Genomic DNA, 47,931 nt, shown 5'->3' on the forward strand with positions numbered 1-47,931 from the left:
CGGATTGGCCAAACGGAGTTCTAGACAAACCCCATTTTTCCCGATCCGACAGGCATTCTCCGTTTAAACCGCCGATACAACCTCAACCCGACCGGTGGATCGAGGCTAAGGACCCATCAGGAAGGCCGCCGGCGACGTGCCGGCGGCCTTCCGCTTTCCCCAGCCGTGACGCAGGACCTCCAGCCTGGCCATGTGCGCTTCGCCTCGGCGCACCAGGGCGGCATGCCGCGTCTCCGCCCACCAGCCCGGAATTCCTGCGCTACAGGCGGCCTGCAAGGCGCGCGGCGGCGGGGCCCCATCCTCACGGAGGAGCGTGGAAGGGCCGGTCGTGCTGGTGATGGTGAAGCATCCTTTCGCTGTCCATGGATTCCGGGATTCCGGTCATGGTGTCGAACACATGGCAGACCGGCGTGCTTCGGGCCCGGTAGGGCGGGCCTGCGCGGAGGGCGCGTCCGTCCCGGGCGCCCCCGCACTGCGTCCGGCGGTGGACTCCTGGTGCAACGGCGTTACCCGGGATGACGCCCCGTGAAAGGTCGTCTCTCAACGCTAGGAGCACTGCCTAGAGAAGATATCGGTAGACAGTAGCGCGGGAGACTCCGAGCATCTTGCCGATGTCGGAGGCACTGATTCCCTTGCCTTTGAGTTCCTTGGCCCGGGCAGCGGCAGCGTCGTCTACTTTGCGGGGCCTTCCGCCGTGGCGGTTGTTGGCCGCGGCCGCAGCGAGGCCGGCTTTGGTGCGTTCGATCATCGTGTCGCGCTCCAGCTGCGCGAAGGCGGCCACGATCGTCAGCATCGCGGTGCCCATGGGCCCGGTCGTGTCCAGGCCCTCGGTCAGGGAACGGAACCCTGCTCCCCGTTCTCGGATGTTCTCGATAAGGTCCAAGACGTGCCGGGTGTTTCGTCCCAAACGGTCGAGCTTCCATACGGTGAGTACGTCGCCGGTCTCCAGCCTGTCCAGGGCTTTGGACAGCTGAGGGCGTTCGGCTGCGGATCCACTGACGCCTTTGTCGGCAAAGGTCCGGGCTGCACCGGCGGCCTTGAGTGCAGTGAGCTGCAGATCAAGGTTCTGTTCCGCGGTGGAAACCCTCGCATACCCGATTACAGCCATGGACGTCCCTGTATTCTCTTAATCCCGAGCAATTTGCCGTTGTGAGACTATCTGTTGTTGGACGGCATTCTGAGACTTTGGAGGGGCGTGTCGAACCGCGAGTTCCTGTCATTTTCAGAAGTCGTCTGCACGGAATGTCAGAAGTCGTCTGCACTCGAACCTAGGCAATTCCGCAACGGACGGTCGTAGAGCCTTTTCGGAAGGCGATGGATCTGGACATCCGGCACAACGACTTCACCGTACGTTTGGATGGTCACCGTCTCCAGGGACCTCTGGCCGGGACCCGCCCCGTCGCCTCGCCGAATAGCCGGCTCGGGGTTTGCTTCAGGAGGATCAACTTGTCATCGCCGGCCCATTAAGCCCCACACGAAGGGTGCTTTCCCCAAGGCGGTCCGTTCGACGCGTTCAACAACGTGAACGTCCACCGGGGTGTCTACTACACCGGCTTCTTTGAGTGCGCACGCTACGGCAGTCCGAACACCTTCGGTGGAGGCTCCGGGTGCGAGGCCCGCCATGAGGACCCGGAGCCCCGAGGCCTCCTGGATGATCTGCCACCCCGCAGTGGCGGCTTGGTCGAGGACGTGGTGGAACACGATCGGGTGGACATTTACCCTGCCTGCCGCCCCTGGCAGCTGCAGGACGTCTTCGATGCGCCCTTCGATGTCCTCCAGAACGGTGAAGGAGCGTCCGCAGGGGCAGCCCCGTCCGCCCAGTCTCACGGTGTCGGACATTTCGTAGCGGATCAGCGGCAGCGTGCGGGAGAACAGGACTGTGACGAGGAGCTTGGCTCCGGTTGTTCCCGCAGGCACGGGGTTTCCGTTCTGGTCCACGGGTTCGATGATCAGCAGGTCCTCGTAGACATGGCGGTTCCGGTAGGTGCAGGGGGAGGCGATTCCTGCCGTTTCGGTGGCGGCGTAAACATCGAAGGGCGCACTCCCCCAGGCGGCCTCCAGTTCTAAGGCAGTGTGCGGGCTGAGCACTTCGGAGGCGGACATCACGCCTTGCGGTGAGATGTGCAGTCTTCCGGCGCGCTGCTCTGCCGCGAGGGGTTTCAGTGCTGAGGCGTAGCCGACGAGGATCCTGGGCTGGAACCTGTTCAGCGCGGTGACTGTCTCATCCATGGGGGCGGTGACGTCCAGGCGGAGGGTGGGGACGAGCCCGGAGCGCAGCGATGCACCGACGACGGCGGACTGGTGCGTGGGGACGCGGGAGCTGACGAGCGCCATTTTCAGGGGACGGGTCAGGCCGGCGGAGCTCCCTGCCCAGTCGTTGGCTCGGGCGTAGGAGGCCAGGATCGTGCCCCATTCGGTGCGGTTCCAGATGAAGGTCCCGCGCCGACCGGTGGTGCCGGCCGTCGCGGCCGCCCACCACCGGCCGTTCCACGGCCGCCCGGGGTCTCCACCGCTGTGCGTCAGGGACCGCAGATGGTTCTCCAGATCCGCCAGACTCAGGTCCGGTGTCGTGACGGCCTCGTCGAAGTGGGCCATCAGGTCCGCTTTCGTCACGGACGGCAGCTGGTCCAGAGGGGCATCGTGCAGGCCGGCGTGACGGCGCCGGTAGAACTCGGAGCCGGCGTAGGTTGCGCGGCGCAGCTCCCGCAAGGCTTGATCCTGATGGGCCATGATCTGGGCTGCGTCCCAGTGGTCCCGTCTCCGCCATGCGGCCCGCAGGAACAGCACCCGGGAGATGAGGCGGAGGTCCATGGCCGGGTTGTCTAGCGGTTACCGGCCGGGGCCAGGGGCCGGTCAGCATGGACGGTGGTGGCTTCGGGTGTTTCCGGCCGGGGCAGCCTGAGTCTCTTCAGCAGCAGGGCGTTGACGGCGACCAGGAAGCTGGACCCTGACATCGACAGGGCCGCGATCTCGGGGCTGAGGACAAAGCCGGCGAAGGCGAAGACCCCTGCTGCGATGGGCAAGGCTATCGCGTTGTACCCCACGGCCCAGCCCAGGTTCTGGCGCATCTTGCGCAGGGTGCCTTTGCCGATCCGCAGGGCGATCGGGACATCCAGCGGATCCGAGCGCATCAGCACGACGTCGGCCGTCTCGATCGCCACATCGGTGCCCGCGCCGATTGCGATGCCGAGGTCGGCCTGGGCCAAGGCCGGGGCGTCGTTGACGCCGTCGCCGACCATGGCGACTTTCTTCCCCGCCTGTTGAAGCTGGGCTACCTTGGCCGATTTGTCTCCTGGGAGCACCTCGGCGATGACGGTGTCGATGCCCAGCTGGCCCGCGATCCGCCGGGCGGTCGCTTCGTTGTCCCCGGTGAGCATGACGACCTCGATCCCGGCTTCGTGCAGGGCCGCGACTGCGGCGGCCGCGGTTTCCCTCGCGGCGTCGGCCAAGGCGATCACCGCGGCGGCCCTGCCGTCGACGGCGACGAGGACGGCGGTCCGTCCGGTGTCGGCAAGTTCATCGCGCACGGCGGCCAGCGGGCCCAGATCGATGCCCTCTTTGGCCATAAGTCTGCGGTTGCCGACCAGCACCCGGTGCCCGTCCACGGTAGCGCCGGCCCCGTGCCCGGGAACGTTGAGGAAATCCGAGGCAGCCAGGACGGGTGCGCCGTGTTCGCGGGCGTGCCGGACCACGGCCGCAGCGAGCGGGTGTTCGGATTCCTGTTCCACCGCGGCGACCAGGGCCAGGAGTTCGCTTTCGTTGATTCCCTCAACGACGACGTCGGTGACTTCCGGTTCGCCCTTGGTCAGGGTGCCGGTTTTGTCCATCACGACGGTGTCGATCCGGGCAGAGACTTCCAGGGCGGTCGCGTTTTTGAACAGGACCCCGCGCTTGGCGCCGAGGCCGGTGCCCACCATGATCGCCGTCGGCGTGGCAAGCCCCAGTGCGTCGGGGCAGGTGATCACGACAACGGTGATCGCGAACAGCAGGGCCGTCTGGACTCCGGCGCCGAGGGCGAGCCAGGCCGCGAACGTCAGGGTCCCGCCGATCAGGGCGACCAGGACCAGCCAGAACGCGGCCCGGTCGGCCAGCCGCTGGCCTGGTGCCTTGGAGTTCTGGGCTTCCTGAACGAGGGCCACAATTTGGGCCAGGGCCGTGTCGGCGCCGACTTTGGTGGCCCGGACCCGCATGGTGCCGGTGGTGTTGATCGAGGCGCCGATGACGTCCGAACCGATGGTCTTGGTCACCGGAAGGCTCTCGCCCGTGACCATGGACTCATCGACCTCCGACTGGCCATCCTCAACCTCCCCGTCAACCGGTATTTTCGATCCCGGCCGGACCAGCAGCAGGTCCCCGGTTTGGACTTCTGAGGTGGGGATCTCGACCGTGTCGCCGTCGCGGATGACTACGGCGACCGGTGGGGCCAGCTCGAGCAGGGTGCGGATAGCCTCGTTTGCCCCGCCGCGTGCGCGCATCTCGAACCAGTGGCCCAGCAGCACGAAGGAGGTCAGGACGGTGGCGGCTTCGTAGAACACTTCACCGCCGCCGGTGAACGTGACCCAGACGCTGTAAAGCCATCCGGTGCCCACGGCGATCGCGACCAGGACCATCATGTCCAGCGTGCGGGCCTTCAGCGCCCGGTAGGCCCCGTCAAAGAAGATCCAGGCCGAGTAGAAAATGACCGGAAGGGACAGGACCAGGGCCATGACGTCGTCACGAAGCCCGAACGGGGTCGGCGCCGTGAAGCCGAACATGTCCCGGCCCATCGGGGACCAGAGCGTCACGCCTACTGACAGGATCGCTGCGACCAGGAACCGGTTGCGCATGTCCTTGACCATGTCATCCATCGACATTCCGGCGTGGTGTCCGCCGTGGCCCATCGTGTCCTGCGGTGTCCGGGGCAGCGCACCGTGCGGGCCCGGGCCGTGGCCGGCATGGCTGTCCTCCGGAGGGTGGGCATGCCCGGGGTGGGGTTCCGCCGTTTCCGGCGCATGCCCGGGGTGCATGGCCTGGTGATCCGGATCCTTCGGATGCACATGCTCCATTGGAGGCGCTGCACCCGGGTGGACGTGCCCGGACGGCTGCCCTGCGCCGGCCTTTCCGGCGGTGTCATGCCCCGCCGCGGACGTGCCCCCGGTTTCTTCCATCGGGTAGCAGACGTGGTCGGGGACCGCTTCGCCCCGGCAGTGGTATCCGCAGTCCCGGATCCATCCGGAGATCTGCTCCACGGAGGTCACGGACGGGTCAAAGCTCACGGTCGCGGTCTGGGCGACCGCGTTCGCGTCGACGGCGGCGACTCCGGGCCGCTGAAGCAGTACGTGTTCCACGACCGCTTTGGAGGTGGCCCATTGCAGGCCGTGGACCTCCACGACGGTGCGTTTCAGAAGCGTGGTCACCGCTCCTCCTTCCACGCCGGTGCTGCCCGGCGGGACGGCCGGATCAGCAGGCAGGCTGCGGCTGGCGGCCGGTGCCGGTTGGTGATCGGGTGTGGGGCTGGGGTCGGAAGGCAAGGTGCGTCCTTTGGCAATGAGGGAATCCGGGGAGGGCTACGGGCTCTGTCCACCCGTAGCCGGACCTTCATTGCGTATGGGCCTTCGCCCGGGACGTCGTTTTCCGGTTAAGCCGAACATATACCCCCTAGGGGTATGCGTCAATGCCCCTTCCCTGGCATGGCGGCGGATGACGTTCGGCGTCCCTGGCGCCCTGCCAGGATGTAGCCCCAGACGCCCATTACTGCCTCCTGACGGCGTGCAGGGGCACGCGTGCCCTTGCGGTTCACTATCAACCCGCCCGGCCTGCCGCATCAGAGTCTTTGGTCCCCCCGCCCTGGCCTCGCCGGCCGTGTCAGGTGGCCGATTTCCCCGGAGGAACTGCGGGACTCTAAACCAGATGACGGGAACGAGCCGGGCCCCAGGGGTGAAGCGGGAGCCCGCGGCTCCTTTGAACCACGCCAGGAACACTCCCCGCTCGAGGACAGGGCTAGCAGAAAGACACTATTGACTCTTGCGACTTATACCCCCAGGGGGTATCCTTTCAGTGTTGTCAGTGACGTGGTTTGTCCGGGCCCCAGGCCGCTACAGCCGTTCAACCACAACAGCCCCCTTATCCCTCGCTTCGAAGGAAAACTGACATGTGCGGAACAACCGAAACACGAACCCAGCTCCCCCTCTCCTCCACTGCGGAACACGGCTGCAGCTGCTGCGCCCCCGCGGCCGAAACGCAGGCTACGCCCGCCGGGACGTCAGCGGCTCAGGCGTCCGGCACGCAGTACGCCTTGGAAGGGCTGACCTGCGGGCACTGCGTCCAGACCGTCGAAAAGGCCGTATCCCGGGTACCCGGGGTCCAGACAGCGGCCGTAGACCTGGTCCCGGGCGGCACGTCACGCCTCAGTGTCACCGGCACCGCAGACCAGGAGGCTCTGACTGAGGCCGTGCGCTCCTCCGGCTACGCCCTGACCGGCGCGAAGTAGCGTTTCCACGGCCCCGTGGCTCCGGCGAAGACCGTGTTCCAAATGTTCAGGGATTTCCTTGGTGTTCAGTGGCCTCCGGTGTGCTCGCTTGTGTGGCCCGGGGTGGGGACCGGCCCCGGGGTCACCTCGCCTCCGGTGCCGCTGATTGCCGGGCCGATGACAAACGCTGACAGGGAGAACATGGCGGCGAAGACCAGCAGTCCCAGCGCCGGTGCGATCCAGCTGCCGAACCGCCGGTAGAGGCGGACCAGCATGGGAATGGATGCCAGAAGCCCGAGTGCCCCGAACAGTGCGGTACCGCCGGATCCGGCCACCAGAGCGGTTCCGGCGAGCAGTCCGATGTGGTGCAGGACGTGTGGAAGGAGGCCCATGATCAGGCCCACAGCTCCGACCACCGTGTGCCACAGCGCGTGGAGCCTGCCCCGGACGGTCCGCCCCGGAGCCGTCCCGCCGTCGGGGACGGCCGGCGGATGCCGGTCGGAGGAGTGGTCACCGGTCACGGCCGCTGCTTTCGCCGGATGGGTTCCCCTTGCGGGTCAACTGATCACTCATTCTTCGTCGGCGTTCCGGGACCGGTTCCGGACCACGAGCACCGGGCAGGGGGCGTGATGGAGGACCTGGGTGGATACGGAGCCGAGCAGCAATCCGGTGAATCCTCCGAGACCACGGGAACCCACAACCAGAAGGTCAGCGTTCCCGGCGGCCCGCAGTAGCACGGCGGCCGCGTTTCCCTGGACAACGTCCCCGGTCACCGTCACGCCTTCGCTGTCCACGCGCTTCAGGGCCTCGTTCTGGAGCTGCCGTGCGGTCTGAGGGAAGACGTCCGGGTCCCAGACCATGCCTTCCATGCCGACGGTGACGGGCGGGAACTCCCAGGCGGTCACGGCCCTGACCTGGCCGTTGCGCAGCCGGGCCTCCGTGACTGCCCATTCCAGGGCGAGGCGCGACGGGGCAGAACCGTCGACCCCGGCCACGATACTGAATACACCGTCGCCACCCATGAGCACCGCCCTCCGCCAAGTCCCGCAACTGTTGCCCTTAGTGTGGTCCCCGCAGGGATTTACCCGCAAGATCTGACGTCCCGACCACGTGCACCGGCCAGCGACAGAAACAAAGTCCCTGACAGGATCGTTGTACCGGTAAGTGCCCTGCCGCAGGGCCGGTAGCCTTGAAACAGATAGCCCGCCACAGGAAGGGATGACCGTCATGACCGCACCGGCACACGCCGCCGCGATCGCGTTCCTCCGCCGTGCGGGCCTGCTTACCGCGGTCCTGGCCCTCATGGCCGGGATTTTCGGTATGCACGTCATGACCGCCACGCATGCCATGCACTCCCCGGCCACGGCGGCAGCAACCGCCGGCGCCCATCACGACGCATCCCCCGCCGGTCACACCGGAGTTCATCCTCCCGGACCATCCTCCGCCCCGGAAACGCCCGCAGCACAGGACGAAGCGGGTGCCCGGACCGTGCAGTGCGCGGACTCGAACACCTGCACCAGCATGCAGTCCATGACCGCCGCCTGCACCCCGTCGGCGAAGACGGCCTCCCTGACCGCACCGCTGCCCGGCACCGGAATCATCGCCTGGAACACCAACGCAGGGACGCAGAGCGCGATGAGCGCGCTGTGGTCCTATCTCCCCGGCAGCCCCTCGCCAGGCGAGCTCTGCATCAGCCGAACGTAAAAACAGGGCCCCGCGCCGTGACCTGACCGGCGCCCGTCCCTGCCTGACTCTCCTCTGAGCCGGGCGCATCACCGATGCACACACCCCCCCTGGCGCCCACGTGCCCCCTGATGTCTTGAAGGACTTAAACAGCCATGATGAACACGAAGATTCTGCCCCTTACCGCGACCGCCATCGCTGCGGCACTCGCCCTCGCGGGCTGCTCAACCGGCCCCTCCGCACCGTCTGCCACCTCCAGCAGCCCTGCGTCCTCCGCCAGCTCGACGCCAGGAATGGGCCAGGGCCCGGGGATGATGTCCAGCAGTGCACCGGCCGCCGCTACCGAACACAACGAGGCCGACACCATGTTCGCCCAGGGAATGATTCCGCACCACGAACAGGCCGTCGAAATGAGCGAAATGATGCTCAAGAAACAGGGCATGGATGCCCGGATCACCGCCCTCGCCACCAAGATCAAGGCCGCGCAGGCCCCCGAAATCGAGCAGATGACGGGCTGGCTCAAGGCTTGGAACGAACCGGCCCAGATGGCTTCCGGCCATGGCATGGGCGACGGGATGATGGGCGATGACGATCTGAGCAAGCTCGAGGCCGCCCAGGGCACCGAAGCGGCCAAGCTCTTCCTGACCGGGATGATCGCCCACCACCAAGGCGCCGTCATGATGGCCCAGACCGAAATATCCCAGGGTAAGAACGTCGAAGCGATTCAACTCAGCAAAGACATCGTTACCGCCCAGGAAGCTGAAATCAAGGAAATGCAGGACCTGCTGGCCACCCTCTGACCGGTTCCCCTAGGCGCCGGCCCGTCGCGGGCCGGCGCCCAACCCTGCCTTTCCCCACCTGAATCCTTGGAGCCCCCATGTCCAATCCCTCCCGCCCCCGGGTCCGCGCCACAGCTGTTCTGGCAGCCGGCGCCGGCCTCGTCCTTGCCCTGTCCGCCTGCAGCCCGCCCTCCGGCGCGGCCGGCACCTCCCCCGCAATCAGCAACGGAAGCAGCCCCCTGCCGGACGCCCACGTTCACGGGCTGAGCATCAGCACAACCGGCCAGGTGCTCCTGGCCACTCACGATGGCCTGTTCGACATCACGAAACAGCCCGCCGCCAAAATCGGCCCCACCAACGACCTGATGGGTTTCACCGGCGGCACCGACCACGGCGTCCTCTACGCTTCCGGACACCCCGGAGAGGGCTCCGACCTGGCCGACCCGCTCGGGCTGATCAGATCCACCGACGCCGGCAAAACCTGGGAAACGCTCTCCCGTCAGGGTGAATCCGACTTCCACGCGCTCACCGCGACCAAATCCGGAATCGTCGGCTTCGACGGCGCACTGCGCACCAGCCCGGACGGGAAAAACTGGACCGCGGCGGCCGCGGATTTCGTCCCGGCCATCCTTGCCGGGAACCCCACCAGCGACACTGTCCTGGCAACCACCCCACAAGGGATCCACCGCTCAACGGACGGCGGTAAAACCTGGAACACCGTGGACTCCGGACCAGTGGTCCAGTTCGCCGCTTTCGCCAGCCCCGCCGAGGCGGTCGGAATCGAACCCGACGGGACCGTCCACACCTCGGCAGATACCGGCGCGACCTGGACCCGAAAGGGCAAAATCGACGACACGGTCCAGGCTGTGGCAGCAGTTAAGGGCGTGGAGACAAACCCCACCATCTGGGCCGCCACGGCCAGCGGGGTCGTCATCTCCACCGACGGAGGAGTCACGTTCGGGCCCGCCGACGCCTCCTGACCGCACGAACACTGCAGGCCCTGCACCGAGGCCTGCTGCCGACTGTTGCGGTGCGTAGAAAACCGGCCCGAGTGGACCGGGACCTCGGACTCTAGCTGTCAGCCGAGGCCGCGCGAAGAGTCGGAAGTAACTTTAGAAACGAAAGGCACAAATCATGATGTGGGGTTACGGACAAGGAATGGGATGGATGTGGCCCTGGATTCCTCTGCTGCTCATTGGGATCGCGCTGCTGGTGTTTCTGGCGGTCAGAGTCTTTGGCGGCGGCGTCCGTAATGAATACGGACCTCCAGGCCCCCCGGGGCCAGGCGGGCCGCCGCCCGCCGGAGGGAGCAGGGCCCGCCAGATCCTCGACGAGCGCTTTGCGAGAGGAGAACTCACCGCAGACCAATACCGCGAGCAACTCAAAGTGCTCGGTGAGGGACCATAGTGAAGCCCATCAGCCGCCGCCAGGCGGTGCTGCTGGGCGGGCTCGGCATTGCGGGGACAGCGGCCGGCGGTGCCGGGCTGATCTGGACCCTGTCGTCGCAGCAGACTCCCGTTACGGGAAGCGACCTGACCCAGCCTCCGGAGGAACGAAGCACCAACGGCCAGCTGCAGGTGCGGCTCGAAGCCGCACCCGGACAGATTCTGCTGGCAGGCCGTCAGGCCGCAGCCCTTGGCTACAACGACGGCATCCCCGGCCCGACACTGCGCGTACGCGCCGGGGACGTCCTGAAGATCGGGCTCGTCAACAAGCTGACCCAGGCCACCAACCTGCACGTGCACGGCCTCCACGTATCCCCGGAGGGCAACGGAGACAACGTCTTCGTCTCGGTCGACCCCGGCGGCACCTTCGACTACGAATACAAACTTCCCGAGGACCATCCCCCCGGCGTGTACTGGTACCACCCCCACCACCACGGCATGGTCGCCGATCAGATCTTCGCCGGGCTCTTCGGAGCAATCATCGTCGAGGACCCTGAACCCATCGAGTCAAGTGCGGAACGGGTACTGGTCATTTCGGACACCACCCTGGACGGCCTGGGGAACATCCCGGAAGTCCCGGCGATGGAACGAATGATGGGCCGGGAAGGTGAACTGATCCTCGTCAACGGTCAAAGCAACCCGCAATTCAGCGCCCGCCCCGGACAACGCGAACGGTGGCGCATCATCAACACCTGCGTGTCCCGCTACCTCCGCCTACGGCTCGACGGACAGCAGCTCCAGCTCCTCGGTATGGACTCCGGCCGCTTCCCGACACCCAAGAGCGTGGATGAACTTCTCCTGACGCCGGGAAACCGGGCGGACCTCCTCGTGACCACCACGGCCGGGGACTCCGTGCTGCGCGCGCTCTACCAGAGCCGGGGAAGCATGCCGGGAATGATGGGGACGGGGTCCGGAGCGCGCAACCCTGCAGATCAGCCGGACGGCGCCGCACTGGCCACCCTCCGGGTAGCCGGCGAACCGGTCGCAGCCCTGACGGCCGTGCCTGCTCAACAGGGGCTGGGCGACCTTCGGTCAGCCGCCGTCGCGGCCCGCCGTCAGATCGTCCTGGCCGCCGGCATGGGCATCGGCATGGGCGAAGGCGGGGGCATGATGCGTTTCACCATCAACGGCAGGGAGTTCAAAGAGGCCAGAACAGACACCACGGTAGCGGCCGGGAATGTGGAGGAATGGACGCTGACCAACACCAGCCCCATGGACCACCCCTTCCACCTGCACGTCTGGCCGATGCAAATCATCGAGGAAAACGGCCAAGAGACGAACACCCCCATCTGGCAGGATGTGGTGAACGTACCCGCAAACGGGCGCGTGAAGGTCAGGGTGGCATTCAAGGACTTCCGCGGCCGCTCGGCCTACCACTGCCACATCCTGGACCACGAGGACCTCGGCATGATGGGTGCCATCGAAGTCCGGTGAGAAGTCGCATCGGCCCACCCTGATGCCATCACTGCCTTCCACCGTTGGGAACAACTTCTGATGGAATCAACCGTGGGATGGGCTCAACGGAAAACTGCGATTCACCACCGGCGAGCCGCGAAGTGGGCCCAACTCAGACTGCAGAACCGGTCCCCATTCAAACCGCCATAAACAGGTAAAAATGTCAGTCTGAACGGAGCCCACCAGGACGGCCCGAACGGTATCCGCCTGAACGAAACATCGGACCGCAGACCCATCACAGCCCCGGTCCCGCTGGGCCGACGATGCCGAACCGCAGGAAGTCATGCCTGTCGCAAGAAGCCATCGTCCTCCGCAAGATCGGCACACGGCTCTTGAACGAATCCCGGTACCGTGATGCCGCGGGAGTGGGCGGACATATACCGAGCCACGCTGGTCCTCCCCGGCCCCTTCCTATTTCCCTAGCAAGGGCTCCCGGCGGTCCCTCTCGAGACATGAGCGGGTTTTCATCGAGGACCATTTGTTGGCACGATCAGTCCTCGATCTATCGCCTTGGGGCTTGGGCAATGAAGGATGCCGGATCGACGGTCTGTCCGTCGACCATGACCTCGAAATGGAGATGGCAGCCCGTAGAGGCACCTGTCGTACCGACCCCAGCGATCTGCTGCCCCTGCGCCAGGACTTGCCCGACGGAAACACCGATGCTAGCCAAGTGGTTATAGGTGGTTTTCATACTATTCCCGTGGTCGACGACAATCCGGTTTCCGCCGCCATACGGACTCCAGCCCGCCTCGGTCACCGTACCGGCGCCGGCAGCGAAAACCGGCGTCGCGCACGCTCCGGTCAGATCGATACCTGTGTGCATTTCCCTGGCTGCCCCGGTGATGGGGCTGACCCTCAACCCGAAGGGGGAACTGACCTTCATCGATGCCAGCGGTGCCCGCAAGCCCTTCGGCCCGGCCGCTGTGGCAGCGTCCACACTTGACCCCGCAGGGACTACAGACGCCGGGACCGTTCCCGCGGGCCGTTCCCGCGCAGCCGGTGCAGGAGCGGGCTGGGAGGTCACTGCCGGCTTGTCGAAGATCAGGACCGCGCCGGGCGCTGCCGAGACGGCGGCTCCCACGGGGGAAGCTGCGGTTGCGGCGGCCCGGTCCTGGGACGTGGAATGGGCACCCGGATCCGCGTGGGCGGCCGAAAGTGCAGTGAGGGCAATCATCCCCGTCACGGCGGCCGCGACACCCAGTTGTTGGCTGCGGAGCCGGAATGTCGGCTCCTGTAAAAATGGAACGCGGCGGGGTTTGGAGTCGGGAACGGCACGGCGACGGCCGTGGCTGGGCTGGGCAGACAAGATAGTGGTCCTCTCGACGCCGGCGAAGTTAGCTGTCGGATTCGGACGAGTGGACTGTCCGGCCGCTCTGCGGGTCGCGTTCAACGCGCGGTCGCAGGGTCGGCTTCACCCCAGGCGCATCATGGCACACCGTAAGTGGGTCCTCCGCCCCCGCCTTGAAGAGATCAAAGGTCACTGACCGCCGGCGGGGTTTGGCGAAGCGGTCGTATCCATACCCGTTGAGGGTATGTTTCTTCAAGCGTAGCGAACGGTTCGCATAAGTTACAAATTCGTTATATATGACCGGCGTCGATCACCGCAGGGAGCCAGCGCCCCGTGAGTCTGCGCTTGGGCGCCGGCTTCTGAACGCGCCTGATGGTTTGTAGCGGGTATTTGGCAGGATTGACTCAGGGCTGCTTGGCGCGGACTGCTGTGGCGCGGACTGCTGTCGCGCGGACGTCGAAAAAGCCATGGCTACAAGCCGGTCCAACTGAGGAACGCCCACCGGACCAGCCGACCCGCCCGACGGCTCTCGCAAACGAAGGATTTCAAGAACAGGTTGATTTGAGAATCGTGGTGTTCGCAGCGAGCTGTTGCAAACGGGCATCTTTCTGCGGAAAACCGCCGTTGGGACGAAAAGCCGAGCTCAGGGCCGGTCGTTCTCACAAATAGTTCTCAAAACGGTACAGGCGAACCAATGCGCCGGACTGAGTTTTGAGAAGAGAACACCCATGACCGCACACCGAATCGGCTGCGCCCGGGTCTCCACCCGGGACCATAACCTGGGCTTGCAGATCGACGCCCTGAAGAAGGCCGGATGCGACAAAATCTACGAAGACACGATCAGCGGCACCAAGTCTCACCGCCCCGGACTCGACCAGGCGCTGGACACCCTGCGCGACGGTGACACCCTGGTGGTGTGGAAGCTGGACCGTCTGGGTCGGAGCGTGAAAGACCTCCTGGACTTCGCCGGCGGCCTAAACAACCGCGGCGTAGGCTTCGTCAGCCTCACCGACGCGATCGATACCACCACGGTCTCCGGGCGCTTTTTCTTCAACGTAATGGCATCCCTGGCCCAGATGGAACGGGAGCTCATGGTCGAACGCACCCAAGCCGGACTCCGAGCCGCGCGCGAACAGGGACGAGTAGGTGGCCGCCAACGCATCATGACGGAAGCCAAGATCCGCTCAGCCCGCAAACTACTCAACCAGGGAACACCGCCCCGGGAAGTGGCCACGAGCCTCGGCGTCTCCGTCCCGACGCTCTACCGGTGGGTCCCGGCAGCAGGCGCGACGGGGGCTTCGACGCAATAGTCGCTGCTGTTTGGTGCAGGCGACTTCTGAAAACGACAGGTACGCGAAAGTATCCACACACGAGCAAAACGTTGACCTCCAGATCGATGCGCTGAAGGCAGCGGGGTGCAGCAGGATATTCACCGACCACGGTGTCTCCGGAACGAAGGCGAGCCGCCCGGAGTTGGACAACATGATGAAGTACTCACTCAACGAAGGTGACACCCTCGTCGTCTGGAAGTTGGACAGGATCGCTAGGAACACGAAGCACTTCCTGACACTCGTCGATGACCTGCAAGCGAACGGTGTCGAGTTCCGGTCGCTGTCGGACGGCATCGCTACGGGCGGAACGGTCAACCGAGCTTTCCTGACGGTGCTGAGCGCATTCTCCGAACTGGAGCACTCGACCATGTTGGAAAGAACTCACAATGGTCTCGCAGCAGCGCGCGCAAGGGGTCGTGTGGGCGGCAGGAAGCCATCCCTCACCGCAGGACAGGCTGAGCAGTGCAAAGCCCTCTCCGACGCCAAAACGACCGTCACGAGTATCGCCAAAACTATGGGTGTTTCTCGTCAGACCGTGTACCGCTACCTCGAAGGTCAGCGTCAATCGGTTGATGCGTAGCTCAGGATTAGCTCAGACGTCTATTTTGTCCAAAGGAGAACAAGCGCGGTGATCAAACTTTTTGCACCCATGAAGACACTCTTAGTTGGAACTTTCAGCAACGGGGCGACGGGGACGCCGCAGTGGCAACTCGATCTCGCCGAAGGAGACGACGCAGGCTTTTTCCCCGCCAACTCAGCAGTTTGGGCTGTTCACGGTGGCATGCCAACCATCGTTGCGGGTATTCGAGCGCTGCTGATGCAGGCTCTCCACCCAGCCGCGCTGGCAGGCGTGCAGGATCATTCAAATTACCGAGATGATCCGCTCGCACGGCTTGCCGGAACGATCCGCTGGATTTTTACGGTTTCCTACGGTTCAACCGCCGCGGCCCGCGCAGCCTCCGACTGGGTGCTGCGGCTCCATGGATCGGTGCGCGGGGAGTACGTGGACGGGCACGGCGTCACCCGGAGCTACGCGGCGAATGATCCGCAGCTGCTCCGCTGGGTGCATATCGCCTTCACCGACGCTTTCCTCTCGGCGCACAAGATCTGGGGCAGGCCGATACCGGGCGGTCCGAATGCGTACGTACGTGAGTGGGCGCAGGCCGGCGAGCTGATGGGGGTGGAGTCCCCGCCGCTCAGCGAGGAGGCCATGCGGCGGCAGTTGGACCACTGGTACGACGCCGGCGAACTCCGCTCCGACGACAGGGTCGCCGAGACGGTGGCGTTCATCCGCAATCCACCGCTTCATCCAGTGCTCCGGCCAGGCTACCGGGTGCTGTTCGCGGCCGCCGTGGCCAGCCTCGAACCCAAATACCGTGATCTGCTGGGCCTCCGGACCGCACGGCTGGGTCCCATCCCGCTGCCGGTGCGGCTGGCGACGAAGGTGACACTCGGCGTCGTCCATCTTGCCCTGGGCCGGATGGGGCCCAGCGAACAGGCGGCCCGGGACAGGCTCCGCAGGCTGGGCCACCGGGCCTGAGGGGCCAGCCGGGAACAGGTTTCCGGGGCCATTGGGCCCGGTGGCAGGACGCAAAAAAAGGCCCCGGTCCAAGGGACCGGGGCCAAACGCGGAGAATGGGGGATTTGAACCCCCGAGGGCGTTAACCCAACACGCGTTCCAGGCGTGCGCCATAGGCCGCTAGGCGAATTCTCCAGTAGCTTCTGAATCAAAAGCAGATACTAGAATACCTGAACTTCCCGACATCGCCCAATTGGCCCCTCAGCCCCCGCCCCGCGGGACATGCCCCACCCTCACCGCAGCCAATGGACATAAGCCCGCTGTGCCCACTCCCGACCGCGGAAAATGGGCATGTCCCACCGGATTTCCCGGACCCAAAACGCACGATTCGGGGCACACTCAAACGTCGGGTAAACTTGCTGACGGCCCCTCATGTGGCGTCATCCTGTTGAACTCCCCCAGGACCGGAAGGTAGCAAGGGTAAATGGGCTCTGGCGGGTGCATGAGGGGTCTTTTATGTCTGTGCCGATTGGTAGGGTTTATCTGTGACTGTTACTACCGCCCTTTACCGCAGATACCGCCCCGATTCGTTCGCGGACGTTATCGGGCAGGAACACGTCACCGAGCCGCTGATGACGGCCCTACGCAAGAACCGAGTGAACCACGCTTACCTCTTCTCAGGCCCCCGCGGCTGCGGAAAAACCACCTCTGCCCGTATCCTGGCGCGTTGCCTGAACTGTGCTGAGGGGCCCACGGACACCCCCTGCGGCAGGTGCGCCAGCTGCGTCGAACTCGCCCGAGGCGGCTCCGGATCCCTCGACGTCATTGAAATTGACGCTGCCAGCCACGGCGGCGTCGACGACGCCCGCGACCTGCGCGAACGGGCCACCTACGCCCCCGTCCGCGACCGCTACAAAATCTTCATCATCGACGAAGCCCACATGGTCACCTCGGCCGGCTTCAACGCCCTGCTCAAGATCGTCGAAGAGCCGCCGGAACACATCAAGTTCATCTTCGCCACCACGGAGCCGGACAAGGTCATCGGGACCATCCGCTCCCGCACCCACCACTACCCGTTCCGCCTCGTGCCGCCCGAGCCGCTCATGGCGTACCTGGAGCTGCTCTGCACCCAGGAAGACGTTCCCGTGGCGCCCGGCGTGCTCTCGCTGGTAATCCGCGCCGGCGGCGGTTCGGTGCGGGATTCGCTCTCCGTCCTGGACCAGCTCATGGCGGGCGCCGGACCCAACGGGCTGGACTACGAGCTCGCCGTCGCACTGCTGGGCTACACCCATGCTTCCCTGCTCGACGACGTCGTGGAGGCCGTGGCAGCGTCCGACGCCGCTACGGTTTTCCGAGCGGTCGACCGGGTCATCCAGACCGGGCATGACCCGCGCCGCTTCGTGGAGGACCTGCTCGAGCGCTTCCGGGACCTGATCATCGTCCAGGCCATGCCGGAAAGCGCCCAGTCAATCCTCCGCGGCATGCCCGCCGACCAGATCGCGCGCCTGCAGAACCAGGCCCACAACCTGGGGGCGGCCGAGTTGTCCCGGGCGGCGGACGTCACCAACACCGCCCTGACCGAGATGACCGGTGCCACCTCGCCGCGGCTGCACCTGGAGCTGCTGTGCGCCCGCATCCTGCTGCCGTCCTCCGAGCAGACCGAGCGCGGCATCGCCGCCCGGATCGACCGGGTGGAACGCCGCCTGAATTACGCCGGGAACGACGTCGGGGCTCCCGCCGCCCAGACCGCTCCCGCAGCGGCGTCTCCGGTTCCGGCAGCTGCATCTCCCGGACCTGCGGCTGCAGCCCCGGCGGCCGCCGCACCTGCCGCTGCCCCTGAGCGCGATGCCGAACCGGCCCGGGAAGCGCTCACTGCTCCGCGCGTCAGCACCCGCGACTGGCCCGTCGACGAGCCCGCCGCGGTCAACCGGGGGGCTTCCGGGAAGGCCACGCCTACACCGGCGTCCGCGCCGGTGCAGGCAGCGACCACTGCGTCGCCCGCTCCGGCCCCGTCCAGCCAGGATGCCTCCGGCGCAGCTCCCGTTGCCGCGGCACCGTCTGCGCCGGCAGAACCTGCCCAGAGCCTGCCGGCGCCCTCGGTGCCTGCGGCTGCGACCGCCGCGGCGCCTGGCTCAGGATCCGGGCCCGACGTCGAAGTCCTCCGCCGCGCGTGGCCGGAGATCCTGCAGACGCTGACCAAGATCAAGCGCAGCACGTGGGCCCTCGTCGAGCCAAATGCCCAGGTGGGCCACTTCGAAGACCATGTCCTGACGCTCGCCTTCACCACGTCCGGGCTTGCTGGTGCGTTCGGCCGGGCGGATCACTCCGAGAACCTGCGACAGGCGATCCACAAGACGATCGGCATCGAATGCCAGATCACTGCAGTGGCCAGCGGAAGCAACAGCGCAGCGAGCTCTGAGCCAAACCCAAAAGCACCCGCTAGCCGGGATGTTCCGGCCACGTCCACTGACGCTGACTGGGGCCTGCCCCCGGTTGCCCCGGCGCAAACGGAGCCGGAATGGACGGTGCAGGCTCCGGCCGCCGCCCCCGCCGTTCGGTCTGCGGCGGTCCAGGCCCCGGCTACCCCTGCCTCGCCCGTCCGGGTCCCGACTACCCCGGACGAGCCCGTCCAGATCCCGGTATCGGCGCACGTCCCCGCAACTGCAGCCCCGGCGGAACCGCGGGCCACTTCTCCGGCAGACGCGGCTGAAAGCGAACAGCCGGGCGCCGCCCCGGACTCCGCCGGCTCGTATGCCCACCCCGACGACGACTGGGGACCTCCGCGCGACGAGGACGCTCCGCCGCTGGACGAGGAACCGCCCATGGACTGGGACCCCTCGGCACCCGCCCTCGCCCGGGCCGCCCAGCCGGCACCCGCATCTGACCGCACGAAGACCGCCGCCCCGGCGCGTTCCGGTGCTGCTGCCAAGAAGTCCCAGACACACACGCCGGCGCCCCAAGCTCCGGACACCGCCAACGACCCGTGGGCACGGGCCGTCGAGCAGGCCCCCGGCATCTGGACGATTGGCGCGGACTCCAACGTCGGAGGCTACCGGCCCGAGGAATCCATTACTCCCGACCCAACCCCGGAGCCTGAACCCCCGCACTACGAACCTGCCGCGGCCCAGGTCCCGCAGTACGCCGCGGCAGTATCGGCTTCCGCCACGTATGAGCCTGTCGCCTCCTCGTCGAACGGTTGGGGAGACTCATCGGAGTTGGTGCCGGCAGGCGCTGCAGTCTCCGTGAGCGCTGCGGCGGTTGCTCCGACCGCCGGAGCAGCAGCCGCACCGGTCACGGCCCCCGCGGCGCAGCAGTCCAGCGGCCGGCAAAGCCTGTATCAGCGGCTGTCCAACAGCCCCGAGGCGGAGGCTGGACGCGCCAAAGCTCCGGCCCGTGCTGCCGCCACCACCACCTATGTCCAGGACATCCCCAGCGCGGACGACGAAACGATCGAGGAATCAGGCGTCTTCGGACGGGCCGCCGTCGAACGAATCCTGGGCGGAAAACTCGTGGAAGAGCGGTCGCTGGACGGAAGTCCGCTGCCGCCGCGCTTCTAGCCGTCCCGCCGGGCCCTCCGCCCGTCACCACCCCAACCGAACGAGGACAAAGTGTACGAAGGTGCAGTTCAAGAGCTGATTGACGAGCTCGGACGCCTTCCCGGGGTCGGGCCCAAGTCCGCCCAGCGGCTCGCCTTCCACATTCTCGAGGCCGACCCGCAGGATATGAAACGGCTCGCGGATGCCATCATCACGGTCAAGGAACGGGTGAAATTCTGCACGGTCTGCGGCAACGTCACAGAGCAGGAACTGTGCAATATTTGCCGGGACCCGCGCCGGGATCCCTCGATCATCTGTGTCGTCGAAGAATCCAAGGACGTCCTCGCCGTGGAACGCACCCGCTCGTTCCGCGGCCGTTATCACGTGCTGGGCGGAGCCATTAATCCCATTGCGGGCATCGGCCCCGAGCAGCTCCGGATCCGTGAACTCCTCACCCGGCTTAACGACGGCGCCATCCAGGAAATCATCATCGCCACCGACCCCAATCTGGAGGGCGAGGCCACGGCCACCTACTTGGCGCGCATGCTCAAGTCGATTGGCATCGCTGTCACCCGTCTTGCTTCAGGCCTGCCCGTGGGAGGCGATCTCGAATACGCGGACGAGGTCACTCTGGGCCGCGCGTTCGAGGGCCGCCGCAACGCCCTGAGCTGATCGTAGACCGCCCCGCCATGTCCTTACCTGCCCCGGTCCGCACCGAACGCCTGGTGCTGCGTCCGCTGGAAATCGACGATGCGGCGGCGGTCCTGCGGTTCCGCGGCGATCCCATGGCCACGCAGTATCTGTCCCATGAACCCCTGAGTCCCGAGGAGAACTTCGCCAGAATCCTTCGGCTGGTCGATGCCGCGGAATCGTCCAGCGTGGATTGGTTCAGCTTCGGCTGGGCCATAGAGCTCCGCGAGACGGGTGAGGTCATTGGTGACGGCCGGACGTGGAACTCGGCAGAGCCGCCGGCGCCGGGCAAGATACCCGCCGACTGCGGAAGCCTCGGGTATATTCTCCATCCCGGCCACCACGGCCGTGGCCTGGGCCGCGAGGCAGCGGGTGCCCTGGTCAGCTGGCTTTTCGAACAACGCGGAACACAAACGGTGTTCGCCGGCGTTTATGAACCCAACCTCCCCTCCAGACGGCTCTTGGCGGGCCTGGGCTTTCGGCAGGACCGCCATTTCACGTCCGCGCAGGACACAACGGGCAAGAACCTTCCCTCCAGGCGCTACAGACTGGACCGGAACCCGTAGCCGAGTGGACCCCGGACCGCTGCCAAACCGGGCGCTCCGCCGGACTAATTCAACCCCGCATGGGACATGCCCAGCCCCCGCGCATACGGATGGACAAAGTGCCAATATGCCCATCAGCCCGCGCCAACGGAGGGCATGTCCCGGATAGCAGGTGGGCATGTCCAGTCGCTTTCCCCAGCGGAGGGCATGTCCCGGGGAGCGGGAACGCGGGTGTCTGGCATGCGGTCACAATTCAGCAACCGAGGGGTCTCGGCGATAAACTGGGATGAGAAGTTACGCCGTCGCGCCGTTTGGTTGCCTGGCCCAGAACCCCGATGATCCAGTGAGGGTGCGCGCATGAGTTTGCCCACTACCGAAGTCCAGCCCGGCCCGCAGCCACAGGGGCTGCCCGTCTCTGCTGCCACCACGAAGCACCTTGTGGTGAAGAAGTTCGGCGGTTCCTCCGTGGCGGATGCCGAGGGCATTAAGCGCGTGGCCCGGCGGATCGTGGATGCCCAGAACGCGGGCGATGAGGTGGTGGTGGTCGTGTCCGCCATGGGCGACACCACTGATGAACTCCTCGACCTCGCCGCGCAGGTCACCGACTCGGCCCCGGCGCGGGAAATGGACATGCTCCTCTCCGCCGGGGAACGCATCTCGATGGCCCTGCTCGCCATGGCCATCAACAAGTTCGGCGCGTCGGCCCAGTCCTTCACCGGCTCCCAGGCCGGAATGATCACTGACGGCATCCACGGCAAGGCCCGGATCATCGACGTCGACCCGCACCGCATTCGCACCGCCCTGGACAAGGGGCACATCGCGATCGTGGCTGGGTTCCAGGGCATGAGCCGCACCACGCACGAGGTCACCACGCTGGGCCGCGGCGGTTCGGACACGACGGCGGTGGCGCTGGCCGCCGCCCTCGATGCGGACGTTTGCGAGATCTTCACCGACGTCGACGGGATCTACACCGCCGATCCGCGCGTCGTGCCGTCCGCCCGCAAGATCGATCGGATCTCCAGCGAGGAAATGCTCGAACTGGCGGCGTCCGGCGCCAAGATCCTGCACCTGCGCTGCGTCGAGTACGCGCGCCGTTTCGGAGTGCCGTTGCATGTCCGGTCCTCATTCAGCCAGAACGAAGGTACCTGGGTCCTGCCCAGCCCCGACGACAAGATCACAACCCAAGAGGGAGTTGCCTTGGAGCAGCCAATCATCTCCGGTGTTGCACACGACCGTTCGGAAGCCAAGGTCACGGTTGTCGGGGTTCCCGATATCCCCGGCAAGGCTGCAGCGATCTTCCAGGTCATCGCCGATGCGCACTCGAACATCGACATGATCGTCCAGAACGTGTCCACCCACGGCACGGGCCGGACCGACATTTCCTTCACGCTGCCGATCGTCGAGGGCGCCGACGCCCTCGCCGCCCTGCACGCCGCGCAGGACCGGATCGGCTTCGAAAGCATCGAGTACAACGAGAAGATCGGCAAGCTGTCGCTGATCGGCGCCGGCATGCGCTCGCACCCGGGAGTCTCGGCGCGGTTCTTCGCGGCGCTCTCGGAGGCCGGAATCAACATCAACATGATCTCCACCTCGGAGATCCGGATTTCCGTCGTCACACACGCCGACCTGCTCGACGATGCCGTGCGCGCCATCCACAAGGCCTTCGACCTGGACAGCGAGGACGAGGCCACAGTGTACGGCGGCACGGGCCGCTGACCTTCGCACCGAGGAATAGCAGCCGGAGTTAACTGGGAAGGGAGCGGCATGTGCCGCTCCCTTTCCCGTGACGGGCGCGTTTCCTGACGGGCGCGCGATGCTCAGATTTCCTCTTTGGGGAGGTCTTCCTTCCGGACCGCATAGTGATGTCCGTGAGCATCGGTCTCCACTTCGAACCCGGCGAGGTCCATTTCGGAAGCCTGCTCGAAGTCATCATTCTTGTGCACGACCGGCGCGGCGGTATCCCCACGCGAGGCAGGGCCGAAAAGGAAGCGTGCCCATGACGACGGGTGCAGATGCTGCCTGAGTGCCATCTTCCTCAGTGCAAGTGCCACAATTCCCACCCCCTCTCCAGCGTCCGGGCCGCGCTAAACGGTTGCGGCTAAGTAGCTGGTGCCAGTGCCCTCATTTTACGCCCGCCGGGGGGAAAAGGCATGGGCGCGACGAGACTCACGAATAGTGCTCGCGAAATGGGGTGCGTGCCTCATTTGGCAAATGCTCGCGAAACGGGTCCGGCCCCGGGTGCTGCTGGGACCATGATGGATGGGTCAGGGATTGTCGTTGTCAGCGCGCAGGGAAATCACCAAGCAATCCGCGGCGGAGTACGCGCGGGCGGCCAAGAAGGACAAGGGCCGGATCCTGGATGACCTGGTCGCGGTCACCGGCTGGTCCCGGGCCAAAGCCCGCCGCGCGTTGTCCACGGCGCTGAAGCGTAAGACCCCGGTCCGGAAGGCGAAGCGGAAGCCCGGCCGCGGACTTATGGATACGACACGCTGACGGCCTTGATCAGGGTCTGGCGGCTGGCCGGGATGCCGTCGGGCAAGTATCTCGCGGCGACGACGGGACTGTGGCTGCCGAAGCTGGAGACCTTCGGGGAGCTTCGTAATGTCCGGTTCAGCCCGGAAATCCGGGACCAGCTAATGGCCGTCTCCGGGGCCACGATCGACCGGCTGCTGCGGCCCACCCGGGCGGGGATGGCGCCGAAGGGATTGTCCGCCACGAAGGCCGGCAGCGAGCTCCGCGCCGCCATCGCGGTGCGCCGGGCAGGACAGGAACACGAGCAGGTTCCGGGGTTCATCGAGGCGGATCTGGTCGCGCACTGCGGCCCTGCGCTGGTGGGGGAATTCGCCCGCACACTGACCGCCACCGACGTGTTCACTGGCTGGACGGAGAACGTCGCGATCCGTAACAGCGCCTACAAGTGGATCCTCGCGGCGATGGAAACCGTCGCCGAGCGTCTGCCGTTCCCGCTCACTGGTTTGGACACCGGTAACGGCGGGGAGTTCATCAATCATGCCCTCGTCGGCTGGGCATCGGCCCGGGACATCTACTTCACGCGGGCCAGGCCTTACAAGTCCAACAACAACGCCCACGTGGAGCAGAAAAACGGCGACATCGTGGCGCCGCCACGCCTTCCACTACCCGTACGACACCGCGCTGGAACTGCAGCTGCTCAACGAGCTCTACGCCCTGGTGCGGATCCGGTTCAACATGTTTACCGCGACGAAGAAGGCCATTGGCTGGCGGGAGAACCGGAACGGTCACAAGACCCGCGTCTACGACAAACCCCGGACCCACTACCAGCGGGTCACCGACGCGCGTGTGCTCACACCCGCCAAGGCCGCTGAACTCGAGGCCCTGTTCAACTCCACGAATCCCGCCGATCTCACCCGCGGAATCACGGACATCCAGCTCCAGCTCATCAGCCTCGCCGCCGACAAGACCCAGGCAATGCGTCAGTCGCCCACGCGAGCAAAAATACGTGAGGCACGCACAGCCGTTTCGCGAGCATCTTGACGTGAGGCACTACGGGCGCGGCCGCCCGGAAATTGGCCCGGAACGTGCCGGAATTTTCGTCCCGAACCGCGGCCCGGGGGACGACTTAACGCAGTGATTTGTCCTCGGGGTTGCGGGGCACAACGTAGGTGCTGCCGTCCGGGCGGTGGAGGGTCTCCCACTGCCGGGTTTCGGCTTCGCGCTGGGCCAGAAGCTGCCGGTTCTGCTCGGTCATCTCGTGCCCGAGGGCGCTGCGGTTGGCGGGGCCAAAAATCATCCGGAGTCTGCCCGTTGCGCGCATGAACCTCTGCGAGCCGTTTTCGGCGCTTTTCTTGGCCATCACACTTCACTCCTAAGGACGAGACGATACCCTCAAGTGTACGCTAATGATTAGCACACTAACTATCTAGGGGAGGACCCACGTGGCGGATGTGGCCGAGGGAACCCAGGACGATCTCCTGCTTGAGCACCAGCTGTGCTTCGCGCTCACGGTCGCGTCCCGCAGTGTCGTCGGCGCGTACAAACCCGTACTGGACCAGCTCGGACTGACCCACCCCCAGTATCTTGTGATGCTCTGCCTCTGGGAGTCCAGCCCCCGCTCTCTGCGCGACATCAGCGGGGCCCTCGCCCAGGAACCGGCAACAATCTCGCCCCTGCTGCGCCGCCTGGAGTCGGCCGGGTTCATCACTCGCCAGCGTGTGCCGGGCGACGAACGGACCCTTGCCGTGGGCCTGACGCCGCTGGGCGCCGCGCTCAGGCAACAGGCCACTGCCGTGCCGGGGACCATGATGGAGCGACTGGGCCTGACCCGGGAGCAGGTCACCACACTGCATGCCTCCATGATGGACCTGATTGCTGCCACGAAGGGCCCCTCCGGCGGCCCGCCCCGGCGGTAGACTGGGCAAAACACAGGAGGACTGCTGATGCGCAAGCAACTGAGCCACGCGGCGCTCGTTCTGATGGCGGTGGCCGGCCTGGCCGCCTGTTCGCCAGGGACCACGCCGTCGCCGTCAACCACGGCCACCGGTCCGACGGGCGGGACAACGGCCTCCCCGACGGGCACCCCCTCGCCGGATACCGAAACAAAGACCCCGGCCCCCTCGCCGTCTGCCGCGCCGGTCACCTCAGGTCCAGGCCAGGGCAACGCCGAACTCGCCATCATGGTCAAACCGTCCGCGACCGGCACACCGTCGAACTTCACGCTGGTCTGCGTGGACGGCGTCCCGGCCGCCGAGAGCCAGCATCCCGACGCCGCCGCGGCCTGCACCGCCCTGAAGAGCAACGCGGCGATCCTCAGCCCCGCACCCCGGCCAACGGGCCAGGCCTGCACCATGCAGTACGGCGGCCCGCAGGAGGCCACCGTCACGGGAGTGGTGGACGGCCGGCCGGTCGAAATGAATTTCACCCTGCGCGACGGCTGCGAGATCGCCCTCTGGAATGCCGCCAAGGACGTCCTTGGCTCCACCGGCGGAGTCTAAGCTGCACGCACTCCCGCAGGATGATTGGCTGCCCCGCCAGGCCAGCCATCAGGCGCGCGTCCGGAAATACGCGGATCCGTACCTGGCCCGGCGGTCCGCGGGCAGGAAGCACCCCGTCGAGGACTTCCTCTTCACCTACTACACCCAAAAGCCCGGGCAGCTGCTGCGCTGGCACCCGGGCGCCGGCGTCGTGCTCTCCGGTCCCGCCGCGGCTGAGCGTGCCGGCTGGAAGTACTACCGCACGCCCGACGACGGCGAACTCGCCGCCGCCGGGCTGGCGGCGGGAACGACGGCCGTCGCAGTCGACGTCGAGGCCTTTGTCCGGGACCGGCGGGACGCCCTGCAGTTCGCCGGGATCATCCTGGCCGGGACGGCGGCACGGCCGGCCCAGTTCGGCTGCTTCGGGCTGCACGAATGGGCCATGGTCTACCGGCAGGACAAATTCGAACTCCGGCACGAGTACCTCCGGCTGCGCCTCGGCCCGGAACGGACCGACGCGGTGGTGGAGGAGAACCGGATCCGCTGCTCGCACTTCGACGCCTTCCGCTTTTACACTCCGGATGCGGTGCCGCTGAACAGTCTCATCCCGAGCCGGGAGAACCAGCGGACCATGGAACAGCCCGGGTGCCTGCACGCCAACATGGACCTGTACAAGTGGGCCTATAAACTTGCCCCGCTGCTGCCCAGCGAGCTGGTGATGGACTGTTTCGAGCTCTCCTGGCGGATCAGGGCCATGGACATGCAGGCGTCCCCGTATGACTTGAAAGAGTGGGGCTATCCCGCCATCCTGATCGAAACGGCCGAGGGCAAAGCCGCGTACGTTGAATACCAGCGGGCTTTTTCGGCCGAGTCGCAGGAGCTGCGGCATCGGCTGCTGCTGGAGCTCACTCCCCTGCTTCAGTCGCTGGGTTCAGGCCCTGCCCCAGAACCCACGGAAGGACAGCAATGACCGCCACGCACGAACGTCACAGCCACCACGAGATCGATCTCACCGTCCGCCTGACAGAGGCCCCGGGCGCCCCGGAATATGTATTCCGGTTGGCGGCAAGCGGCGGCGCACCCGCCGAGGGGTGCACCCTGCCGGATTCCGCGGCCGCCCTCGCGGCGGTCACCCAGCACGGGGAAGACATCTTCTTCCCCAAGCCTGGGCCGCCGAAGATGTGCACCCAGCAGTACGGCGGTCCCCAGATCGCCGAAGTGACCGGCTGGTTCCTGGGCCGGGAAGTCCGCAGCACGTTCCGCCGCACCGATGGCTGCGAGATCGCCCGCTGGCGTGCCATGGCGCCGCTGCTCGGCGGAAATGCGGGTTCGACCGGGGCAATCTGATCCGCGCGGAACCCCGCAGGCGCACCGGCTAACAAGCAAAGGCAATGGCCGGCGGTGGAAACCGCCGGCCATTGCCTGTGCTGTCAGGTTGAGCTGCGCCTAGATGGCGTTGTTGGGGCGCTCAAGCTCCTGATTCTGGAACTTGGACTGCGCGGTTGCGTCTTCCGACGTCGGCGCCACCGAGGCGGCGCCTGCGGCGTTCACGACGACGGTGACGAACGTCGGCTCGCTGGCACCGGCAAAGGTGATCCGGCCAATGTAGGAGCCGGGCTCAAGGCCGGTCCAGTTCAGCGTGATCTTGCCCGTTTCACCGTTCGGCAGCACCAGCGGGTTCGGCGTGACGGTCGCATTGTTCTCGTTGGCACCGAGGATCGCGGCATCGACGCTTGCCTTCGTGGCCTTGCCGCCCGGGCTGGAGTACAGGTTCGCGTAGATCGTGTACGAGCCGGCAGCCGGATTCGCAATCGACAGCGTCTCGCTGGACGACGACGTCGCCACCTCTTCGACGCCGCGGGGCGTGACCACCCACATGTCGAAGTCCGCGCCCGGGTCAGAGGAGATGACTGAGAACTTGGCCAGCGGAGCACCGGCCGGGACGTTGACAGTCTTCACGAAGGTCGAAGCGTCGGGTTGGCCCGCGAACGGTCCCGGAACCAGCTCCACGGCAGTGGAATCCGCCTTGGACAGGCCGTCCAGGGTCATGTTGATCGGGTTGTTGGTGCCGGAGACAACGCTGATGTCGCCGGATCCGGTGCCGGAGTCGGTGCTCAGGAAGACATCCTTCGCGGCGACGACAGACTGGGGCCGGACTGCGATCGGCGAGGTAACGGTCTTGCCGGCACCCTCCCAGCTCAGTGACCCCATGGCGAACTTGCCAAGGGCAGCGCCCTTGTTCTCAAAGGTGACCTTGAAGGTCTTCTTTTCGCCGGCGGCCTTGAAGTTCAGGGCTGCCGGAGCCACGTTGACCTGGATTCCGGGCACATCGGCCTTGACCTTGTAGACGCCCGGGGTTAGGGCTGTCACGGTCCGGGTCACGGTGACCTTGCCGGTGAGGTTGCCCAGCGAGAAGGACGCGACGTTCATGTCGCGCGGCAGCGTGCTGGACGGCAGGCCGAGGTTGATTCCCGTGCCCTGGATGAATTTCCAGTAGTCCTCGTCGTTGGCGTCGTAGACAAGGCCCGGATCGACCATGCGTGCCGGGTCCACCTGGCCCGCGCCGGTGGCGTGGACGTCGGTGTTCTTGGAGCCATCGGCGTTCACGACGTTGCCTGCCGTGGTCATCATTGCGGACTTGACCGTGGCCGGGGACCAGTTCGGGTTTTTGCCCAGGAGCAGCGCACCGAAGCCGGCAACGTGAGGTGCTGCCATGGAGGTGCCGGACATAAACCCGAACTTTGCCCCGTCAGCGCCAATCGGCGACACACCGGCCAGGACTGCAACACCCGGAGCGGCGACGTCAGGCTTCAGCAGGTCCGAATCCGTGGCCAGCAGCGGGCCTCGGGAGGAGAAGCCGGCAATTTGCGGCTGTGCCTCCAGTGGCAGTCCGGTGGTGTCCTTGTTGACCAGGGAAACCTTGATGTCAGGGGTGTCCGTCACCTTGGCTTTGATGGCTTGGGTGGCCGGCGGGTTCACGTGGACGGTCGGGACTGCGTGCTGATCGGTGTCCAGCGAGGAATTGCTGAGGTTCACCAGGATCATGCCAACGCCGCCGCCACGCTTGACTTCGGCGCTCTTGGCGACGCGGTCGAAGAAGCCGCGGTCACAGACCACGACTTTGCCGGCGACCTTGGCGGGGTCCAGTGTGTTCGGACCACAGAGGGCCGCGTTGGCGTTTCCGGCCGTGATGGCCGCCTTGGCGGCCAGGACGACGCCGGCACCCTTGACCTCGCGGTTCATGATGCTGGCGCCGCGGAACTTGGTGCCGTCGGAGAACTCGACGGTGCCCTGGAGCTCCTGGGAGAAGCTGCTGGCCGCGACCGTGGTGACCCACGGCGCGCCGTGGTTGACGGTGCTGGCCGTGGGTCCGGAGTTACCGGCGGAAGCGGCGACGAAAATGCCTGCTGAGGCGGCGTTCAGGAAAGCAATCGAGACCGGGTCGATCACGGACGTGGCAGAGCCGGAGATCGAGTAGTTCAGCACGTCGACGCCGTCTTTGACGGCCCGGTCGACGGCGGCCACGGACGAAGAGCTGTAGCAGCCGCCAGTGTTGGGGTCGGTGTCTTCCCAGCAGACCTTGTAAACGGAGAGCTTGGCGGCCGGGGCGACGCCGCTCGTCACGCCGAAGCTGCGCCCGTCCACGAAGGCCTCGACCTTGGCGTTGCCCGCCGCGGTGCTGGCCGTGTGGGTGCCGTGGCTGGCGACATCGACCGGGGACAGCAGTTCCTCCGAGGCACGGTTGCCCGGGGGCACGTACTTCAGGAAATCCTCGGCGAAGTAGTGCGCGCTCAGGACCTTGGAGTTGCAGGCAGAACCGTCGAAGTCCTGGCCCTTCTGGCACTCACCGATAAACGTCTCGCCGTCGGACTTGAGCATCGCGATCTTGCCGTCCGCCGTCCTGTACGGGACACCGACGACAGGCTGGCCAACGAGGGGCTTGACCTCGTCCCCGGCGAAGAACGCGCTGGAAGGGGTGTAGCCGGTGTCGATGACGCCCACGACGACGCCCTTGCCGGCGCCGTCCTGGCCACCGAACTTCGTCTCCCAGGTTCCGTTGGCTCCGCTGAGCTTCAGGAAGTCGGTGCTGGAGTAGTCCGGCGCGTTTTCCGTGTCGGGGGCCACCGTCAGCACACTGGGGTCCTTGGCCAGCTTGATGGCCTGATCCGCGGTGAGGCTGGCGCTGAATCCGTTGAGGGCCGCGGTGAACTGCCTATTGATCTGGACGTTCTGCTTGCCCGCAACCTCGGCCTGCTTCGTTTCGAGGTGCGACTCGTACTGCTTGACTTCGGCCTTCCTCGTGTCGAGCTTCTTGCCCGATTCCGGCTTGGTTGCCGCCAGTCCTGGCGTCCCGCCATCGTACGTGGCTGCGGGCTTCTCGGTCAGGACGACGATGTAGCGGCCGTCCTTGAAGCTGTTCGGATCCAGATTCTTCTGTGCCACTCCCGCAACGGTGGCGCCCTGCACCGGCGCCGCGGTGGCGGGCTGGATCGCGACTGTTGACAAGAGAACCGGCAAGCCCAGGGTCAGTGCCACGGCCCTCCGGAGTCCCCCGCTTCGAAGGAAGCTCTTTCCTGGTGATTTCACGTGTGGTTGAACCTTTCATAAGGAACGGCCCCGGCGCAGCTGCCGGGCCAAAGGACTGGCCGGACAGAAAGAGCTGAGACTCTCACGGCCCCGACGGATACCAGCCGATTCATACAGTACAGACTGAGAGCCAGTTATGACATAGCACACAATGAAGAAATCAAAAATTGTCACACGCTGCGACAAGAGTCACGGGGCTGGCAGCGGCGGGAGGCCCCGACGGCGCTCGAAGCCCATACGTGGAGGGCAGTCCACTCCGGGGCCGGATGCGGGCGGGCCCGCCGCCGGCAGTCGTCCTGGGGTGTCCTACTGGCGCGGCGTCCTGACAACTTCGCTGATCCAGGCCCGGGTCTTCTCATCGAGCGGCCCGGCCACGTTGCTCTCCCGGGCTTTCCGGTCCGCTTTGATCTTCTGCAGGACCATCCGGCCCAGGCCCGCGAAAACAGCGGCAGCAACGACGGGCAGGACCACGGATTTCGATTTCTCAGCCATGCGCACATCCTACTGACGGCGCACCGGAGTGGCCATAGCCCGGCCCCGGCCGCCCCGGGCCGGACGGACTGCCGCGGGGGTCTTCGCGGCGCGGCTGCACGGCGGCAGGGCGGGCACCGTTCACAGACCCGGCCCGAATGCGGCCGGACGCGCCGCGGCCGGTAGAATAGGGATGCAAGCTCGCGGAGCGCTCTTTCACGCTGTATTTCTGAGAACTGTCCCCACCACACAGCGGATCGGCGTGAGACGGCACCACTCCGCTGCGCCCTTACCCAATGCTCACGCACAGGAGTTGCCGGATGCCCCGGATCGTTGTCGACGTCATGCCCAAGCCCGAGATTCTCGACCCGCAGGGGAAGGCCATCGTGGGTGCACTCCCCCGCTTGGGCTTCACCGCCTTTAGCTCTGTCCGCCAGGGCAAGCGATTTGAACTCACGGTCGATGGCGAGGTGACCGAGGAAATCCTGGCCCAGGCCCGGAACGCCGCCGAGACCCTGCTGTCCAACCCGGTCATCGAGGACGTCGTCAACGTCGAGGTCGTCGAGGCCTGAGATGACTGAACTCCCCCTGATCGGCGAAGCCGCCGACGTTCCCGGTACAGGCACCCTCGCCGGTGCGAAGATCGGCGTCGTCACGTTCCCCGGGACCCTGGACGACCGCGACGCCGTCCGTGCGGTCCGCCTGGCCGGCGCCACCCCGGTGCCGCTCTGGCACGCCGACACCACCCTGGGTGACGTCGACGCCGTCGTCATCCCCGGCGGATTCTCCTACGGCGATTACCTCCGCGCCGGCGCCATCGCCCGTTTCGCGCCGCTGATGGCCAAGATCATCGACGCCGCCAAGTCGGAGGCCAAACTGCCGGTCCTGGGCATCTGCAACGGCTTCCAGATCCTCACCGAATCACATCTGCTGCCGGGCTCGATGATCAAGAACGACCACCTGAAGTTCATGTGCCGGGACCAGGTCCTGCGGGTGGAGAGCAACACCACCGCCTGGACCCGGGACTACGCCGTCGGACAGGAAATCACGGTGCCGCTGAAGAACCAGGACGGGCAGTACATCGCGGATGAGAAGACCCTCGACGCCCTGGAGGCGGAGGGCCGCGTGGTGTTCCGCTACGTCGGCTGGAACCCGAACGGCTCCCGCCGTGACATCGCCGGCATATCCAACGCCGCCGGCAACGTGGTGGGCCTCATGCCGCACCCGGAACACGCCGTGGAGACGGGCTTCGGCCCCGAGAACGGCTCCGGCACCGAGGGCCTGGGCTTCTTCACCTCAGTACTGACCAAGATCGTGGGAGACAACAAATGACGGAGACGTCGGCAGGCCGGACGGTCGGCACCGCCACCGAGGCCAAGAAGTTCAACATCGACACCGTCGCGAACGCTGCCAAGACCCCGGACGTCGAGCTCCCCTGGGCCGAGCTGGGCCTGAAGCAGAACGAGTTCGACGAGGTGGTCAAGGTCCTGGGCCGCCGCCCGACCGGCGCGGAACTCGCCATGTACTCCGTGATGTGGAGCGAGCACTGCTCCTACAAGTCCTCGAAGAACCACCTGCGCCAGTTCGGCGACAAGGTGACCGACGAGATGAAGAAGGACATGCTCGTGGGCATCGGCGAAAACGCCGGCGTCACCAACCTGGGCGACGGCTGGGCCGTGACGTTCAAGATCGAGTCCCACAACTCGCCGTCGTTCGTGGAGCCCTACCAGGGTGCCGCGACCGGCATCGGCGGGATTGTCCGCGACATCATCTCGATGGGCGCCCGCCCGGTCGCCGTGATGGATCCGCTGCGCTTCGGCGCCATTGACCACCCGGACACGGCCCGCGTCATGCACGGAGCCGTCGCCGGCATCGGCGGCTACGGCAACTCCCTGGGCCTGCCGAACATCGGCGGCGAGATGGTCTTCGACTCCGTCTACCAGGGCAACCCGCTGGTCAACGCCCTCGCGGTCGGGGTCATGCGGCATGAGGACATCCGCCTCGCCAACGCCTCCGGCAAGGGCAACAAGGTGGTGCTGTTCGGTGCCCGTACCGGCGGCGACGGGATCGGGGGCGCCTCCGTGCTGGCCTCCGAGTCCTTCGATGACACCAAGCCGTCCAAGCGCCCCGCCGTCCAGGTGGGCGACCCCTTCGCCGAGAAGGTCCTGATCGAATGCTGCCTCGAGCTGTTCAAGGGCTCCCTGGTTGAGGGGATCCAGGACCTCGGCGCCGCCGGTATTTCCTGCGCCACGTCCGAGCTCGCTTCCAACGGCGACGGCGGCATGGAAGTCGAGCTGACGTCCGTCCTGCTCCGCGACCCCACCCTGACCCCGGGCGAAATCCTCATGTCCGAGTCGCAGGAACGCATGATGGCCGTGGTCACCCCGGAAAACATCGCCGCGTTCGAGGCGGTCATGGACAAGTGGGCCGTGGAGTACTCCTGGCTGGGCGAGGTCACCGACACCGGCCGCCTCATCATCACGTGGGAAGGCGAGGTCATCGTCGACGTCGACCCGCGCACCGTCGCCCACGACGGTCCGGTCTACGACCGCCCGTACGCCCGCCCCGAGTGGCAGGACGCCGTGCAGGCAGACGCCTTCACCGGCTCCGTGCAGGATGCGGGCCGCCCGTCCGCCCCCGCGGAACTGGCCGCCGCCATCACCGAGCTCGTTGCCTCACCCAACATGTGCAGCAAATCCTGGATCACCAACCAGTACGACCGCTACGTCGGCGGCAACACGTCCATGGCGTTCCCGGACGACGCCGGCGTGGTCCGGGTGGACGAGGAGACCGGCCTGGGCGTGGCCCTGGCCACCGACGCCAACGGCCGCTACACCTACCTCGATCCGTACCACGGCGCACAGCTGGCTCTGGCCGAGGCCTACCGCAACGTCGCCACGTCCGGCGCCGTGCCGATGGCCGTCAGCGACTGCCTGAACTTCGGCTCCCCCGAGGACCCCGACGTGATGTGGCAGCTGGCCGAGGCCATCCGCGGCCTGTCCGACGCCTGCATGGTGCTGGGCATCCCGGTCACCGGCGGCAACGTCTCGCTGTACAACCAGACCGGAACCACCCCCATCCACCCCTCCCCCGTGGTGGCCGTGCTCGGCAAGTTCGACGACGTTGCGCGCCGCACGCCGTCGGGCTGGAAGGAAGACGGCCAGGCCATCTACCTGCTCGGCACGACGGCGGCGGAACTGGACGGTTCGGAGTGGTCCAACATACGCGGCCACCTCGGCGGCCTGCCGCCCAAGGTTGACCTCGCGGCAGAACGCGCCCTGGGAGAAATCCTGATCAACGCCTCCCGCGACGGGATGGTGGACTCCGCGCACGACCTCTCCGAAGGCGGCCTCGCGGCGGCCCTGGTCGAGTCCTCGCTGCGCTACGGCGTCGGTGCCCGGATCGCGCTTCAGGACGTCCTGGACCGCGACAGCGTGGACCTGTTCACGGCCCTGTTCTCCGAGACCCAGGGCCGCGCCATCGTGGCGGTGCCCCGCTCCGAGGAGATCCGGTTCAAGGACATGTGCACCGCCCGCGGCTTCGCGCACGTCCGGATCGGCGTCGTGGACGCCGAGGGCGGCACGCTGGAGATCAACGGCGTGGACACCATGAACCTTGAGTCGCTCCGCGAAGCACACGAGGCGACCCTGCCGAAGTACTTCGGCTGACGTTCCCAGCCACCTCCATCGACTGCTCCGTAGCGGCCCTTTTGAACCCTCAAAACGGCAGTTACGGAGCAGTCGTTTTGGTTCACCGGCCCGGACGCCAGCCGGCTTGAACAAGCGCGGCCCGGACCTTGGCTACAGCTGCCTTGGCGCCATTGTGCATGTGCCGCTTGGAGATCCGGACCTCGGTCCAGCCGAGGGCCGTGTACCGCTCCGAACGGGCAATATCGCGAACGATCTGCTCTTCGTCTCCATGGTTCTCGCCCTCGTATTCGATGCCGATCCTGTATTTCCGATACGACAAGTCGGGTTCGTGGTGCCGCGTTCCGCCGTCGTCGATGATCGGCACGTTTAGTTCTGGTTCCGGCAATCCGGCCCGGACAATGGCAAGCCTCAGCAAGGACTCCTGCGGTGAATCTGAGCCCACTCGAATCAGTTTGATGGCCTCCCTGGCCTTGCGGACACCACGCTTTCCCTTGTGGCGGTCGATCATCCGCTGCAAATCAGCGAGGCTGCACAACGGCAGGTCCCTGCCCTCGAGCTCAAGCCGGGGCACCCGGACACAGCTGTCGCCGGCCACCACGAGTTCGTCCACGGTCAGCATCTCGGCCAGATCCAGCCAGGTCCGCTCCGGGGTGGTGATGGGAATCCCGTCCAGGAGCGTAATTTCGTCGTCGTAGAGCCTCATCCGATGAACGATGACATGTGGCCGGTTGAGATGGGCTGCTCCCTCGGGCCTGATCACGTGGTACATCTGCGGTCCCTCCTTCTGCCGCCGCGCCGGAAGCGAACCAAGCTCCGCCGCGGTGAGGTGCGACGCGGCGCATCGCTCGTTGACCTCAATGAAAGGCCGCACTCTAACGCTCAAAGGAAGCTCCAGCGTCGGCTCCTGGGAACGAATCCCCCTTCCCAGCGCCGCGAGGGAGCGGTGGCGGAGCCGCTTGCGCGACACCCCGGCCTCCGCGGCGTCGACAACGGTGAAGGGGCGTCTCCGGAAATCGTCCGGCAGCGGGCGCGCGGTTTTCATGGCTACATCAGACCAGAACCGCGCAGACGCCGCAGAAGTTATCCACACCTTCCATCCGCTGCTCCGTAAGTGCCGTTATGGCGCCTCAAAAGGGCGTTTACGGAGCAATCGATGGGGGCTAGTCGTCGCTGCGGAGTTCGCGCTTGCGGGCGCTGAGGAGTTCCAGTTCGGGGCGGGCGGCCATGAAGCGGTCGACGGCGGCAAGCACCTCGATCACGTGCGCCCGGTCCGCCGCGACCAGCCCGACGCCGATGACGGCGCGCCGGTACTGGTCCTGGAGTCCGGCCTCGGTCACGGAGACGTCGAAGCGGCGCTTGAGTTCGGCCAGCACGGGGCGCACGATGGAGCGCTTCTCCTTGAGAGTGTGAACGTCGCCAAGGAGGACATCGAATTCAATCCAGCCAATCCACATGCACGAATTTTCCCATCGATTGCTCCGCAAACGCCGTTTTGGGGGCTCAAAAGGGCCGTTGCGGAGCACTCGACGCAGGTTAGATGGTGAGCTCACCCATCCGGTCCCAGCCTTCGCCGTCGAGCTGGCGGCTGATGATCCGGGGCGTCTCCTGCAGGGCCTGCGGCATGTCCGCCATGGCCTGCTGGAAGTGGGCGCTGTTGACGTGGTCCCCGGCGGCGGCGTCCTTGAAGGCCTCGACCAGGATGAATTCGTCGGGATCCTCGACGCTGCGGGACCAGTCGAACCAAAGATTTCCGGGTTCCTCGCGGGTGGCCCGGGTGAAGTCCTCCACCAGGCCGAGCCAGCGGTCCGACCAGTCGGGCTTGACCTTGAATTTGACGACGATAAAGATCATGGAAGTGCCTTTCGGGATGGCGGGACGGTGTTCCAATTCTTGCAGGAAACTCAGCAGGCCTGGATCGCTTCCCGGGCCAGTTCCTGCTGCCGGGGGGTGCCAATGCGTTCCGCCCACTGCGCGGCGAGCTGGAATTCCACCATCGCCTCGGTGCAGCGGCCGGCGTCGTGCAGCGTCCAGCCCAGGTTGTTATGCAGGGCCACGAGCCATTGCCGGGTCCGTGCGTCATGCGCGGTGGAGGCGTATTCCAGCGCACTCCGGGTCCAGGTTTCGGCGTGGGCCGAGTCGGCAATGGCAAGCATGTGCAGCGCATCCACGGCCAGGAATTCCTCGCCGAGGTGGTCCGCGAGTTCGGCGGCCTGTTCAAAAAGCGGCACGGCCATCTCCGGGTGGCCGCTGGAGTTCAGCACCCGGCCGCGTTCCAGCAGCACCCGGACGGCCACCGTGGGCTCGTCGCCGTCGACGGCGTCCAGCAGCGCGTCGGCTTCCTCGAACCGGCCCTGCAGGCCGATGGCCCGGCCCAACTGCGTGGTGAGCTCCGCGCGTTCATCGGCGTCGTAGGCCGGATCGGACGCCGCCGAGCGGAAGCGGGCCTCCGACAGGGCCGGGTCGTTGACGTCCCATAGTTGGTCAAGGGTCTGTTGCTTCAGCATTCTGCCTGCTCTCAGTCCACTTCTGCGGCGAGTTCCTGTGCACTCCCAATGTAACGGGAAGTGATGTGCCTCCGCGCCCGCTTCGTCAGGGCGCCGCCCGCTGCGTAGAACCAGTTGGACGGCACGCCGAAGGCCGTGATGTGGATCAGGACCTGGCCCACTGCATCGATCGAAACCTCGAATGCTTCCTCGCCCCGGACGGGATGCCCGGGGAGGGTGCCGTAGCCGAAACCCGCGGACTGGGGGCCGTCTCCCGGCACCGGGCGGCGGACCCAGACAACCTCGCACGGCGCGTTGATCCGGAACGGCCCGACGCCGAAACCGCTCACCACGCGCGCACCGGAGACCACGATGTCGGATTCCGCACGGACCCGCAGCCCCGCCCGTTTCTGCAGCTGCCAGGTCAGCATGCCCTGGACCACGTGCCGGTAGGTGGCCGTGCCCTCGCCCACGTAGGCGTGGGTGAGGAGGCATTCGGCGTCCGCGGGCGGCGGGCCGTGCTCCGTGGACCCGATCCCGCCATAGTTCAGCTCTCCGGCTGCTATCCGGGCGTTCACCGCCGGCCGCCGGCGAGCCGCGTCCAGCCGAGCTGTTCCTGCTGGCGCCGGCTCAGCGAAGCCACCACGAGGTCGTAGGAATCCTCGACCATGTCGCGCACCATCGAATCGGGCAGGGAGCCGTCCAGGCGCACGCCATTCCAGTGCTTCTTGTTCAAGTGCCACGCTCCACTGATCTCGGGGTGCGCCGCGCGCAACTGCTCCGCCAGGGCTGGCTCGCACTTCAGGCTTACCGAGAAGTCGGACTGCTGCATGGCGGAGAGGGCGAACATTTTGGTTTCGTGGCAGCTGCCGCCGGACACCGCGGCCCGTACCTTGAAGACCGACGTCTCCGGGCCGAAAGGGAAGTCTTCGAAAGCGCCGGGAAAGCCAAGGCAGATTCCCCGGAGCGCTGCTACATCCATGGGTTCAGCCTACTTTCATCCACCGACATTCCCGGTCCTGCCCCTGGAGCGGCTTAGGCGACGCCGAGGAAGTCCTCCAGCAGCACCACCTCAAGGCCGGCGGCCAGCTGGGCAGCACGGAACGCGGCCAGATCGGCGGCGAACTCGGGCCGGAAGTGCATCAGCACAATGTCCCCCGGGCGCAAGGCGTTGCCATACTGGTAGTCCATGTGACCGGCACTCGATTTGGCCTCCCACGTGACGATCGCCCTAATCCCCGCTGCCGCGGCTGCCTGCCGCATGGCAGTGGAGTAGGCGCCCCCGGGCGGACGGAACAGCGTCGGGCGGCGTCCGAAATGCTGTTGGGCGTAGTCCTGCATGCCGGTGATTTCCGAGAGCTGCTGCTGATATCCCATTTGACTGACCATGTTGATGTTGTGACTCACCGTGTGGTTCTCCACCAAGCTCCCTTGGGCGGCGAACTGCTTGAAGAAGCCCGGATCTGCCTGCATGAAGTTTCGGGCGAGGAAAATGGACGCCGGGTAGTCATAGTCGGTCATGAGGCCCACCATTTCGGGGGTCCGCGTGATGCCGTCGTCAATGGTCAGGAACACGACCGGGTGTTTCGTTTCGATCTTGGTGAGGACGGGCGCGAGGCCGTGCTGAACCGGCGGCAGCTTGAAATCGGGGATGAAGCTGTGCCGGATGCGCTTGCCTCCCGGGCGCCGCAGGGCCGCCGGTGCCGCCGGCGCCGCCGGACCGGCGTTTCCTAACCGTCCCGCGGTCAGTGCCGGGGGCAGCAGCGGCCCGGGACGCGCGGCGGACGCGGTCTCTGCAGAGGCCGCCACCGTGGGTTGCGGAACGGAGCATGCCCCCAAGGCGGTCGCAAGGGAGGCGCCGAGAAGACCCAGCGCCGCCCGGCGCGCAGGCTGGGGCCGCAACGTGGTCTGGTGCTCTTCGCACATGGTTGGTCCTGGGTTCGAAGGAGGGATGACGGCAGAAGACTAGCAGAGCGGAATGTCCGGCTCCGACATCTGACCCACGCCCGTGATCTAAAGGCCGAAGCGTCTGGCGTCCTGGGCAGGGCAGGCGTTCATGATGACGTCGAGCCCTGCGGCTTTCGCCCGCCCCGCCGCGTCCTCGTCGATGACGCCCAGCTGCAACCAGACAGCTTTCGCGCCGGCGGCAATCGCCTGGTCCACCACCGCCCCCACCTTCCGGGAATTCACAAAGCAGTCAACAACGTCGATCGGCTGCTTCTCGGCGGGGATGGCGGCAAGCGTGGCATAGCCGGTTTCCCCGTGCACGGTATCGGCGGGCAGGTTCACCGGGATGATCTCCATCCCGAGCCGGTCACGGATGAACAGCGATGTGTCATAGGCGGCCCGCCATTGGTTCGTCGACAAACCGACAATGGCCCACCGCCCCTTGGTGCGCATGAGCTTTTCGAGGACTGCCGGATCGTTGACGTGGGCCATGTGCACAGCCTAACCGCACCGATCGGCTGGGCGGCAACGGCCACCCGCGCCGGCGGGGGCATCCTGGCAGGCCGCCGGCAGGCCGCCGGCAGGGGCGGCCTGGCTGCCACTTTCGAACAAGTGACCAGGATCTGACCCCCAGGCAGCGAAAGATCGAATATTACGCCGAAAAACAGCCCTATTTGGGAAAAAGCTCCACTTCCGTTTTAGTAGAAAGCGACCATCCCGAGCGGCCGAGAGACCTGGATCGATGAAGCCGCAGCAACCCTGGTCGCCGGAATTCCTCCCTGGACTCCGGCGATAGCAAGGCAAGAGCCGTGGGACCGGCCGGACTGACCACCCGGCTGAGGGGCTCTTTCCGTAGGGTGCTACTGCCAGGACCGATGGAGTGCCCCTATGACTGCTGTCCTGTCCTGCTCCGCGCCTGAGACGTCCCTGGACGCCGCCGCCGGAGCCACCACCCGCACCCCGGCCCTGCCGGTTGCTTTCCGCTCCCTGCGCCGCACCTTCGGCACCGGTGCCGAAGCGCACAACGTCCTGCGCGACATCGACTTCGAAATCCGCGCCGGGGAAGTCCTGGCCATCCTCGGCACGTCCGGGTGCGGCAAGTCCACGCTGCTCCGGGCCACCGCCGGACTCGACTCCCCCACCGCCGGCAGCGTTGACATCGACGGCACACCCGTCCAGGGCATTGACTCCCGCTGCGCCTTCGCCTTCCAGGAACCACGCCTCCTGCCGTGGCACACCCTGCAGGCCAACATCGCCATCGGCCTGCCCACCGGCATCAGCGCCAGGGACGGCAAGGAAAAGGTGGCCCGGCTGCTCGAACTCGTGGGGCTGACGAACTTCGCCAAGCACCGCCCCCGCGAAATTTCCGGCGGCATGGCCCAGCGGGCCTCCCTGGCCCGCGCCCTTGCCCGCAACCCCGGTGTCCTGCTTCTGGACGAACCGTTCGGCGCGCTCGACGCGCTCACTCGGATCAAGATGCAGGACCTCCTGCTGGACATCCACCGCGCCGAGCCCACCACCGTCCTGCTGGTGACCCACGACGTCGACGAGGCCCTCCAGCTTGCCGACCGGATCATCGTCCTGGGCAAGGAAAACAACGCCGGTGCAGGATCGGCAGCAGAGGCGTCCGGCGCAACCATCGTGCGCACCGTCGCCGTGCCTGGCGACCGTCCCCGGGACCGCGGGTCCGTCGAACTGGCCCGAATGCGGGCCTCCCTCCTGGCGACCCTCGGCGTCGAGGGACACTAGCCGCAACGCCGCCCCGGTTCCTTGTAAGCGCCCGGGAACACCACAGCCGCTCCTGCGCTCCGGCACCACCCGCTTTTATGCCCGCCTGCCCTTCTTTCCACGTCACTTCGTCTCCCAGAGGATCCCCATGTCATTCGCCCGCAAAGCCACCCGCCGTTCCGTCATAGGCGCCGTCGCCGCCTCCGCCGCGCTCGTCCTCACGGGCTGCGTCGCAGGCGAAGGCTCCGGCGGGGCCCCCGCGGCGAATGCCGCCGTCGAGAGCGGGACTCTCAACATCGACTTCGCCACGTACAACCCGCTGAGCCTGGTCATCAAGAAGAAGGGCTGGCTTGAGGCCTCCCTCAAGGCCCAGGGTGTCACCGTCAACTGGGTCCAGTCCGCCGGGTCCAACAAGGCCAATGAGGCGCTGCGCTCCGGCGCGATCGACGTCGGTTCGACGGCGGGATCCGCCGCCCTGTTGGCGCGCGCCAACGGTTCCCCGATCAAGACGATCGATATCTACTCCCAGCCGGAATGGGCAGCCCTCGTGGCGAAGTCCTCCTCGGGCATCACCACGGTGGCTGACCTCAAGGGCAAGTCCGTGGCCGCGACCAAGGGTACCGATCCCTACTTCTTCCTCCTGCAGTCCCTCTCCGAAGCCGGGATCTCCGCCAAGGACGTCACGGTGCAGAACCTGCAGCACGCGGACGGCCGCGCCGCGCTGGAAAACGGCTCGGTGGATGCGTGGTCCGGCCTCGACCCGATCATGGCCGGCGCGGAGCAGAAGGGCGCCAAGCTCTTCTACCGGAACCTCTCGTTCAACACCTACGGTTTCCTGAACGCCACGGAATCCTTCCTGAAGAACAAGCCGAAGCAGGCGCAGGCCGTCGTCAACGCCTACGAGAAAGCCCGCGCCTGGGCCGTGGCCAACCCGGACGAGACGGCCCAAATCCTCGCCGAGGTCGCCGGCCTGGACCTCGCAGTCGCGAAGACCGTGGTGCTGGAGCGGAGCAACCTGAATGTTGATCCGGCACCGGGAGAGGCCCAGCGCAAGGTCCTGGCGAAGATCGGCCCCACGTTCGTGGAGACCGGCGATGTCGCCAGCCAGAAGCAGATCGACGACGCCGTCGCTACCATTCTTGATGACTCGCTAGTGAAGAAGGCGGACGCGTCCGCCATCAAGGATTCCTGATGACCCACCTCGGAAATCCATACGTCACTGGCACCAGCGTTGCGGACGGGCGCGCTGCAGCCGTCCCCGCAACTCCGGCAGACGCCGTAAGGCCGGACTCCCCCGTTACGCGTGGAGGTGGCTCCCCGGCGAACGGATGGTCCCCCGCCGGGATCCTGGCCAACGGCTGGGCGCGTCTGCTCCTTGGATTGATCATTCCCGCGGCGGTCCTGGCCGCCTGGCAGCTCTCCACGGCTGCCGGGGTGTTCAGCATCGTCCAGCTCCCGCCGCCGGCGATGGTGCTCGAGGCGGGCATCGACCTGCTCCAGCGCGGGCAGCTCGGCCAGCACATCGCGATCTCCACCCAGCGCGTGCTGATCGGCTTTGCCGCCGGCGCGGCACTGGGACTGGTCTTCGGATCGCTTGTGGGCCTGTCCCGGTTCGCCGACGCCCTGCTCGCACCGACCATCGGTGCCCTCCGCGCCGTCCCGTCGCTGGCGTGGGTGCCGCTGCTCATTCTCTGGATGAAGATCGGCGAGGATTCCAAGATCACCCTGATCCTGATCGGCGCCTTCTTCCCCGTCTTCACCACCGTCTCCCTGGCGCTGCGGCACGTGGACCGGAACCTGGTGGAAGCGGCGCGTGCTTTCGGGCTCAAAGGCGTGAAGCTGCTGACCACGGTCCAGCTTCCCGCCGTGGTTCCGGCGGTGTTCTCAGGCCTTCGGCTGGCGCTGGCCCAGGCCTGGCTGTTCCTGGTGGCCGCCGAACTCATCGCCTCCTCGATGGGACTCGGCTTCCTCCTCACCGACTCGCAGAACAACGGACGCACGGACCGGCTCCTGCTGGCGATCGTGCTGCTCGCCGTGATCGGAAAAATTACCGACGCCCTGCTGGGCCTGGCCGAGAAATGGGCAGTGAAACGATGGGCCTAAATCTTGAAACAGCCCGGGCCAACCACCCGGCCACCGAGGAAGAGCGCCTCGCCTTCTGGGAGGAAGCCGCCCTCCGGCTCGACTGGCAGGACGTGCCCGGGCAGGACAAGCCATGGCACACCACCCACCGCCGCGTCCCGGCCGACGTCGACGCCGGCATCGGCCCGGACATCACCTGGTTCGAAGGCGGCCGGCTCAACGTCGCCTACAACTGCGTCGACCGCCACGTGGCGGCGGGACGCGGGGACAAGGTGGCCCTGCACTTCGAGGGCGAACCGGGCGACCGCCGGACCATCAGCTACGCCGACCTGCAAGGTGAGGTCTCCCGGGCCGCGAACGCCCTGCTGGACCTCGGCATCACCAAGGGCGACCGGGTGGTCATCTACCTCCCGGTCATCCCCGAAACGGTGATTATCACCCTGGCCGTGGCCCGCATCGGAGCCATCCACTCCCTCGTCTTCGGCGGCTTCTCCGCCGAGGCGCTCAAGTTCCGGGTGGAGGACACCGGTGCCAAACTGCTCGTCACCACCGACGGGCAGTTCCGCCGCGGCGTCGCCGTGCCGGTGAAGGACAACGCGGACGCGGCCGTCGCCGGGGACAACGCGATCGAGCACGTCCTGGTGGTCAACCGCACCACCGCGCCTGACCTTCTGGACACCGTCCCGATGACCGCGGGCCGGGACGTGTGGTGGCATGACGCCGTCGGGCAGGCCTCTGACGTCCACACCCCGTTTGCCTTCGACGCCGAAACGCCGCTGTTCATCATGTACACCTCCGGCACCACGGGAAAGCCCAAGGGCCTGGTCCACACCTCGGGCGGCTACCTCACGCAGGCGTCCTGGAGCTTCGAACACCTCTTCAGCAACCCGGACCCCGCCCTCCGCGACCAGGACGTCCACTGGTGCACGGCCGACCTCGCGTGGGTCACGGCCCACACCTACGAGCTGTACGGTCCGCTCTCCAACGGCGCCACGCAGGTGATCTTCGAGGGCACGCCGAACACCCCGCACCCGGGCCGGCACTTCGAAATCATCGAACGCTACGGTGTCACGCAGTACTACACCGCCCCCACCCTGGTCCGGTCCCTGATGGGCTGGTTCCCGGACGGCGTCCCGGCCAGCTACGACCTCTCATCCATCCGCCTGCTCGGCACGGTCGGCGAGGCCGTCAACCCCGAGGCGTGGCGCTGGTTCCGGGAGAACGTCGGCGCCGGCACCGCCCCCGTGGTGGACACCTGGTGGCAGTCCGAAACCGGCGCCACCATCCTCTCCCCTGCACCCACCGACACGGAGTTCAAGCCCGGCTGCGCCGCCCGGCCGCTGCCCGGCGTCGGCACCCGGATCGTGGACGACGCCGGCAACACTGTGCCGTCGGGCGTCCAGGGCTTCATCGTGGTGGACTCCCCCGGCCCCGCCATCGCCCGGACCGTGTGGGGGAACCCGCAGCGCTACTTCGATTCGTACTGGCGCAAGTACGCCGAACAGGGCTGGTTCCTTGCCGGTGACGGCGCCAAGTACGACGCCGACGGCGACATCTGGATCCTCGGGCGCGTGGACGACACCCTCAACGTCTCCGGGCACCTGCTCTCCACGATCGAGATCGAATCAGCCCTCGTCTCGCACCCGGACGTCGTCGAGGCCGGCGTCTGCCCCGTCGCGGACCCGAAGACCGGCCACGCCATCGTGGCGTTCGTGGTGCTGAAGGATTCGGCGACGATTTCCTCGGTAGCCGCGCATCGCGCGAGCGAGGAACGAGCGAGGGTGTCTAAGCGGCGCGAGGAAATCGCCGCCGAACTCCGGGCGCACGTCGCGACTCAGATCGGGCCGATCGCCAAGCCGCGCGACGTCGTCGTCGTTCCCGATGTGCCCAAGACGCGCAGCGGCAAGATCATGCGCCGGCTGTTGACCCAGCTGTTCGAAGGAACCACGCTCGGCGACACGACCTCCCTGCAGAACGAACCGTCGATCGCCGGCATCCAGACCGTCCTGCGCGAACGCAATACCACCCCAGAAGTAAGGAACACCCATGACTGACATCAGCAGCGTCGCCCGTCTCTCCGAACCGCTCAAGTTCGCCTACTGGGTCCCGAACGTCTCCGGCGGCCTGGTGGTCTCCACCATTGAACAGCGCACCGGCTGGGACTTCGAGTACAACAAGAAGCTGGCCCGGATCGCGGAGAACTCCGGTTTCGAATACGCCCTGACCCAGACCCGGTACGCCGCGTCCTACGGCGCGGACAAGCAGCACGAAGCCACCTCGTTCAGCCTGGCGCTCCTGGCCGCGACGGAGCGGCTCAAGGTCATCTCGGCCGTCCACCCGGGCATGTGGCACCCCGGCGTCCTGGCGAAGTTCATCATCACCGCGGACCACATCTCCAACGGCCGCGCCGCCGTGAACATCGTCTCCGGCTGGCTCAAGGCCGAGTTCGAAAACTTCGGCCTTGAATGGCTCGAACACGACGAACGCTACGTCCGCACCGAGGAATTCATCAAGGTCCTGCGCGGGCTCTGGACCGAACAGGAATACAGCCAGTCCGGCAAGTACTACAACATCACCGACTTCACCCTGCGGCCGGCTCCGGTGGACGTGCCGGGGCGCGCGCACCCGGAGATCTTCTTCGGCGGCAACTCCACGGCCGCGCAGGCAACCGCCGGCCGGGTGGCGGACTGGTACTTCTCCAACGGCAAGGACCTCGAAGGGTTCAAGGACAACATCGCCGGCGTCGTCGCCGCTGCGGGCGAAACCGGGCGCGGCATCGGCGGCGCCCTGCCCTCCCTGAGTTCCTCCCACCTCCCCGCGCTGAGTTCCCCAAGGTTTGGCCTGAACGGCTTCGTCATCGCCCGAGATTCCGAGAAGGAAGCCCGGGACACCCTCCGCGAGATCGTCGAGAAGGCGCACAGGCCCGCCGTCGAGGGGTTCCGCGACGCTGTCCAGGAGGCCGGAGCGTCCACGAAGGACGGCAAGGGCATGTGGGCCGACTCGAGCTTCGAGGACCTGGTCCAGTACAACGACGGCTTCAAGACCCAGCTGATCGGCACGCCGGAGCAGATCGCCGAGCGGATCGTGGAGTACAAGAAGATCGGCGTGAACCTGTTCCTCACCGGGTACCTGCACTTCCAGGAAGAGGTCGCCGCGTTCGGTGCGGACGTTTTGCCGATCGTGCGCGAACTCGAGGCCGACCTCGCCCGCAGGAACGGCACGGAACTCGACCTGTCCGGCACCCCTTCGGCCAACGTTGAGGTGAACGCGTAATGGCTGACCGCAAGTTCGGCTTCCGCACGCGCGCCCTGCACGCGGGCGGCACGCCCGACGCCGAGCACGGCGCCCGTGCCGTGCCGATTTACCAGACCACGTCCTTCGTGTTCAAGGACACCCAGGACGCCGCCAACCTGTTTGCGCTGCAGAAGTACGGCAACATCTACTCCAGGATCGGCAACCCGACGGTGGCCGCGTTCGAGGAGCGCATCGCCTCCCTCGAGGGCGGCATCGGCGCGGTGGCCACGTCCTCGGGCATGGCCGCGGAGTTCATCACCTTCGCCGCGCTGACCCAGTCCGGCGACCATATCGTCGCGGCCTCCCAGCTGTACGGCGGCACCGTGACCCAGCTGGACGTCACGCTGCGCCGCTTCGGCGTGGACACCACGTTCGTCCCCGGCACCGACCCGGCGGACTACGCCGCGGCGGTCAGGGACAACACCAAGGCGATCTTCGTCGAGGTGGTGGCCAACCCGTCCTCGGAAGTCCAGGACCTTGAGGGGCTGGCCAAGGTGGCGCACGACGCCGGCATCCCGCTCGTCGTCGACGCCACCCTGAGCACCCCGTACCTCGTGCGGCCGATCGAGCACGGAGCCGACATCGTGATCCACTCGGCCACGAAGTTCCTCGGCGGCCACGGCACCACGCTGGGCGGCGTTATTGTCGAAAGCGGCCGCTTCAACTGGGGCAACGGGAAATTCCCCACCATGACCGAACCGGTGGCCTCCTACGGCAACGTCTCCTGGTGGGGGAACTTCGGCGAGTACGGCTTCCTGACGAAGCTGCGCTGCGAACAGCTGCGCGACATCGGGCCCGCACTATCGCCGATGTCGGCCTTCCAGCTGCTGCAGGGCGTCGAGACCCTCCCGCAGCGCCTGGACGAACACCTCAGGAACGCCCAGGCCGTGGCGGAGTGGCTCGAAGCCGATGAGCGCGTCGCCTACGTGAATTTCTCGGGCCTGCCCTCGCACCCGCACTTCGAGCGGGCCAAGAAGTACCTGCCGCTGGGTCCGGGATCCGTGTTCTCCTTCGGCGTGAAGGGCGGACGGGCCGCAGGCCAGAAGTTCATCGAGTCCCTGCAACTGGCCTCGCATCTGGCCAACGTCGGCGACTCCCGGACCCTGGTGATCCACCCGGGCTCCACCACCCATCAGCAGCTCAGCCCGGAACAGCTCGAGTCCGCCGGAATCCCCGAGGACCTCGTGCGGATCTCAATCGGGCTCGAGGATATTGAGGACATCCTCTGGGACCTGGACCAGGCCCTGGACGTGGCAACAGCCGCGACGGCCAACGATGTATCCGCGGAAGCGGCGCATCGCGCCGCCGAGGAACGAGGCGGTGCAGTGACCGGCCCGGGGTCCCCAGACGAGCTTGCGAGTCCGGGGAAAGCCGGGAACGCTAAGCCGCGTGCGGATGCATCGTCGGCCGACACCTGCACGATCGGAGCCAAGTAATGACTGTTGAAGAGCGAACCTGGACGGGCCCTTCCGCGCCGGAACGGCTGAACCTGCTGCGGCAGGCGAAGTCGATCGCGATCGTGGGTGCCTCGGACAAACCGTCCCGGGCAAGCTATTTTGTTGCGACCTACCTGCAGTCCTCCACGCAATACAAGGTCTATTTCGTGAACCCGGTGGTCAAGGAGATCCTGGGCCAGCCGACGTATGCCTCGCTCGCGGATCTACCGGAGAGCCCGGACATCGTGGACGTGTTCCGCAAGCACGACGACCTGCCGGGTGTCCTGGACGAAGCCATCGCGGCCGGCGCCAAGACGCTTTGGCTGCAGTTGGGCTCATGGCACGAGGACGTGGCGAAGGAAGCCGAAGCTGCCGGGCTCGACGTCGTGATGGACCGCTGCGTGAAGATTGAGCATGCCCGGTTCCATGGCGGCCTGCACCTGGCCGGCTTCGACACCGGGGTCATTTCCTCCAAGCGCCAGGTCCTGGCCTGACCGTCCCGCGAGTTCTGATCCCGAACTCGCGGCAAGCGTGTGGGATCTACGCCAGGAGGGAAAGGCGAGCACCCACTTTCCCCACTACGAG

47 protein-coding genes, 1 tRNA gene, 1 other RNA gene and 1 riboswitch are annotated in these 47,931 nt (G+C 66.5%); of the genes, 30 read left to right on the forward strand and 19 right to left on the reverse strand.

The genetic code is table 11. From position 1 onward, the window contains the following. Positions 1–559: 559 nt before the first annotated feature. The 3 genes from ACZY0Y_RS14200 to ACZY0Y_RS14210 form a co-directional block, all read right to left on the reverse strand. Positions 560–1,108, reverse strand: a complete 549-nt coding sequence (locus ACZY0Y_RS14200) for a recombinase family protein (protein ID WP_463958637.1) — start codon at positions 1,106–1,108, stop codon at positions 560–562. 341 nt (positions 1,109–1,449) lie between these two features. Further along, complete coding sequence (locus ACZY0Y_RS14205) at positions 1,450–2,811, reverse strand: phenylacetate--CoA ligase family protein (RefSeq protein ID WP_463958638.1); 1,362 nt, start codon at positions 2,809–2,811, stop codon at positions 1,450–1,452. 11 nt (positions 2,812–2,822) lie between these two features. Then, the gene (locus ACZY0Y_RS14210) at positions 2,823–5,396 is read right to left on the reverse strand and encodes a cation-translocating P-type ATPase (RefSeq protein WP_463958640.1); all 2,574 of its coding nucleotides are present in this window, start codon (positions 5,394–5,396) and stop codon (positions 2,823–2,825) included. A 734-nt stretch (positions 5,397–6,130) separates the two neighbouring features. Here ACZY0Y_RS14210 and ACZY0Y_RS14215 point away from each other — a divergent pair. Continuing rightward, complete coding sequence (locus ACZY0Y_RS14215; RefSeq protein WP_463958642.1) at positions 6,131–6,469, forward strand: heavy-metal-associated domain-containing protein; 339 nt, start codon at positions 6,131–6,133, stop codon at positions 6,467–6,469. Positions 6,470–6,534: 65 nt separating this feature from the next. On the opposite strand, the gene ACZY0Y_RS14220 is transcribed toward ACZY0Y_RS14215, so the two are convergent. Further along, positions 6,535–6,969 (reverse strand): hypothetical protein, encoded by a 435-nt coding sequence (locus ACZY0Y_RS14220; protein ID WP_463958644.1) that lies wholly within the window; start codon positions 6,967–6,969, stop codon positions 6,535–6,537. A gap of 48 nt (positions 6,970–7,017) precedes the next feature. Then, on the reverse strand, positions 7,018–7,470 hold the full coding sequence (locus ACZY0Y_RS14225) for a universal stress protein (RefSeq protein WP_463958646.1): 453 nt from the start codon (positions 7,468–7,470) through the stop codon (positions 7,018–7,020). 205 nt (positions 7,471–7,675) lie between these two features. On the opposite strand from ACZY0Y_RS14225, the gene ACZY0Y_RS14230 reads away from it, so the two are divergent. The 5 genes from ACZY0Y_RS14230 to ACZY0Y_RS14250 all read left to right on the forward strand — a co-directional run bounded on the left by ACZY0Y_RS14230 (position 7,676) and on the right by ACZY0Y_RS14250 (position 11,789). After that, a complete protein-coding gene (locus tag ACZY0Y_RS14230; RefSeq protein ID WP_463958649.1) occupies positions 7,676–8,152 on the forward strand; it encodes a hypothetical protein in 477 nt (158 codons plus the stop codon). 134 nt (positions 8,153–8,286) lie between these two features. Then, positions 8,287–8,931, forward strand: coding sequence for a DUF305 domain-containing protein (locus ACZY0Y_RS14235; protein ID WP_463958651.1), 645 nt, complete (start codon positions 8,287–8,289; stop codon positions 8,929–8,931). Positions 8,932–9,008: 77 nt separating this feature from the next. After that, positions 9,009–9,890, forward strand: coding sequence for a F510_1955 family glycosylhydrolase (locus ACZY0Y_RS14240; RefSeq protein WP_463958653.1), 882 nt, complete (start codon positions 9,009–9,011; stop codon positions 9,888–9,890). Between the two features lie 154 nt (positions 9,891–10,044). Then, positions 10,045–10,317: an SHOCT domain-containing protein gene (locus ACZY0Y_RS14245; RefSeq protein WP_463958655.1), complete on the forward strand. Its 273-nt coding sequence runs from the start codon at positions 10,045–10,047 to the stop codon at positions 10,315–10,317. Beyond that, complete coding sequence (locus ACZY0Y_RS14250) at positions 10,317–11,789, forward strand: multicopper oxidase family protein (protein WP_463958656.1); 1,473 nt, start codon at positions 10,317–10,319, stop codon at positions 11,787–11,789. The genes ACZY0Y_RS14245 and ACZY0Y_RS14250 overlap by 1 nt, the downstream gene beginning before the upstream one ends. 523 nt (positions 11,790–12,312) lie before the next feature. On the opposite strand, the gene ACZY0Y_RS14255 is transcribed toward ACZY0Y_RS14250, so the two are convergent. Continuing rightward, positions 12,313–12,984 carry a M23 family metallopeptidase gene (locus tag ACZY0Y_RS14255; protein WP_463958696.1) on the reverse strand — a complete coding sequence of 224 codons (672 nt, stop codon included), beginning with the start codon at positions 12,982–12,984 and terminating at the stop codon, positions 12,313–12,315. A gap of 137 nt (positions 12,985–13,121) precedes the next feature. After that, positions 13,122–13,296: riboswitch (cyclic di-AMP (ydaO/yuaA leader) on the reverse strand. Between the two features lie 530 nt (positions 13,297–13,826). Here ACZY0Y_RS14255 and ACZY0Y_RS14260 point away from each other — a divergent pair. The 3 genes from ACZY0Y_RS14260 (at position 13,827) to ACZY0Y_RS14270 (ending at position 15,969) form a co-directional block, all read left to right on the forward strand. Next, on the forward strand, positions 13,827–14,408 hold the full coding sequence (locus ACZY0Y_RS14260) for a recombinase family protein (protein WP_463958658.1): 582 nt from the start codon (positions 13,827–13,829) through the stop codon (positions 14,406–14,408). 13 nt (positions 14,409–14,421) lie between these two features. Beyond that, positions 14,422–15,009 carry a recombinase family protein gene (locus tag ACZY0Y_RS14265; RefSeq protein ID WP_463958698.1) on the forward strand — a complete coding sequence of 196 codons (588 nt, stop codon included), beginning with the start codon at positions 14,422–14,424 and terminating at the stop codon, positions 15,007–15,009. Positions 15,010–15,078: 69 nt separating this feature from the next. Next, a complete protein-coding gene (locus ACZY0Y_RS14270) occupies positions 15,079–15,969 on the forward strand; it encodes an oxygenase MpaB family protein (protein WP_463958659.1) in 891 nt (296 codons plus the stop codon). A gap of 89 nt (positions 15,970–16,058) precedes the next feature. Here the strand turns inward: ACZY0Y_RS14270 and ACZY0Y_RS14275 are convergent. Further along, positions 16,059–16,143 (reverse strand) — tRNA-Ser (locus ACZY0Y_RS14275). A gap of 226 nt (positions 16,144–16,369) precedes the next feature. Here ACZY0Y_RS14275 and ffs point away from each other — a divergent pair. From ffs to ACZY0Y_RS14300, 5 genes are all read left to right on the forward strand, one after another. Continuing rightward, positions 16,370–16,466: signal recognition particle sRNA small type (gene ffs / locus ACZY0Y_RS14280), an RNA gene on the forward strand. A gap of 27 nt (positions 16,467–16,493) precedes the next feature. Next, entirely contained in the window at positions 16,494–19,505 is a 3,012-nt protein-coding gene (locus ACZY0Y_RS14285) for a DNA polymerase III subunit gamma and tau (protein ID WP_463958661.1), read from the forward strand. Between the two features lie 51 nt (positions 19,506–19,556). Then, positions 19,557–20,156, forward strand: a complete 600-nt coding sequence (recR, locus tag ACZY0Y_RS14290; RefSeq protein WP_024366686.1) for a recombination mediator RecR — start codon at positions 19,557–19,559, stop codon at positions 20,154–20,156. A gap of 17 nt (positions 20,157–20,173) precedes the next feature. Further along, positions 20,174–20,740 (forward strand): GNAT family N-acetyltransferase, encoded by a 567-nt coding sequence (locus tag ACZY0Y_RS14295; protein ID WP_463885979.1) that lies wholly within the window; start codon positions 20,174–20,176, stop codon positions 20,738–20,740. Positions 20,741–21,076: 336 nt separating this feature from the next. Then, on the forward strand, positions 21,077–22,435 hold the full coding sequence (locus tag ACZY0Y_RS14300) for an aspartate kinase (protein ID WP_463885981.1): 1,359 nt from the start codon (positions 21,077–21,079) through the stop codon (positions 22,433–22,435). Between the two features lie 101 nt (positions 22,436–22,536). On the opposite strand, the gene ACZY0Y_RS14305 is transcribed toward ACZY0Y_RS14300, so the two are convergent. Then, complete coding sequence (locus ACZY0Y_RS14305; RefSeq protein ID WP_463885987.1) at positions 22,537–22,749, reverse strand: hypothetical protein; 213 nt, start codon at positions 22,747–22,749, stop codon at positions 22,537–22,539. 247 nt (positions 22,750–22,996) lie between these two features. Between ACZY0Y_RS14305 and ACZY0Y_RS14310 the strand changes: the two genes are divergently transcribed. Then, entirely contained in the window at positions 22,997–23,212 is a 216-nt protein-coding gene (locus ACZY0Y_RS14310) for a hypothetical protein (RefSeq protein WP_463885983.1), read from the forward strand. A gap of 5 nt (positions 23,213–23,217) precedes the next feature. Further along, entirely contained in the window at positions 23,218–24,063 is an 846-nt protein-coding gene (locus tag ACZY0Y_RS14315; RefSeq protein ID WP_463958663.1) for an integrase catalytic domain-containing protein, read from the forward strand. 254 nt (positions 24,064–24,317) lie between these two features. Here ACZY0Y_RS14315 and ACZY0Y_RS14320 read toward each other — a convergent pair whose 3' ends face one another. Then, positions 24,318–24,551, reverse strand: a complete 234-nt coding sequence (locus tag ACZY0Y_RS14320) for a hypothetical protein (protein WP_463958664.1) — start codon at positions 24,549–24,551, stop codon at positions 24,318–24,320. 82 nt (positions 24,552–24,633) lie between these two features. On the opposite strand from ACZY0Y_RS14320, the gene ACZY0Y_RS14325 reads away from it, so the two are divergent. The 4 genes from ACZY0Y_RS14325 to ACZY0Y_RS14340 are packed head-to-tail and all read left to right on the forward strand — an operon-like array spanning position 24,634 to position 27,015. Next, entirely contained in the window at positions 24,634–25,107 is a 474-nt protein-coding gene (locus ACZY0Y_RS14325; RefSeq protein ID WP_463885936.1) for a MarR family winged helix-turn-helix transcriptional regulator, read from the forward strand. Between the two features lie 27 nt (positions 25,108–25,134). Further along, positions 25,135–25,689, forward strand: coding sequence for an SSI family serine proteinase inhibitor (locus tag ACZY0Y_RS14330; protein WP_463958665.1), 555 nt, complete (start codon positions 25,135–25,137; stop codon positions 25,687–25,689). After that, positions 25,649–26,638 (forward strand): 3-methyladenine DNA glycosylase, encoded by a 990-nt coding sequence (locus ACZY0Y_RS14335; RefSeq protein WP_463958667.1) that lies wholly within the window; start codon positions 25,649–25,651, stop codon positions 26,636–26,638. Before ACZY0Y_RS14330 ends, ACZY0Y_RS14335 begins: the two co-directional genes overlap by 41 nt. Next, positions 26,635–27,015, forward strand: a complete 381-nt coding sequence (locus ACZY0Y_RS14340) for a serine protease inhibitor (protein WP_463958669.1) — start codon at positions 26,635–26,637, stop codon at positions 27,013–27,015. Before ACZY0Y_RS14335 ends, ACZY0Y_RS14340 begins: the two co-directional genes overlap by 4 nt. Before the next feature lie 99 nt (positions 27,016–27,114). On the opposite strand, the gene ACZY0Y_RS14345 is transcribed toward ACZY0Y_RS14340, so the two are convergent. Together ACZY0Y_RS14345 and ACZY0Y_RS14350 are read right to left on the reverse strand one after the other, a co-directional pair. Continuing rightward, positions 27,115–30,204 carry a S8 family serine peptidase gene (locus ACZY0Y_RS14345; protein WP_463958671.1) on the reverse strand — a complete coding sequence of 1,030 codons (3,090 nt, stop codon included), beginning with the start codon at positions 30,202–30,204 and terminating at the stop codon, positions 27,115–27,117. Between the two features lie 357 nt (positions 30,205–30,561). Then, positions 30,562–30,747 carry a hypothetical protein gene (locus ACZY0Y_RS14350; RefSeq protein WP_463958672.1) on the reverse strand — a complete coding sequence of 62 codons (186 nt, stop codon included), beginning with the start codon at positions 30,745–30,747 and terminating at the stop codon, positions 30,562–30,564. Positions 30,748–31,046: 299 nt separating this feature from the next. On the opposite strand from ACZY0Y_RS14350, the gene purS reads away from it, so the two are divergent. Genes purS through purL form a run of 3 tightly spaced genes read left to right on the forward strand, consistent with a single transcriptional unit; the run spans position 31,047 to position 34,394 of the window. Then, positions 31,047–31,298 carry a phosphoribosylformylglycinamidine synthase subunit PurS gene (purS, locus tag ACZY0Y_RS14355; protein WP_011690410.1) on the forward strand — a complete coding sequence of 84 codons (252 nt, stop codon included), beginning with the start codon at positions 31,047–31,049 and terminating at the stop codon, positions 31,296–31,298. A gap of 1 nt (position 31,299) precedes the next feature. Next, positions 31,300–32,058: a phosphoribosylformylglycinamidine synthase subunit PurQ gene (purQ, locus tag ACZY0Y_RS14360; RefSeq protein WP_463958674.1), complete on the forward strand. Its 759-nt coding sequence runs from the start codon at positions 31,300–31,302 to the stop codon at positions 32,056–32,058. After that, complete coding sequence (gene purL / locus ACZY0Y_RS14365) at positions 32,055–34,394, forward strand: phosphoribosylformylglycinamidine synthase subunit PurL (protein WP_463958676.1); 2,340 nt, start codon at positions 32,055–32,057, stop codon at positions 34,392–34,394. The genes purQ and purL overlap by 4 nt, the downstream gene beginning before the upstream one ends. Positions 34,395–34,476: 82 nt before the next feature. On the opposite strand, the gene ACZY0Y_RS14370 is transcribed toward purL, so the two are convergent. The 8 genes from ACZY0Y_RS14370 to ACZY0Y_RS14405 form a co-directional block, all read right to left on the reverse strand. Next, complete coding sequence (locus ACZY0Y_RS14370; protein ID WP_463958677.1) at positions 34,477–35,418, reverse strand: putative endonuclease domain-containing protein; 942 nt, start codon at positions 35,416–35,418, stop codon at positions 34,477–34,479. Between the two features lie 118 nt (positions 35,419–35,536). Next, positions 35,537–35,830 carry a DUF503 domain-containing protein gene (locus ACZY0Y_RS14375; RefSeq protein WP_463885954.1) on the reverse strand — a complete coding sequence of 98 codons (294 nt, stop codon included), beginning with the start codon at positions 35,828–35,830 and terminating at the stop codon, positions 35,537–35,539. A 79-nt stretch (positions 35,831–35,909) separates the two neighbouring features. After that, positions 35,910–36,227 (reverse strand): putative quinol monooxygenase, encoded by a 318-nt coding sequence (locus ACZY0Y_RS14380; protein WP_463958679.1) that lies wholly within the window; start codon positions 36,225–36,227, stop codon positions 35,910–35,912. Between the two features lie 50 nt (positions 36,228–36,277). Next, a complete protein-coding gene (locus tag ACZY0Y_RS14385) occupies positions 36,278–36,880 on the reverse strand; it encodes a tetratricopeptide repeat protein (RefSeq protein ID WP_463958681.1) in 603 nt (200 codons plus the stop codon). 11 nt (positions 36,881–36,891) lie between these two features. After that, positions 36,892–37,437, reverse strand: a complete 546-nt coding sequence (locus ACZY0Y_RS14390) for a DUF1990 domain-containing protein (protein ID WP_463958682.1) — start codon at positions 37,435–37,437, stop codon at positions 36,892–36,894. After that, complete coding sequence (locus ACZY0Y_RS14395; protein WP_463958683.1) at positions 37,434–37,841, reverse strand: MmcQ/YjbR family DNA-binding protein; 408 nt, start codon at positions 37,839–37,841, stop codon at positions 37,434–37,436. The genes ACZY0Y_RS14390 and ACZY0Y_RS14395 overlap by 4 nt, the downstream gene beginning before the upstream one ends. 53 nt (positions 37,842–37,894) lie before the next feature. Further along, positions 37,895–38,785, reverse strand: a complete 891-nt coding sequence (locus tag ACZY0Y_RS14400; protein ID WP_463958685.1) for a polysaccharide deacetylase family protein — start codon at positions 38,783–38,785, stop codon at positions 37,895–37,897. Positions 38,786–38,872: 87 nt separating this feature from the next. After that, the gene (locus ACZY0Y_RS14405; protein WP_463958687.1) at positions 38,873–39,298 is read right to left on the reverse strand and encodes a CoA-binding protein; all 426 of its coding nucleotides are present in this window, start codon (positions 39,296–39,298) and stop codon (positions 38,873–38,875) included. A gap of 396 nt (positions 39,299–39,694) precedes the next feature. On the opposite strand from ACZY0Y_RS14405, the gene ACZY0Y_RS14410 reads away from it, so the two are divergent. The 7 genes from ACZY0Y_RS14410 to ACZY0Y_RS14440 all read left to right on the forward strand — a co-directional run bounded on the left by ACZY0Y_RS14410 (position 39,695) and on the right by ACZY0Y_RS14440 (position 47,840). Then, entirely contained in the window at positions 39,695–40,555 is an 861-nt protein-coding gene (locus tag ACZY0Y_RS14410; RefSeq protein WP_463958689.1) for an ABC transporter ATP-binding protein, read from the forward strand. A 127-nt stretch (positions 40,556–40,682) separates the two neighbouring features. After that, positions 40,683–41,726: an aliphatic sulfonate ABC transporter substrate-binding protein gene (locus ACZY0Y_RS14415; protein WP_463958690.1), complete on the forward strand. Its 1,044-nt coding sequence runs from the start codon at positions 40,683–40,685 to the stop codon at positions 41,724–41,726. Continuing rightward, complete coding sequence (locus tag ACZY0Y_RS14420; RefSeq protein ID WP_463885763.1) at positions 41,726–42,637, forward strand: ABC transporter permease; 912 nt, start codon at positions 41,726–41,728, stop codon at positions 42,635–42,637. Before ACZY0Y_RS14415 ends, ACZY0Y_RS14420 begins: the two co-directional genes overlap by 1 nt. Beyond that, positions 42,628–44,670 (forward strand): acetate--CoA ligase, encoded by a 2,043-nt coding sequence (gene acs / locus ACZY0Y_RS14425; protein WP_463958692.1) that lies wholly within the window; start codon positions 42,628–42,630, stop codon positions 44,668–44,670. The genes ACZY0Y_RS14420 and acs overlap by 10 nt, the downstream gene beginning before the upstream one ends. Beyond that, positions 44,663–45,889: a dimethylsulfone monooxygenase SfnG gene (gene sfnG / locus ACZY0Y_RS14430; RefSeq protein WP_463958693.1), complete on the forward strand. Its 1,227-nt coding sequence runs from the start codon at positions 44,663–44,665 to the stop codon at positions 45,887–45,889. The genes acs and sfnG overlap by 8 nt, the downstream gene beginning before the upstream one ends. Beyond that, on the forward strand, positions 45,889–47,346 hold the full coding sequence (locus ACZY0Y_RS14435) for an O-acetylhomoserine aminocarboxypropyltransferase/cysteine synthase family protein (RefSeq protein ID WP_463958694.1): 1,458 nt from the start codon (positions 45,889–45,891) through the stop codon (positions 47,344–47,346). Before sfnG ends, ACZY0Y_RS14435 begins: the two co-directional genes overlap by 1 nt. After that, complete coding sequence (locus tag ACZY0Y_RS14440) at positions 47,346–47,840, forward strand: CoA-binding protein (protein WP_463958695.1); 495 nt, start codon at positions 47,346–47,348, stop codon at positions 47,838–47,840. Before ACZY0Y_RS14435 ends, ACZY0Y_RS14440 begins: the two co-directional genes overlap by 1 nt. Positions 47,841–47,931: the final 91 nt, after the last annotated feature.

The sequence above is a fragment of the Pseudarthrobacter kochi genome, assembly GCF_055412805.1.

Coding starts and splice junctions, on each gene's coding strand:
- purQ (WP_463958674.1), top strand. CDS start 31,300: ATGACTGAACTCCCCCTGATCGGCGAAGCCGCCGACGTTCCCGGTACA.
- ACZY0Y_RS14380 (WP_463958679.1), bottom strand. CDS start 36,227: ATGATCTTTATCGTCGTCAAATTCAAGGTCAAGCCCGACTGGTCGGAC.
- sfnG (WP_463958693.1), top strand. CDS start 44,663: ATGACTGACATCAGCAGCGTCGCCCGTCTCTCCGAACCGCTCAAGTTC.
- ACZY0Y_RS14240 (WP_463958653.1), top strand. CDS start 9,009: ATGTCCAATCCCTCCCGCCCCCGGGTCCGCGCCACAGCTGTTCTGGCA.
- ACZY0Y_RS14395 (WP_463958683.1), bottom strand. CDS start 37,841: ATGGATGTAGCAGCGCTCCGGGGAATCTGCCTTGGCTTTCCCGGCGCT.
- ACZY0Y_RS14230 (WP_463958649.1), top strand. CDS start 7,676: ATGACCGCACCGGCACACGCCGCCGCGATCGCGTTCCTCCGCCGTGCG.
- ACZY0Y_RS14225 (WP_463958646.1), bottom strand. CDS start 7,470: ATGGGTGGCGACGGTGTATTCAGTATCGTGGCCGGGGTCGACGGTTCT.
- ACZY0Y_RS14400 (WP_463958685.1), bottom strand. CDS start 38,785: ATGTGCGAAGAGCACCAGACCACGTTGCGGCCCCAGCCTGCGCGCCGG.
- ACZY0Y_RS14370 (WP_463958677.1), bottom strand. CDS start 35,418: ATGAAAACCGCGCGCCCGCTGCCGGACGATTTCCGGAGACGCCCCTTC.
- purL (WP_463958676.1), top strand. CDS start 32,055: ATGACGGAGACGTCGGCAGGCCGGACGGTCGGCACCGCCACCGAGGCC.
- ACZY0Y_RS14255 (WP_463958696.1), bottom strand. CDS start 12,984: ATGATTGCCCTCACTGCACTTTCGGCCGCCCACGCGGATCCGGGTGCC.
- ACZY0Y_RS14300 (WP_463885981.1), top strand. CDS start 21,077: ATGAGTTTGCCCACTACCGAAGTCCAGCCCGGCCCGCAGCCACAGGGG.
- ACZY0Y_RS14245 (WP_463958655.1), top strand. CDS start 10,045: ATGATGTGGGGTTACGGACAAGGAATGGGATGGATGTGGCCCTGGATT.
- ACZY0Y_RS14350 (WP_463958672.1), bottom strand. CDS start 30,747: ATGGCTGAGAAATCGAAATCCGTGGTCCTGCCCGTCGTTGCTGCCGCT.
- ACZY0Y_RS14205 (WP_463958638.1), bottom strand. CDS start 2,811: ATGGACCTCCGCCTCATCTCCCGGGTGCTGTTCCTGCGGGCCGCATGG.
- ACZY0Y_RS14330 (WP_463958665.1), top strand. CDS start 25,135: ATGCGCAAGCAACTGAGCCACGCGGCGCTCGTTCTGATGGCGGTGGCC.
- ACZY0Y_RS14270 (WP_463958659.1), top strand. CDS start 15,079: ATGAAGACACTCTTAGTTGGAACTTTCAGCAACGGGGCGACGGGGACG.
- ACZY0Y_RS14435 (WP_463958694.1), top strand. CDS start 45,889: ATGGCTGACCGCAAGTTCGGCTTCCGCACGCGCGCCCTGCACGCGGGC.
- ACZY0Y_RS14415 (WP_463958690.1), top strand. CDS start 40,683: ATGTCATTCGCCCGCAAAGCCACCCGCCGTTCCGTCATAGGCGCCGTC.
- purS (WP_011690410.1), top strand. CDS start 31,047: ATGCCCCGGATCGTTGTCGACGTCATGCCCAAGCCCGAGATTCTCGAC.
- ACZY0Y_RS14375 (WP_463885954.1), bottom strand. CDS start 35,830: ATGTGGATTGGCTGGATTGAATTCGATGTCCTCCTTGGCGACGTTCAC.
- ACZY0Y_RS14320 (WP_463958664.1), bottom strand. CDS start 24,551: ATGGCCAAGAAAAGCGCCGAAAACGGCTCGCAGAGGTTCATGCGCGCA.
- ACZY0Y_RS14440 (WP_463958695.1), top strand. CDS start 47,346: ATGACTGTTGAAGAGCGAACCTGGACGGGCCCTTCCGCGCCGGAACGG.
- ACZY0Y_RS14200 (WP_463958637.1), bottom strand. CDS start 1,108: ATGGCTGTAATCGGGTATGCGAGGGTTTCCACCGCGGAACAGAACCTT.
- ACZY0Y_RS14235 (WP_463958651.1), top strand. CDS start 8,287: ATGATGAACACGAAGATTCTGCCCCTTACCGCGACCGCCATCGCTGCG.
- ACZY0Y_RS14405 (WP_463958687.1), bottom strand. CDS start 39,298: ATGGCCCACGTCAACGATCCGGCAGTCCTCGAAAAGCTCATGCGCACC.
- ACZY0Y_RS14260 (WP_463958658.1), top strand. CDS start 13,827: ATGACCGCACACCGAATCGGCTGCGCCCGGGTCTCCACCCGGGACCAT.
- ACZY0Y_RS14385 (WP_463958681.1), bottom strand. CDS start 36,880: ATGCTGAAGCAACAGACCCTTGACCAACTATGGGACGTCAACGACCCG.
- ACZY0Y_RS14215 (WP_463958642.1), top strand. CDS start 6,131: ATGTGCGGAACAACCGAAACACGAACCCAGCTCCCCCTCTCCTCCACT.
- ACZY0Y_RS14410 (WP_463958689.1), top strand. CDS start 39,695: ATGACTGCTGTCCTGTCCTGCTCCGCGCCTGAGACGTCCCTGGACGCC.
- ACZY0Y_RS14295 (WP_463885979.1), top strand. CDS start 20,174: ATGTCCTTACCTGCCCCGGTCCGCACCGAACGCCTGGTGCTGCGTCCG.
- ACZY0Y_RS14340 (WP_463958669.1), top strand. CDS start 26,635: ATGACCGCCACGCACGAACGTCACAGCCACCACGAGATCGATCTCACC.
- ACZY0Y_RS14335 (WP_463958667.1), top strand. CDS start 25,649: ATGCCGCCAAGGACGTCCTTGGCTCCACCGGCGGAGTCTAAGCTGCAC.
- acs (WP_463958692.1), top strand. CDS start 42,628: ATGGGCCTAAATCTTGAAACAGCCCGGGCCAACCACCCGGCCACCGAG.
- ACZY0Y_RS14305 (WP_463885987.1), bottom strand. CDS start 22,749: ATGGCACTCAGGCAGCATCTGCACCCGTCGTCATGGGCACGCTTCCTT.
- ACZY0Y_RS14420 (WP_463885763.1), top strand. CDS start 41,726: ATGACCCACCTCGGAAATCCATACGTCACTGGCACCAGCGTTGCGGAC.